This window comes from Palaeococcus ferrophilus DSM 13482 (genome assembly GCF_000966265.1).
Lineage (GTDB): Archaea > Methanobacteriota_B > Thermococci > Thermococcales > Thermococcaceae > Palaeococcus > Palaeococcus ferrophilus.
Map to the genome: position 1 here is coordinate 1 of NZ_LANF01000019.1, position 57,671 is coordinate 57,671.

Consider the following 57,671-nt stretch of genomic DNA (forward strand, 5'->3'; position numbering starts at 1 on the left):
ATGGGCAAGAGGTTTATACGCCAGAGGGAGCAGAGGGAAAAGAGAAAGGTAGCCCTCGAGCGTATAGATGCCCTCTTCACGCTCGCGGGGCAGGTTTTTCCCCATTATCCCGAGCTGGCCAACCGCTACGTGGAGATAGCGCTGGCGGTTCAGCAGAAGGCCAGGGTCAGGATGCCGCGAAAGTGGAAGCGCCGCTACTGTAAGAAGTGCCATTCGTTCCTCGTACCCGGCGTTAACGCACGGGTGAGGCTCAGGGACGGGAAGGTGGTCGTTAAGTGCCTCGAATGCGGCCACGTGATGAGGCACCCTTACATCAGGGAGCAGAAGGAAAAGAGAAGGAGGAAACTCAAAGGAACGGATTCCTGAACTTCTTGCCCGGATAGAGGGCTATGCCCTCGAGCTCCTCCTCTATTCTTATGAGCTGGTTGTACTTGGCGTTCCTGTCGCTCCTCGCCGGGGCACCGGTCTTTATCTGGCCCGCGTTGAGAGCCACTGCCAGATCGGCTATGGTTGCATCCTCGGTCTCTCCGCTCCTGTGGGAGACGACGACTCCGTAGCCGGCCCTGAAGGAGGTGTAGGCTGCATCTATGGCCTCGCTTAGCGTTCCTATTTGGTTCACCTTGAGGAGGAGCGCGTTTGCTGCCCCCATCTCGATGCCCTTCCTTATCCTCTTCGGGTTGGTGACGAAGAGATCATCACCAACGATCTGTACCTTGTTTCCGAGCTCCTTGGTTATCATGACGAAGCCTTCCCAGTCCTCCTCGTGGAAGGGATCCTCGATTGAGACAACCGGGTAGGTATTCACGAGCTCCTTGTAGAGCTCGAGGAGTTCGCCGCTGGTGTACTCCTTGCCGTTGACGACGTACTTACCTATGTCCGGGTAGAAGAACTCGCTTGATGCTGCATCGAGGGCGAAGGCTATCTCGTCGCCCGGCTTGTAGCCGGCCTCTTCAATGGCCTTGATGAGAACATCGAGGGGTTCGGTAACTTCCTTCATCGGCGGGGCAAAGCCGCCCTCATCACCCACGTTCACTGCGTTCTTTCCGTACTTCTCGCCTATGACCTTCTTGAGGACGTGGTAGGTCTCGCTGACCCACCTTATTCCCTCCCTGAATGAGTCCGCTCCAACGGGCATGATCATGAACTCCTGGAAGTCGAGCTCGTTGCCCGCGTGAACGCCGCCGTTGATGACGTTGCTCATCGGAACGGGCATGACGTAGGCGTTGGTGCCTCCGATGTAGCGGTAGAGGGGCATGGCGAGGGCCTCGGCGGCAGCCTTGGCAACGGCCAGCGAAACGCCGAGCATGGCGTTGGCACCGAGGTTGCTCTTGTTCTCGGTACCATCGAGCTCGAGCATGAGGGTGTCGATGTCCCTCTGGAGTGTAACGTCCATTCCCACTATCTCAGGCGCTATTATCTTGTTGACGTTCTCGACAGCCCTCCTAACGCCCTTTCCATGGAACCTCTCGCCGCCGTCCCTGAGCTCGAGGGCCTCGTGGGTTCCGGTGGAGGCTCCACTCGGGACAGCTGCCCTGCCCATGCTTACCGGGGTGTAAACGTCCACCTCGATGGTCGGGTTTCCCCTGCTGTCGAGTATCTCCCTTGCGTACACTCCGGTTATCTCAAACGGGTTCTCCATGTCAATCACCTCGAGTGATATTGGGGGAGCAATCTTAAAGGTTTTGGGGTGTAGTCCTCATAAATGGGTAAAAAGCCTAATAAGATATGGGCGATTAGTATTTGAGGTGATGGCCATGGACATTGCGAGGTATATTGATCACACCAATCTGAAGCCCTACGCTTCTAGGGAGGATATAATCAGGCTCTGCGAGGAGGCCAGGGAGTACAACTTCTACGCCGTCTGCGTCAACCCCTACCGCGTGAAACTCGCGAAGCAGCAGCTCGAGGGCAGCGACGTTAAGGTGGCGAGCGTCATAGGCTTCCCGCTCGGGGCCACCCCAACCGAAGTCAAGGTCTTCGAGGCGAAGAGGGCCCTCGATGACGGCGCCGACGAGCTCGACATGGTGATAAACATAGGAGCGCTTAAGGATAAAGACTACGAGTACGTGAAGAAAGACATAGCCGAGGTCGTCAAGGTCGCCCACGAGAGAGGGGCGCTGGTGAAGGTCATCATAGAGACCTGCTATCTAAGCGAGGATGAGAAGGTCAAGGCCTGCGAGCTTGCGAAGGAAGCGGGTGCCGACTTCGTGAAGACCTCGACCGGCTTCGGAACGGGAGGAGCGACGATCGAGGACGTTAGGCTCATGCGCAAGACCGTCGGTCCCGACATGGGTGTTAAAGCAGCTGGGGGCATAAGGACCTACGAGCAGGCGAAGGCCATGATAGAGGCAGGAGCAACTAGGATTGGAACCTCCAGCGGGGTTAAAATCGTCGGGGGTGAACCATAATGGACGTGAGGGAAATACTCCATCACATAATAGAGGAGCTTGAAAACGAGGGGCTCAAGCCGGACGTTATACTCGCCGGCCCCGACTTCCTCATGGTGGCGGGGGACGCCCTCGTTAACGTGAAGCTCAGGATATACGAGATAGCGGAGCTCGGCTACGATGCTGTGGTTGCGGACTCTTCCGCCCTCGGCCTCACGAAGAGGGCCTCAAGGAGGATTTCGGTGGATCCCTTCCTTGAGGAGATAAGGAAAAAGGAAGAAGAGGTTCTCGGGGAGTTAAGCTTTGAGGAGGAATGAGACCTGCGGGTAGGAGCGCCTCAGGAGGTATCCGAGGCCTCCGCCCACAACCACTCCCGTTACGGCCTGGAGCGTGTTGCCCGGTAGCTCAGCGGTGGCGCCCCCTATGCCGTAGAGCCACACCTCAACGAGGAAGTAGCCCAGCACCATGAGGAAGCCGCCCACTATGGTAGCCACGAGCACGCTGGTGAAGTCGTCCCTTTTTGAGGTTATGTAACCGACCACCCATCCCTCGACGCCCTTTATTATGAGCGTGAAGGGTGCCCAGTGGGGGTAGCCAAAGGCGTCGGCAATCGCCGAACCGAATCCCCCGGCGAAGCCTCCTACGAGCGGACCGAAGAGAACCGCCGAGAGCATCACCATGGTGTCCCCGAAGTTTATGTAGCCGCTAGTCTGGGGCGTGGGTATCCTTATTATCATCGTGGCGATGGCAACGAGGGCGGTCATGAGGGCGGAGATGGCAACGATCCAGGCGCTCTTGAACTCCTCCTTCTTGAGCACGAAGATGTAACCGAGGTACGCCAGCGCCACCACGAGCAGGAGCCACTTAACGTAGGGTGCTATCACCATGAGCTGTTCTTCGTTCACCTTAATCACCCCTTTTATTTTCAAGCTAAAAATTGAATTTTGGGTTAAAAAGTTTACGCACCCTCCGCACCCAGGGGAGCATTGGAGAAAGGGGATAAAAGAAGAGGGGGTCACTTCACGGGAGGCCTGAACTTGTAGCCGTAGAGGATTATGCCGTCCTCGTTGAACTCCATGACCTTCCTCGTTACCATCTCCACTTCCATTCCGAAGTCTATCTCCTCCGGGTCAACGTCCGTGAGCTGCGCCAGAACCACCGGCCCCTCCTCGAGCTGGACGAGGGCTATCGGGTAGGGCCTGTAGTACTCGAAGCCGCTCGGCGGGTTCCTCACGATGGTCCACGTTAGGACCTTGCCCTTACCGCTGAACTCGTAGTCCTCGATCTCCCTTGAGCCGCAGACTGGGCAGACCTCCCTCTTGGGGAACATCAGGTGACCGTTCTCACACTTCCCCCCGATGAGCCGGTACTTCTCCCTAAAGTGCCTCCAATAACGGGCAACCTGCATCGGCTTCCCCATATTCACACCCTCCTGAAGACGTTAACAGTTATGTTTGAACCCGTACCGCCTATGTTCTGCGTCAGGCCAACCTCTGCATCGGGTACCTGGTTGGGTGACTCACCCCTGAGCTGCCACACAGCCTCAACCGTCTGGTAGACTCCCGTGGCTCCGACGGGGTGTCCCCTGCTCTTGAGGCCACCCAGGGTCTGGATGGGGTAGTCTCCGTCTATCGCTATCTGGCCCTCCTTGGCCAGGAGGGCACCCTTACCCTTCTCCGCGGCTCCGAGGGCCTCGAGGCTGAGCGCGGCCATCACGGTGAATGCATCGTGAACCTCGAAGAAGTCAATGTCCTTGGCCGTTACGCCGGCCATCCTGTAGGCCTTCTCTGCTGCCACCTTAGCCGCTTTGAGCGTGAGGAAGTCCTCCCTGTTGGCGAGGTTGATCGTGTCTATCGCCCTTCCCATTCCGCTCACTTCTACCCACTTCTCCTTCGGAACGCCGAGTTCTTTCGCCTTCTCGGGTGTGGTTATTATGACCGCGGCGGCACCGTCACACATAGGGGAAGCATCGAAGAGCTTGAGCGGGTCTGCCACGTAGGGGCTCTTCATGACGGTCTCAACCTTTATCGGCCTCTTGAACATGGCGTAGGGGTTCTTGGCACCGTTTGCGTGGGCGTTGACCGAGAACAGTGCCAGGTCCTCCTCCGTGTAGCCGTAGGTCTTCATGTAGAGGCGCATTATGAGAGCGTTAAGGGCCACGAAGCTGACCCCGTGGAAGAGCTCCCAGTCGGCATCCGCTGCATAGGCCAGATAGCGGGTGGCGTCGCTCGGCCACGCATCGGTCATCTTCTCCACACCAACGACCGCAACGATATCCTCAAGGCCGCTCATGACGGCTTTGGCCCCCTCCTGAACCGCTGCTCCACCGGAGGCGCACGCGGCCTCTACCTTAACGGCAGGAATGTTTCCAAGGCCGGCCCAGTCCGCTATGAGCGCCCCAAGATTCTCCTGCTCGACGAACGAGCCGGAAATCATGTTTCCAACGTAGAGAGAGTCAACCTTCTCCACTCCCGCATCGTCCATGGCATTCAAGAGCGCCTCAACCGCCATGTCCCTAAGGCTCGTCCTCCAGTGCTCGCCGGCGGGAACGGCACCAACACCAATGATAACGGGCTTCTCCATTTCAACCACCTCACATTACGTACTTTCTCCTGTGTTTTGCGTAGAGGGCGTAGTCAATGTACTTCTTCCTGTTCACGTAGTCCATGGTCTTTGGAGCGAGGTCCCTCTTCTCCTCTATCGCATCTTGGACGACGAGGCTGAAGGCGTCGCTTCCGGCACCGCTTCCAAAGCTCACCCAGAGAATCCTATCGCCGGGTTTTGCTACGTCAAGGACGGCGGAAACGCCAACGAGGGTTGCTCCGCTGTAGGTGTTTCCTATGATGCCGCTGAGAAGTCCGGGGAGGACCTTCTCCTTCGGAATGCCGAGTATCTTGGCGGCTGTGAGCGGGAACTTGACGTTGGGCTGGTGGAAAACGGCGTAATCAAAATCGCTCGCCGAGTACCCGAACTCCTCCATAAGCCCCTTGGCGGCGCTTATTATCTGGTGGAAGTAGGCGGGCTCGCCGGTGAAGCGGTTCCCGTGCCTCGGGTAGTGCTCGTGCTGCCTCCTCCAGAAGTCGGGAGTGTCTGTAACGTATGAGTAGCTCCCCTCGAAGTAAGCTAGGGTCTCGGAGCTCTTCTCGCCAACTATGTAGGCCGCTCCGCCAGCCGCTGCCGTGAACTCAAGGTGGTCTCCTGGCCTGCCCTGTGAAGTGTCCGAACCTATGGCCATAGCGTACTTGGCCATTCCGCTTCCAACGAAGCCTATCGCTGCCTGAAGTGCCTCGGTTCCGGCCTTGCACGCGAACTCGAAGTCGGCCGCGTCCAAATCCGGAGTGGCCCCTATGGCCTCGGCGATCACCGTTGCAGAAGGCTTAACGGCGTAGGGCTTGCTCTCCGTTCCAAACCACACCGCTCTAATCTCCTTCGGGTCAATGCGAGCTCTCTTAAGGGCGTTTTTGGCCGCTTCAATGCCGATGGTGAGCGCGTCTTCATCGAGGTTGTTCACGGACTTTTCCTGGATGGGGAAGCTACTTATTCCCCAAACGCGTCCTATCTCCTCATCTTTGATTCTATACATGGGCACGTACGCACCGTAGCCCACAATGCCGACATCTTTAAGAGGCTTCAGCAGTTTTCCCATTGGGCACCACCCGTTTCGTTATAAGAGATACTCTTCAAACGTCCCTCGAAAGTTAAGGGCGGGAATATAAAAAGCTTTCGCTAAAAGTCCAATATATTTTCGGCAATCGGCGATAGAAAGCCCTATATACCACGAGTGCGAGTTAAATCTGGTGATTCTATGAAGTATGAAATTATCCACCGGCCCAGCTTTTCGCTGGTTGAGGTCGAGCTCGGAAGGGGCGAAAGCCTCCAGGCTGAGGCAGGGGCCATGGTTCACATGAGCCCGACGATAAGGCTCGAAACGAAGGCCAAGGGCGGTGTTTTCGGCGCTTTAAAGAGGTCAATGCTCGGCGGTGAGAGCTTCTTTATAAACACCTTTCGGGCGGAGGATGGCCCAGGAACAATAGGGCTTGCGCCCTCCTATCCAGGTGACATAGAGGCCTTTGAACTCGATGGGACGCTCTACGCCCAGAGCGGCGCCTTCCTCGCGAGCTCGGAGGGCATAAACATTGACACGAAGTGGGGCGGCGCAAAGACGTTCTTCGGAAGGGAAGGGCTCTTCCTCCTCAAGATGAGCGGCAGGGGAACGGTCTTTCTCTCAAGCTTCGGGGCAATATACAAGAAGGAACTCCACAACGAGCGCTTCATAATAGACACAGGCCACATGGTGGCATTTACGGAGGGCCTCGACTTCAACGTGAAGCGCGTTGGTGGGCTTAAGAGCACCCTCTTCAGCGGGGAGGGCCTTGTTGCGGAGTTCTACGGAACCGGGACGCTCTACATCCAGACGAGAAGCCTGGACAGCTTCATAGGCTGGATACTCCCGCACCTGCCCCAGAAGGGCTGACAAAACTTTTCTCACTTTATATTTTGAGGAGAAAGGGAAAAAGCCCGTTCAGGGCTTTCTCACGACTATAAGGGCGTGGTCCTTCTCGTAGGGCTCGAGGCTTAAGCGCTCCACCACCTCGAAGTACGTTGAAAGCTCCTCCTCGACCTCTCTGAACACCTGCTCCGGTTCCTTCGTCACGTCTATGCTCCTGCTCTTGATGCTTATCATGGCGTAGCCGCCGTTTTTGAGGTAGGCCTTCGCGTTGTCTATCAAAATCTTCGCCTGAGTAGGCTGGGCAACGTCCTCGAATATGACGTCAACCTTCGGGACGAGGGCGCGGTATTCCTCCGGTTTCGTGGCGTCGCCGAGGATTGGCACAATGTTCCTCCTCTCCTCGACGAGGGGAACCAGCTCCCTGAGAACCCTTGGGGAGAACTCGACGCCGAAAACCTTCCCCTCCCAGCCAACGATGTCGCTCACGTGGGAAGCCGTTGTTCCGCTGGCAACGCCGAGGTAGAGGACGCTCTTTCCGGGCTTTATGGGGAAGTTCTTGAGACCGTTGAGTATCGCCGCCCCAAGCTTTGAGCGCCTCGGGTTCCATATCCTGTACTCCTCGCCCTCCCACCTGATCGTTCTCTCGCCGTAAACCTTCTGTCCCGGGACGAGGTTTTTGGTCGCTATCTTCTCGCTCCCGTCATCGTCAATGACCGTGAAAACGCCGGGGAACCTGTGCTTTTTAACGTGCATCTACCTCACCTCCTCTCCTTTTTCTTCTTTTTCTTTTTGGGCTTGCCTTCTTTGCCCTTCTTGCCTTTGAACTTTTCTTTGCCCTTCTTCTCCTTTCTGCCCTTGAACTTCCGTCCCTTCTCCTTCTTTGGCTTCTCGGGCTTCCTCTTTGGCGGGTTGGGGTACTTCGACTTTATCTCCTCTATTCTGGCCTCAAGCTCCTTCTTGAGCTCCTCGGCTATGTATTCCCCGGAGAAGTAGTCCACCCTCGCTGCTATCGCGAGCTTTCCAGCTAAGGCCCTGGCCACCTTACCCCTCTGCCACCACGGGGACTTGTTTATGGCAGGATACTGGTAGATTATGCCGTGCTTGGGAGGCTTGGCACCGCTCCTGAGGTGCCTGAATAGGGCCTTCTCCGCCCCAAGAACCTGTATGGTTGATGCCGGCATTATGGCGAGCTCCCTGAGCCCACCGGCAAGGCTTATGAGCCTTGCGCCGAGCTTCGCTCCAACGAGGGCCTTGAGGTTCGGCGCGACGTCGTCCATGGCCTTCTCTATGTACTCCTCTATCTCCTCGCGGAGCTTGTAGAGGCGGTATATCTCCTCCGCAAGGTCCTGTATGACCTTGATGTCCCTTGAATCCATCCATGCACCCATTGATTTCTCAGCCGCGCTCTTTATCTTCGCCACCTTCTCCTCGGAGAAGCGGAGTTCTTCGGCATTTTCCTCGAGGTCTTCCCTCCTTCCAACCAGTCTCACGAAGTCAACGAACTGCTGGTGCCTCGGGAGAAGCTCATCGAGCTCCGGGAAGTGGAGGGTGTACCACTCCCTCAGCCTCGCAACGAGCAGGTTCGTGACCTTATCAATGTCGTCAAGGGCCTCTATGGCCTGGATTACCATCTTATCGCGCGCACCGCTCTGTTCCTGTATTCCGCGCCTCGTCAAAGCCACGCCGACCTCAAAGTAAGCCCCGAACCATTCCTCTCCGAGGAACTCCTCCGGCTTTGAGCGGAGCCTCTCCCCGGCGATGTTTGGGAACTCGAAGTCGGTGTTTGCCCCTGTCTCAGCCTTCACCTTTCTGGCAAGCTCCTGGTGTTCAAAAACCACCTCGTAGCCCTTGTCCATGAGCTCCCTCGTGAGCTCAAGCACTTCCTCCGTGGGTTCTCCCTTGAGGATCTTCTCGAGTGCCTCCTCAGCTCTCGCCCTGAAGGGAATCCTCGTTATCAGGTTACCCTGCTCGTCAAAAGCATAAACTCCAAGCACGTTTTCGCTAACGTAAGCTTTCATACTCATCACCTTGTTCTGTTTTGCTCTGGAAGTTTAAAAGACCTACCTTCTTAATAACCTATTGGTGCCGTGAGTGGAAAAGAAGAAGCGGGGGGGTCAGTCCTCCCAAGGCTCGGTGTACTTGAGCGCCCAGCCAAACTCCTCCTTCAGGATGTCTATGGCGGCCCCGGGCGGGATTATGCCGCGCTCGGTTATGATCACGTCAACGTACTCGGGTGGGGTGACGTCGAAGGCCGGATTCCAGACCTCTATGTTCTTCGGCCACTCCTTGAGCTCTTCCTCCGGAATGACCTCGCTTGGATCGCGCATCTCTATCTCGACCAGCTGACCAAGCATCGTCTCCGGGTGGAACTTGTAGGTTTCAGCAGCGATCATCGTCCAGACCCTGTGCTCCTTGGCCGTTAGCGCTATCAAAGCCGTTCCAATCTTGTTTATCACCGCGCCGTTGACCGTTATACTGTCAGCACCCATGACGACCTTGTCCGTCATCTTCATGTAGTGTCTGGCAGCGGAATCAACGACGTAGATAACCGGGATGCCGTAGCTTGCCAGCTCCTTGGCGGTGAGCTTGCCCTGCCACTTGGGCCTCGTCTCGGTTACTATGACCTTTATGTCCTTCCCCTGATCCCAGGCAGTCTTCATGACGCTTATGGCTGCTTTGCTGTGGCAGTGGGTCATTATGACGTCCCCGTCCTCTATTCTCTTCGCCCCAAATTCGCCTATCCGCTCGAGGGCCTTCTCCGAGTTGTGGATGAACTCCTTGGCCGCGTTTATGACAATGAACTTCAGCTGCTCCAGATCGGCCCCGCTCGCGTAGGCGACCTTTCCCCGGTGCATGACGTAACGGAGCGCGTTGGGCAGGGAAACGGCCGTTGGCCTCGTCTCGTAGAGTACCTTTGCCGCATACTTCATCTCATTCCAGAAGTCGTCCACGTTGGTGGCCTTGCTCTTCTCGGCCTGGAGCTGGAGCGCGTAGGCTGCAAAACGACCTATCTTACCGGCGCCCCTTATCTCCATGCTCTTTATCTTCTCGGCTATCTCACGAACTTCCTCCGCAAGCACATCAATCACCCCGTATATCTAAGCTATGGGACAGGGGTTTATATACCTCACCGTCAATTGCTTGCAAAAATTTTGTAATTTTGGGGGACGTGTAGCTATAGAGGGAGGGCAAATAGACCGCCAACATGCATTTGGGCGTATACTGTGAGTAAACCCCATAGAAATGGACGCAGGTTTGGAATCCAGTAAAAACATTTGGGGTTAATTGGAAAGGGACATTCGCTCCAAGATAGGCTGATTAACAACCGTCAAAAACTTTCCACCAGCGCGGAAGCTTTTGGAAAAAGCTTCACCAAAAGCTCGTAGCTCCTCTTAGAAAGGGAGGCCACATGCAAGGATTTTACACCATAGGCACCTGTTTCAGGAGGAAGATAACTTAAATGAGGGCCTTCGAAAAAAGTTTACGCTTTCTTTGACGCCCATTGGGCGTCGATTTTCAGCTATCAAAAGACTGTAACATGAGTTCTCACTTTGTAAAACTGCTCTTTGGGGATAAAATCGCACGGAATTTATGCTTTCCAGAAGGAGCTACAAACTTTGATGAAACTTTGCGCAGGCAAAGTTTCTTATGGGGCCGGGGCCGGGATTTGAACCCGGGCTAGGGGATCCACAGTCCCCTGTGCTGACCAGGCTACACCACCCCGGCCATCAGCGAGACTAACTCGTGGGCATAGATTTATAAAGTTTTCGCATTCACACAATGCCGGTGGGGGATATGCGGCGCAAAAGGGAGGCACTCGTCGGACTTTTCACCGCGATGCGCGAGAAAAAGGTTGATGAGGACATAATAGACCTGCTGATGCTCATAAACTCAATACGCGGTGTCCATACCACCTCCTCCTGTTCCGGAAGGGTGGGGATACTGGAGGAACCGGCGCTGGGTGCAAAGCCCCTCGCTCGTTGGCTACTTAAGAGGCACGGTACTATAACCTTCGAGGAGGCCAAGGAGTCCCTCAGGCTTGCGAGGGAGGGAATGCTCTTCCTCAAGAGCCAGCCCCCGATATTTCACGTCGTCGCCGAGAACCTTAGGATTGCGAAGAGGCTTCACGAGATTGGTTTAGCCAGCGGCTTCAAGTACACCACCTTTAAGGCCGTAAAGGGGGAGCGCGTCCTCGTGGAGATAAACGGAACGGAGTACCTCACCTCCCCGCTCGGGAGGGACGGAAAGGTTTTCGTGAGCGACGAGGCCCTGGCACTCAACGTTGAGGTTGCGAACGAGATGCTGACCCGCTCGAAGGGAAGACTGCCCCGCCTTCACAGCGCCTTCGAACACCTCCAGGACGAGCTCGGGGAGGACGAGCTGTTTTATGAAATCAAGCGCTCCTTTTAGCCCACCGCAATATTTATAAGTGCCTCTCCGGGAGTTACTCCCGTGGGCCCGTGGCCTAGGAGGATAGGGCGCCGGCCTTCTAAGCCGGCGGTCGCGGGTTCGAATCCCGCCGGGCCCGCCAGAGCCTCTTCTCCGCTAACGTTATATGCTCCAAAAAGGAGTTTAAAGTGCGATGATGAGTGAATCCAATGCTGACAGGATGATGAACCCAGAACCTGAGCGCGGAATCCACCTCAAAGGGCGAACCGATATGGAGGAGAGGCTAAACGAGATATACGAGGGTATAGAGGCCCTTCGCCAGGAGGCGGAGAAGAGCAGAACCCCGGATAAACTCGGATGGGACGACATAGCCCAGGAGATAGTGGGTGCGGTAACGTTCGCGCTTCCCTTCCTCTTCACGGGGGAGCTGTGGAACGTCGCCAAGGACATATCCCTGGAGCGCTCCCTGGCAATCTTCCTAATGACCCTTGCTATAGCCTATCTCTTCATAGCCAAATCCAGGATAGGCAACCTCAAGCGGGAGGAACTCTTCCACGTCCCCAAGAGGCTCCTCACTGTTGCTACTATCTCATACCTCATCTCCGCGGGGCTGATATACCTTTACGGCATAAACGGGATAGCGGATTTCACCTCCGCTCAATACCTCAACGCGACCGTGCTTATAAGTACCTTCGCGGTAATTGGAGCTATAGCCGTTGACATGGTGAAGTGAATGAGGGTTGTAACGGGAAACGTATTTGAGGAATTCGCCGACGACCGGTCTATTCTGTTCCCAGAATACAGAAAGAACCGTGACGAGCTGCTAAACTTTGTGAATTCCCTTACCGAAGACGAGACGGTCGTCACTGCGAGTTTGGAGCTCATAGACTTAATAGCTTGGAGGTTCAGGCGCGGCGAGGAGAACGTCCTTATATACTCCGACACCGGGAAGTCTCTCACGCTAAAAGAGGTCTACGAACTCAGGAAGTACCTCGACTTCGACGTTAGGGGCGGCGACTTCAGGGGTGAGGAGAAGGTTTCCATACTCTTCGTGGAGGGCAAAACGGACTCCAAGTTCTTCAAAGCCACATATAAGAAAGTCTTCGGCTTCAAAGAGTCCCGTACCCGGGGGAAGCCCCGCGATGTCCCCGGGGCCCTGAGACCGATCGAGACCCTCTTCGAGAGGGACAACTACGAGCTTATAGTGCGAGATGGGGGATATCTCGCGATAATCCCCAGCGAGGGCAACTCGGGAGTTGTAAGGAACCTCGGCAACTTCCTCAGGGCAATGGAGGTCTTTGATTTCAGAGTGGACAGAATAGGTGTGGCCATTGACATTGACGAGGACGAAGAGAGAGCCATGCAGTCCATAACAGGTAAACTGTCGTCCTTTTCCTTCGAGAGGGAAGGCGAGAACTTCCGGGTTGGGGAAACGGTGGTGGTGCCCCTGTTAATCGGGACGCGAATTGAGCTCGGGTCCTGCATAGAGTGGGAGAAGCCGACGGTGGAGGACTTTGTGCTCGCCATTCTCAAGGGAGGCAGGACTTTTAAAAGCCTTGAGCGCGCCATAAACATCCTGTGCGTTGATCTGGGGCGGAAGCTCAAGCCGAAGGAGGTTATATACCTCGCCATGGCCGCCCAGAAGTTCTGGGGCAACCTCGAGGGTTTCTACGAGATGATGATAATGCGCACCCCCAAGTGGAAGGTCGAGAAAGTCCTTAAAAGGGCCCGGCTGTATGAAAGGATGGGTGAGCTGGTGTGAGGCTCGTCTCCTTCGACGTCTGGAACACGCTCCTCGACATCGGGGTTATGCTCAGAGCCCTTTCCGATGAGCTCGCCAAACTTACGGGGATTGATAACGCGGACGAGGGCGTAAAGGCGGCCAGAGAGAGGATAAAGCGGATGAGGGCGGAAACTGCCGGCGACCCTTCCAGGGCCCTGGAGGAGAGCCAGGAACTCCTGGCTGAGCTCCTTGGGATAGACGTCGAGCTTGTCAAGAGGGCTGCCGCGAGGGCGGTTCTGAAGGTTGGAGACGAGATAGTCCTCTCAGGGGCGAAGGAGGCTCTGGAGGGAGTTAAAAAGAAGGGCCTCAAGGTCACCGTCACAGGGAACGTGATGTTCTGGCCCGGCTCCTACACGCGCCTCCTCCTCGAGCGCTTTGGGCTTATGGACTACATAGACAAGACCTTCTTCGCCGACGAGGTTTTAGCGTATAAGCCCATGAGGGATATGTTCGAGAAGCCGCTCAGGGTTTTTAATGTGGCGCCCGAAGAGGCCGTTCACATCGGCGACACGAAGGCGGAGGACTTCGAGGGAGCTTTGAGGGCTGGAATGTGGGCCGTCTGGATCAACCCGGAAGCGGAAGGGGTGAGAAGAATCCACGAGCGCGGCTTTGAGGTGCCATCAGTTGAGGGAATTCTGGAGGTGCTGGGGGAGATAGAAAAAGAGAAAACTTCTTGATGTTTTCACTTCTTCCCCTTCGGCTTTAACCACGCTCCAAGCCCAACCTGCCTCGTCTTCTGGTAGCGCAGATCCTCCTTTCTATAGCCGAAGGCCTTTAGAATCCTCTCAACGGCCGGCAGAACCTGGTTCTCGATGTAGTATTCAGCGTCGTAGCGGTGCTTGGCCGGGTCGAACTCGTCGAAGGGAATCGCCCTGTCGCCTATCCTTCCAGAGCCCTTGAGGACTATGTAGCTGATGACCGTCCCGGGGCGGATTTTGACGCCCCTCGCGGCTAACCTCTTCGCTATCGCCACGTGCGGGCCCGTTGCCTTGTAGTCCTTCAGCTCGCGCGTTATCTGCTCGTGGATAACGAGCTTCTCCGGCGGAACCTCGTACTTGCTCAGCTTCTCCGTCACTTCTTTGACTATGCTTACGGCCTCCTCAACGTTACCGTCCTTGAGAAGGGCCTCAAGAACCCTCGCCTGAGTCTCCTTGGCTATCTCGCTCCAGTCACGCCTGACTATCTCAAGCCCGCGCGTCGTTATCTTGCCCTCCTCGTCTATCACCGCGTACTTCTTCTTGGTGACGAAGAAACCGCGCCTGTAGAAGCCCTCGTACTCGAGCTCAAGCGCACCTGGGAGTTTGGAGTTGATATATTTGAGGAACTCCATGGCCTTCTTTTTGATGGTCTCGGCATCTTCTCCTGGTATCGTCGCGTGGAAACCGTCCGTGTCCGCGTAGAGGACTTTAAAGCCGTATTTCTCTTCTATCTCCCGTATGCTCATTTCGATGTACTCCCTTCCCCAGGCGGTGACGCTCTCGGCGCACTCCTTGCAGTACCAGCGGGCCCTTGCGTAGCCGTAGTAGCCGTAATAACTGTTGTGAGCATAGACCAACCCAAAACCAACGAGGAAGTTCTCGTTGTCTTCGACGCTCAGGTCGTAGACATAGCCGCTGTATTCCTCAGCCTCAACGGACTCAACACGGTCAAGCACTAGATCGCCATTAATGAGCCAGGAGAGTTTTTGGGCCTTTTCATAATCGAGCTTTCCGCCTTCAACCATCTTCCTGAAGGTCTGAGGACTGACGTTCTTCTGGAAGACCTTCTCAAAGATCTCGCTCAGGACTTCCTTGGGGATCACGTGCGAATAGTAGGCGTTCTTTTTCTTGTCCAGCTTTACGAACGGGAGCGCCTCGTTTATGTAAACCCTGTAAACGCTGCTGTCGTGCCCGAGCTTTACGGCCGAAACTCCCACAGAGTTCAAGAGGAGGACGAGCTGGTTGGCCAAAAGCTCGCTCTTCGTGGAGAGCCTGAGCCTTTTGCTCGGGTGGACGTCGCCATCGCCGATGAAGTACCCCTCAAGGAAAGCCATCCTAACCCCTGTCGGAGACGTGAAGATGAACTCTGGAACCATCTTGTTTTTCGCCAGAACACCGCAGAGGCTCTCAAAGAGCAGGTAGCCCATCTTCCTCGATATTTCAACGTAGTTCCGGCCTTTTCTAACCTTTCCAAAGAACCTCTCAGCGAGCTTCCCCATATCGTTCAGTACTTCAGGGTCTTCGTTGTAGAGCTTCACGCTGTAGCTCCAGCCGTTTTTGGGATTTCTCTGCTTTCTTGCATAGCCCTCGCTCACATAGTAGCCGAGGAGCTTTGCGAAGGACTCGTCAACCTCCACAAAAGGACTCATTCTAAAGCCGTTCAGCGTTCCAATTCTCCACTCCTTAAGCTCTTCCGGGGGAATTAGGCTTACCACGTCCCGGATGGAGTTGAACTCAACGAGGTACTCTCTCTTGTTGCCGTTGTATCTGATTTTTTCGACAAGTGCCTCGTAGAGCCTTCTGTATTTCCTAAGTGCCTCCCAGTCAAGTACTTCATAGCCTATCTTCTTAAGCCTGACATAACCCAGATCCTCAAGGTGCTTGAGATAACGCCTTGCTGTCCTTGGCCTTTTCTCCTCCCCAAAAATCCAGCGCAGGGTTCTAAGCATTCCTTTAAAGAAGTTCTTCCGCTCTTTGACGGGAATTGTCATAACAATGTCTGACGTTTCGTCCTCAGGGAATCCGAGGAGAAGCTCCACGAGGTTCAACACGTGGTTTCTCTCCGGAAGCTTCACCCTCCGCGGGACTGCAACCAGGTCGCCGGGCTTGAGTTCATCCCCCGTGACCTCAACGAGCTCCCCGTTTCTCACAGAGAAGAGGCTGTGGCCAGAGGTTATCTTTATTCTCCTCCCAGACTTCAGTTTTATGTTGTAAGCTTTGCCCGAATAGCGGTGCCTGATTAGGGCCTTTACCCTCTTAAGCTCGGCCTTCTTCGTTTCCCTGTTGAAGGATTGGACTTCAAGACCACTGACTTCAAGGATTTCCGTTTCCCCTTCCCTATGCACTCTTTCAGCGTTTTCATCCATTTTCCAGTCTATGAACTCCCCAATCCTGACGAAGCGAACCGTCCCGTTTTCAATAATGGGAAGCCACTCGTCGGGAAGAATACTGTTCGCCAGGATCTTGATTGCCCGCTGCCTGTAATCGAGGAGCCTCCTCTCGATCGGGTCAATAGTGGCCTTCATCTTCCTCTTTATCTTCTGCCTCTCCTCCAGAAGATCTCCGAGGAGGCTAGGAATGAAGCCCGGGAAGTCCTTGCAGAAGCGGTGGCCGACCTGAGGAGCCACATCGTACTCCTTGCATCCCTCTCTGTTGAGCGTATCCGGCGAGACGTTGTGGGTGATTATTATCGAGGGATATAACGATTTGTAATCTAGATACACTATGTTCTCCCAAAGGCCCTTCTCCGGCTCCTTCACGTAGCCGCCAGCGTATCCGCCGCGCCTCTCGTCGTACTCCCTTCCGGAGGGCTTGTTTGGGGCCAGTTCGTTCCTCTCGTAGGCCTTCCGAAGGAGGAACCACTCGACCAGATTGCCCGTGCTGGAGCGCGAGACGTCCCAGAGGGGCTGGCCGATCAAACGGGAAAGCTGGGCCTCCATCGGGAAGAACTCCTTTCCCAGCTCGTAGGTGACTTTGGCATCCTCCATTGAGTAGCGAGCGACCCTCTCAAGTCCCTCGTTGGTTTCCCAGGCTTGAGCTATCTCCTCCGCGTAGACCTTCTCCTTCGGCCTTCCAAATATCGCCTCATAGACGGCCTCAAGCGTGTAGGTCGGCAGGTTTATCGTCCTTCTTATCACGGGATAGAGATCGAAGTGTATCCTTCCCTTCACATCGACCGCAAATCTGTCGCCCATCCTCTGGATCTTCGGCTCGCTCCCATCCCTTCCAAGGATGAACTTCACCCCGAGCTTTTCGCAGCGCTTTTTTAGATAGGCGAAGTCGAAGTTGTCGCCGTTGTAAGTTATGAGAACGTCCGGGTCCTTCTCCTTCACGACCCTCAAAAAGGCCTTTATCATGTCTTTTTCGGTTGAGACGGCATCCACGTAGGGGAGGTCAACCTTCTTCCAGGTGATGACGCGAGCCTCACTTTCGTCAGCGTAGCTTATCATCAGAATGGGTCCCTCGGCGAACTCCTCGCCCTCGTGATAGAGCGTCTCGATGTCGAAGGCGAGCATTTTCAGCTCCTCGTCCCCCTCCATCGGAACCAGGCCCTTGTCGATGAGGTATCTCTTCGCGAAGGGTATGTCGTACTCGTAGATGTCCACAACTGCCGGATGGCTCCTTATCTTATCCCTTATGGCCGGGACGTCCTGTGGATGGGTGAAGTAGAGCTTCCACACTTCAACCGGCCTGCCGAGAAACTTCCTCTCCACCTTCTCGGCCTTTGTAATTCTCACCACCGTTCCGTGCCTCTCGGCGGTTATCTTCTTGATTTCTTCAATCGCGGAGTCGTCCTTCAGGAGGGCGTAGATGTAGGGCTCAAAGTTTCTATCGTACTCAACCTTGAACTCGCCGTTCTCCTTCTTGAATATCCTCACGACGGGCTTTCCATTCTCGGTTATGTAGTCAGCATCGAGGATCATCGTGGACACCGGGTATGATTACGATGGACGGCCTAATAAACTTCTCTCTATGAGAACATTCCATCCAAAACGGCCAAAGGTAAATAGAAAAGGGCTCAGAGGTGCGCGATTGGCGTTTCGGCACCGCAGGCCTCACACTTGAGGTAGTGGAAGCGCCCCTTCTTGATGATCTTCGTATCCGGAGCTCCACAGACGGGACAGATGACGAACTCCTTGAGGTACTTCTTGAGCTTGTTGCTTATCAGGTATGGCGTAAAGCGTCCCTGGAGGATTACCCTCCTTCCCTCTATGCTTCCCGCCGTTGCGACCTCCCTGAGGACGAACTTGAGCAGGTGGTTTGGGTCCCTGTTCATCGCCTCGGCTATGTCCATGAAGTTCTCGATGATCGTCCTGCTGCCGGCTATGGTGACCTGCGCGGGCGGAACCTCAAACCTCGAGCCGTGGTGCTTAACGTTCTCCGGGAGCTCTTCGTAGGCCTTCTCGAGGAGCCCCTCGTAATCGTAATAGTCAATTTCCTTCTCAACCATTCCTTTCACCTCCCTATGCTACACGGTAATAGCCATCCCTTGGGCTATAAATTTGACCCTCGTTAAAGAGTCTCTCGACGATCTTCCTGACCTCGTCTTTATTCATACCCTTTTCAGTGGCTTCCTTTATAATATCATCTATTGCCGCCCCGTGCTGGCTGCCCTTCTCGAGCTGCTTTATTATTCCGATCACGCGCTCTATCTTGTTTATCTGCTTCGAACTCCTCCCCACCTCGAGGACTGATATGTCGAGTTCCCCGCTCTCGTCCCTCGCTATCTGGCTCAGGGTGTACTCTACGAGCTCTATCGCTTCCTTCGCATCTTCCCTCGTCACCACGTCGCTGAGGCGCATTCTGGCGTGGGCCTCACTGAGTCTGATCAACGCCTCCAGCTGCCTCGCGGTTATTGGCATCGGCTTTACTTCCTCCTCGCCCTCTGTCCTGGGGCGCCTCTTCCTCATCTTGACGTAGTAGCGCTTTATCTCCTCCATTGCCTCTTTGCTGAGCACGGGGTGGACGTTCTTCCTCGCGTAGGCGATGTACTTTTTGAGGAGGTCATAGGGCACCTTTGGCGTAACGACTTCCTTCTCGCCGCGCCTCACCTTGAGGATGTGCTCCGCTATGGCCGCATCGGTCTCCTCGTCCGGCTCGTCAAGGAGCACGAAGATAAGGTCAAACCTCGATATGAGCGTTGGTGGAAGCTCGAGCTGCTCGGGCAATGGCTTTGCCCTGTTGAAGCGGCCGTACTTGGGGTTTGCCGCTGCCAGAACTGTCGTTCTAGCGTTTAATGTTGCCGTAATACCTGCCTTGGATATGCTGATCGTGTTGTGGAGAACCAGCCCATGGGAGACGAAGAGGTGGTAGGGCTCGACGGTTACGTCGTAAACCCACTCCCAGCCGGTGTTTGGGATTTTCTCGACCCTCTTCACCTTCAGGAAGTTCACGTTGCCCTTCCACCATTCGAGGAACCTGTTGAGTTCCTTTCTGGCCATTGAGGCTCTCTCCTCGGCTGCACTCCGTACCACGCCCAGCGCTATGGGGTCGCCGGCTTTCACGAGCTTCCTGAGTTTTCCATAGGTTATACCGTACCTCTGGTATACCCACGTCTTGGGCAGGAGGTCAAGGGCCCTCGCGGGGTTCTCGTGGGGCAGCTTCTCGAGCTCTTCAAGCCTCTCCAATACCCTGCGCAGGTACTTCTCAATGGTGCCTCCCTTCACGACCCTCTGGTTGAAATCGGCGCGCTCCTTTGGGGTCTGGGTTACCCCGAGTATCCTGCCGGCCCGCGTTAGGGGCTTCACAAGTTCCTTCGGTAACAGGCGCTCCCCATCCACGACCTCGTAACCGTTGGCATAGCGCTTTAGCTTTGAGAGTTTCCCCGTGGAGTAGGTGTAGTCGTGGTAGTCCTCCGCTTCCCTCAGATCCTTAAAACGCGCTTTGAACTCTCCCTTGAGCTCGATGGGGTATTTGAGGACGCCGAGGGCTATGTCCCCGGGCATGACCTTCTCCGCTGGCTCCTCCCTGATCTCACCGTCTTCCCACACCATAACCGGGTGCTCGGGCGTTACGACTATCTCCCTACCATTTGAGAAGCGGAGCCTCACGAACTCCCCGGGAGCTTTATGCCTGCTCACGCGGTCGGCCTTTACCTTAACTATCTCCTTTTTCTCCAAGTCGTAAGCTAAGAGCTCAATGTCGTCAACGGGCAGTATCTCCGTATCCTTACCGATTATAACCCTGTCGCGGTTCCTCTCTATGAGTTCATCAACGAGCTCCCCTATCTTCACCTTCCTTCCATCGGCTAGGAGGAGCTCAAAGTCGTGGTGGTAGCTCTGCTGCTCGAGGGCTTCGTGTATGGCGCTCCTGTCGCGGTCGCTCATCTTGTCGAACTCGTCAACGCAGTTATGAACGATTATCCCCTCGGCGATGAAGTTGTGCTCTCCCGGGACGTAGAGGTCATAGACATACCCCTCGTAGGGCACGCGCTCAATGGAGATGATTTCATCAAGGAAATAATCTCTGGTAGCGAGGACTTGGAGTTTTACCAGCGTTTCTGGAGGTATCAGTTCTCCGATTTTTTCAATTGTCCTCTTCAACTGTATTCTGCTTGGGAAGTACTTTCCTTTTGCGTAGGCATAAACCGTGCTCCATAGTCCCGCATTCTGGAGCACTGTTGATGGTACTGACTCGATGATCTCCTTCGCTATCGTCCTCACAGGATTCGCTGGGACTTTATCACTTGAAGAGGACACCATATGCTTCTTTTCCGGAAGAGTTTTTGTCTTGACGCTGTAATCCTTAACGGCCATTAAAAGGTTTTCAACGTCTTCCCTTCCGGTTATCCGTATTTTGTTCACTCCTTTTCCATGGACAACCTTTGCGTACACGTCAAACCTGCGGAGTAGCATTGCAAACGCACTGTCTCTTTTCTCGTCATTGGAGAGCAGGAACTCGATGTGGACAACTTTTCCTCTCTTACTGCTCTTTATCGAGACACAGCCGTCGGAATCAAGAGCACCAGCTATGAAAGCTTTTAGGGCTTCGTCGTCCAGGGAGAACGCGTTCCTCAAGTAGTTTCCTGTGATGTACTCGTGCAGGAAAGCTAGGAGGGGCGAACTAATGTGGAACGTTATGGACTCACCGGCCACTTTAACACCACTAACTTCCCCTTCCGTTCTCCTCTCGTACTCACGGAGCGGCTTTCCGTAGAAAGAATAGAACGCTTCTCTTATTCTCTCTATCTGCTCTTTGTGAACTTTTGACTGGACTATCCTCACGTGGACTTTCGAACCCTGCTTTGATATCCACCCATCGCCGTAGAGGAACCCAATGAAGTACGCCAGCTCCGGTGTTATGTATGAAACTTTAAAACGTTCCCTGCGGTAATTTGGACCATATGTGAGCGGACGCTCTCTCCATGTCTCATAAACGCCAAGGTCTTTTAGAATCCGTCTGAACCTCTCCACAGTTATTGAGCCCTTACCCGAGAGGAAATCCTTTGAAAGGTTGTATTTTCTGTTGAACTCTGCAAGACTGCTGTAGTGTTTGAGTACTTCTCTCTTCAGCTCCTCTTTTTCTCCCTTCGTGAGCTTTACTTTCCAGTTCTCGGGCAGTATGTCGAGTATGTAAACTTTGGACTGGTTGCTCGGTAGCTTTAGGGGTGCGACTATCGTATCCCCTTCCCTGAACTTCTCGGCCTCTTTCCACTCTAGCGTGTTTCCGTCTATAAGAAGGTGGTCGGGTGTTAGGGTTATCTCGTTGCCTGAGCGTAGCTTTAAGCGGATTAAGTCACCATTCCACGGCTTCCTGCGGATTATTGTGGCTGTACTCTCCCTCGTCCGCATGGTGGGTAAATCAAGAGCTACTACTTCCATGCTCTTCTCCTGAATGTCCACAATCTTGTTGCCGGAGCGCGCTTTGTATGACTTTTGGAGCTCAAATAGATCCTCTATGCGCTGATATTTTCCATCCACAAGGACACGGGAGTCGGGATGGAGACAGGCAAAGCCGCCATCGGCCAAAACAAGAACACCCGCTTCCAGCACCCACGAGCCCGTGAGCTCGTCTCTCACCGCTGCGGCGGTGTTGTGGACAACGAAACCGTTGGCCACGAAGCTGTGAGAACCTTCGACGGTGAGGTCGTAGACATGCTCGTAAGGGCTTTTAATTTTCTCAACCGCTTTGACCTTCTCAAATATGAGATCTGAATCGGCGATTTTCCTTAGGAACCAAACTTTCTCCTGCATCTCATTTTCCCTGGCTGCAACGTCGCTGAGAATCCAGGCAAGCTCCCTATGAGCTTTTTCGTCCCTATCCGCGAGAAGTCTTGCTACCTTAACGAGGAGTCCGTACCCTATCGCCCTGCTCCTCTTTCTCTTGAATAACTCGTAGAACTCCCCCTTCCCAAGTCCAAGCTCCTCCGGCTCAAGGATATTGCCGATCCTGAGCCTGAGTTCGTCGGGCAGGTTGACTGGAGCATCCTCTATCCTCGCTTTTTCGAGGTTTGAAACGATTTTTTCAAGGAGCTTTCTTGAAATGCTCTTACCTTTCTCGACTGCCGAGCCTACGTTGGAGCCGTAGACCTCCTCGATGCTCAGTCCGTAGAATTTCCTTATCTCCCGAACCACTTCTCCAACTCCGGGGATTACGTCAACGTTGGTGTCCCTCCTCGAGCCGCTCAGGGCATCAACGAGCCTCTCGAGCTTTTCCTTCTTCTCCGGATGTTCAAAGTCTATCTCTTCGGCAAAGCGAAGGGCGTTCTCTCCGTATATCTTGAGCTCCCACCTGTCGTGCTTGGAGACAACTTTTTTGCCGTTTATCTCGCTAACTTGTCCCTTTCTGTCCCTCCTCCTTAAATGTGAGACGATGCCAAAGCGGAGGAGGGCAAGCTGCAGCTTCTTAGCCAGCTTCTCGCTCGTGGTGTCGAACTCGATGTAAGAGGACCCGTTTTCTCTCAACACCACAGTGCCGTCGCAGTCGAAGAGTCCCCTGATGTAAGCGGCTAAAACGTTCTTGGGTGCCGTGAAGAGCAGGGGGGGCATGTCCAACCTGTTCGACTTCGGGGAGGGTGGAACACCGAGCTTTTCAAGAATGTGTGCGACGATCTTTGAGTGGAAGCGCACCGCAGGAATTCTTCCCTTTTCCTGGCTTTCTTTGGCCTCGATTCCGAAGAGGTTTCTCGCAAGTTCCTTGAACCTCTCCCTCATCTCTTCACTGCTGTTGGAGAACCTCACTGACACTCCCCACCCAGCCTTGGAGACATCGCCGTCTCCAGCAATGAGCCCAATGAAGTATGCGAGCCTCTCGTCAAGGGTTTTTGGTACCTTGATTCTCTTTCCGTCCTGAAGTGCAACCTCGCTGGGATAAAGTGAGATGAGCGGTTCATCGGCCAGCTTGGCAAGCTCTCTCAGATGCTTCATTGTGATGTTGCCCCAGGCCTTCTCGTTCACCCAGTTGTAGTAGAGCATGTTCTCACTAATTCCGAGGGTTCTGGAGAGTTCCCTCTTTGTAATGCCCTTTTTCCGAGTTGCTTCCTCTATCAGTTGCCTCACGTCTTTCTTAATCCCGTAAAGTACAAGGTCATCCAGGTCACTGAGGAGTTCCATAACGTAAACTAGTTTTTCCTTCACTTGGAGCTCCCTCAGCGTTACAACGTAGTCCCCTTGTTTGAGCTCTTCGGCTTTCTTCCACTGGAACGCACCGCTGAAGGTGAGGAGCTTGGTCTCTGGTGTTGCCGTTATATCTTTCCCTGTGATTGTCTTCACTTTAACAAGTTTCTCAGGGGCTTTCAGTTTCCAGACCCTGCTCATTACGGAGCTTTTAACTTCACCTTTCTCGGGCTCGAGAGAGATGCCCTCCCCAAGATATGGGGCATGTAAGATTCCTTCGGAGTACTCGATGTGTCCGACTTCTTTCACCCAGTCCTCGACAAGGGGTCCAATTTCGCGGATACCGCCGTCGGCAACCACGAGTGAATCCGGCGCAACACATAGACCAGCCGCCGATGAGCTCTTTCCCGATGTGTAAATCGCCCTCGGCGCTAAATTGGCAACATAACGGAGAATCTGGCTGTTGTGAACAAAGATATCGTTTGCTATGAAGTTGTGGTGATCTGGAACCTGAAGGTCATAGATCCACGGGTGCTCTGGCGTGTACTCTTCTATCTCTTCTACTCTGTCCCAGAATATGTCGGAGCTGGCGAGGAGTTCAAGGATTCTAACATCGTTCGAGTTTGGTAAATGTGTTTTGAGAGTTTTGGCTATAACTACGAGCTTTTCTCTGCTGGGCAACCTGTCTCCCCGTTCGTAATGCAGATAAGTGGAACGATTTATACCCATGTCCTTTTGGGTAAGCCCCGCTCTCATCCTGACCTCCCTAAGGGGCTTGCTCACGCCCGGGACTACGTCAACATTCGTGTTGGATTTGATATTCCGGGTCACTTCCCTAAGAATCTCCATCTTTCTCCGAAGTTCGAATCCAATGACATCTCTGAACTTTGCTGCATCCTCTCCGGTAATGAAAAGCCGGTAATATGTCTTTTCCTCTTGCATCTTTCCGTTCGTTGCTTTACTTTTAGTCTCGTGTAATTGGGACTTTATGCCAAACCGCAGTAGCAGGTGTTGTATACCCTTGACAAGTTCTTTTGACGCTGAAACAACCGTTATCTTTGGTCTTCCTTTGTCCACAGTTCCTTCGGCATCGAAGTATCCTCGGAGGAAGGCCTTTATGTCCACGTCCCTGGCACTAAACAGTTGAGGTGGAACCTTTTTCTCAGCAGAGTTGCCGGTTATTTCAAGCCATTCAAGGAGATCATAAAGTTCAATGCTGGATGCATAAACCTCACTTGCGGTCTTTCCTTTGTGGGGGCTTCTCACAGTTGGATCAAGCCCAATCTTGATCAGATATCTGCGAACCGTCTCTATAAGCTCTTCCTCGTTGTTAGTGAAGTAAAGGGTTGCACTACTACCTCTTTTTTGGGTGTACCCCTCTCCCGTAATCAATCCAACAATGTACCAGAACTCTTCGTCTGCGAACTCTGGAAGTACTAGCCTGCTCTTTACAGTCTTTGGTTTTTGAATGGGTGCCCCACTGAGGTTTACTGGTTTTCCAGTTGCAGGAATAACCCTCGGAACTGCAATGAAATCCCCTACTTCCAGCTCTTCCGCTTTTCTTGTCCTGAAGACTCCCTCCTCAAAGACGAAGAAGGGGTGCGTGGGCGTTACCTTTATTTCCCTCCCACTTGCGGTCTTTATCCTGAACATTCTCTCCGGGGCTGTTCTCTTCCATGCGATGTTAGCTTTAACCTTTCTAACCTTCAGCGTTGATGCATCGAGTGCGTAGATTTCGATGTCTATGGGTGCATAATAGCCGTCGTCAACGACTTCGAGGGTCCCCTCTTTCTTAGCCTTCTCTATGGCCTCCTCAACGAGCTCTCCAATGGGCCTAATGCCGCCATCTGCCAGCACAACTTTTGTGTTGTAATCAACGCACTTTGCTACTCCCGGATCTCCAACCAAAAGAACGTGGCTCTCCCCCCTCAGCTTCGTCCCGTCGGGAAGGGCCCTTTGAACCCCTCCAAAGAGGGCCAAAGCTATGCCCTTCTTGACCTTCTCGTGGCCCCATATGGCTGGAGCAATGGACTGGACGATAGCATCCACCACGTCCTTCCTCTTGGCGAGCTCCCTGATCTTCTGCTCGTCCTCCGGGGAGATTTCCAAGTCTTCCACGTCCTTGCTGATGTGGTCTATGTGGTTGACCTCGAGTATCTTGCGGAAGATGGGCCTCTTCTCCTTGCTGTCCATTATGACCCTCAAAACCCCCGTGACTACCACGCGGTCTCCGGGGAGGGAAACGTCAACGAGGTCGTCGAGGAGTATCGCATCAACAAAACGCGGCATCTGGCCACCCTTGAGGCTCTCGGGCCTGTCCTGGAGGCGGAAGGTCTGGAGGTTCATAAAGCGACTCTTTTCAACGTCTATGTCGAGGTTCTTGCTTCCGCAGTTCTCACACCTCGGGGGCTTCACCATGGGGGCGTAGGGCTTCTGGAGCCGCGTCATCTCGTGACCGCAGTCCCTGCACACGAAAACGGCCTTCTCGACGAAGGGCTTCACCTCGCTTATGCGCGTGATGATTCCATCAACCTGAATGAGCCTGTTTATGTGCTCCGCGCTTATGGTCTTGACGAGGAGCGTCTCGGGGAGGTTGTAGAAACGGGGGTGAAGGGACATCTCTTCCCCGAAGTCCTGCTCGAGAACAACCCTGATTGCATCTTCCGCCGCGAGGAGGGCCTCATCGGGGTTCTCAATGAGCTCCTGGGCGAGGGCAGAGTTTATGCTGTTCAGGTGGGCCCAGTCTATATCGAGGGACCTCTTGGGGATTATCGTGAGAAGGTCGTTTATCTTATTCATATATACTTTCTTACCCTCGCTGTCGGCGTAGGAGCGTATGAACTCAATGAACCCGGCTATCATCTCATCCCTTTCCATTACCATCACTCCTCACCCAGCCACGCGTTTCTTATCTTGGACATCTGGAGGTAAAGTTCCTTCTCCTCCGGTGCGAGCTTGTTGAGGACCTCCAGACTCGCAGGGCGGAGCATCACCGCCTTGAGTATCTTGTTGAAGCGGAGCCTCTTGAGCTCGTGGTACTTCTCCCTAAGGTTGGCGAGCTTCGTTATGTACGCCCTGAGGGTCTCGGCGGGATAATCCGAGGGGTTCTCGAGAACCTTGCTGAGGAAGTAGATGTAGAACTCCGTCCGGTCATACAGAACCTTGTCAATGCTCGATAGGGGTTTGTTCTCCCTCTCCTCCTTGATGTAGTGGTCGAGCTCGATTATAACCTTCTCGACCTCGTCAATAACCTCAACTATGCCGCTCTCCCAGAGCTCCTTCGCCTTCCAGTCCTCTATCAGTATGATATCGCCGGCCCGCCAGTCTCCAAAGGGCTGGAGCACCTTTACGGGAATTGAAGCCCTACCCACAAACATTATTCTCACCGTTTTACCTCGTCAGAGACCCCATGGAATAGTCATCATGCTTGGGCTATCAGGTCCTGTGCCTCATCATCCGAGTTCTTAGAGAATTCAGCTCGGTAACTCATATAAGCTTATCGGGGTTGAAACATTCGGGGGTTCCGCCCCCCCACAAAATCAATGAAAAAGGAAATGTCCCCCGAACGGGGATTTCAGGGGCGCTGTTTTTGTGAAACTGCCCCCGGTGTCGCACGAAGTGCTGCACGCAGTGTCTCACGGAGTGAGGTTGCTCACGGAGTGAGGTCCATCGGGCGGAGCTCCTCGAGGAGGTGCTTCGCGAGCTTGATGGTGTTGTCAACATCCCTCGCGTCGGTCAGCTCCACCTGGGAGTGCATGTACTTTATGGGGATGCTCAGGACGGCCGTTGCGACGCCCTCGCGGTTGATCTGCATTATGTTGGCGTCCGTTCCCGTCGGTCTCGGTGAAGCCTCCACCTGGAGAGGTATCTCGTACTTCTTCGCCACCTCATCGGCGAAGGCGCGAACCTTGGGGTTGATGTTGGGTCCAACGTCCATTACGGGGCCCTTTCCAAGCTCCGGAACGATCTTGCCCTTGTCGCCGACCTGCTTGGCGAAGGTGACGTCCATCGCTATTCCAATCTCGGGGTCTATGGCGTAGCTCGCGACGCGCGCTCCCCTCAGTCCGACCTCCTCCTGGACGCTCGCGACGAAGTATATGTCGGCCTCGTGGTTCTCAAGCGCTCTCGCGGCTTCAATCATTGCGTAGAGGCATATCCTGTCGTCGAGGTACGGGGTTGCAAAGCGGTTCTCGTTGAGCCTCACGAACGCAGGGGCGAACTCGCCTATGGTTCCCACCTTAAAGCCGAGCTCTTCGGCCTCCTCCTTACTGTCGGCACCGACGTCCACAACTATCGTATCCCAGTCCGCGGCCTTCTTCCTGTCCTCTGGCTTCTGGATGTGGGGCGGTATGTGCCCAACGACACCGTAGCGCTCGCCCTTCTCCGTGAAGAAGCGAATCCTCTGGGCGACGAGGGTCCTAGGGTCAACACCCCCAACGGGAACCACGTGGAGGTAACCGTTGTTATCAATGTGGTTAACCATAACTCCTATCTTGTCCATGTGGGCCGCTATCATGATTTTCGGTCCAGAACCCTTCTTGTGGGCTATAACGTTGCCGAGCTTATCCACCTTTATCTCATCAACGTGCCCCTCGAGGGCCCCGATAACGACATCTCTGATCCCCATGAACTCGTGCCCAGAAACGCCCGGCGCTTCTATAACCTTCTTCATGAGTTCCCAGTCAACCATTTCAACCACCCCTCTCGTTTAGATGCCAATCTTAATGAGACGACGGGCTATTTAAATTTTTGCCCGCGAAGAGAAACCATTTAAACAACCCATCAGAGGTATAACCATGGGACTCTTCAACTCGGAACTCTGTGCCATCTGCAAGGGTCGAAAGCTCCTCTGCGGCAGGCCCACCTGCCCCATACTTGAGCGCTTCAGGGTGGCCCAGAGCGTGGAGAAAAGGCTCAACAAGCGCGTGATATTCGGCTCCTCTCCGCCGAGCATCTTCGTCGGCGAGTACGGCTACCCCAAGGTGAGGATCGGCCCGCTCGTACCTCCCGTGGAGGGCAACACCTCTCACCTCGACAGCCCTTTGAAGTGGGAGGACAAGAGCATCCGCGATATCCTCTACTACCGCTCCCTCCTGGTGATGGGCGAGACCAGGGCGGACGTCAGCGTGAGGAGGAGCGGGAGGATTTTGAGCGAGGTTCAGGAGCTGGCGATGAGCGTTAAGCCCGTTGACAGTGAGGTTCTCCTCAAGAGCCGGCCCGTTCTTAAGATCATGCCGAGTGAGTTCGCACCTCCAATCGGGCCGAGGGCGGAGCTCCTCGACTTCGAGCTCACGGAAAACCCCAGAATACCGCGGAAGACAGACTACGTCGTAAGCGACGAGCTGAAGGCGGAGCAGGCGATAATGCGCCTCTACAACTGGGGCTTCGACGAGTACTACATAATAAGGCTCCTTTCGGCGGGACTGCTCGGGCTCAACAGGAAGCTCGTCCCCACGAGGTGGAGCATCACCGCCGTTCAGGACACGATAGGGAAGCACCTGCGCCGCGAGATTCTAACCTATCCTGAGATAAACGATTACGAGGTGTACTTCCACGAGTTCCTCGGCAACCGCTACGCCGTTCTGCTGATGCCCGAGAGCTACGCCTTCGAGCTCCTTGAGGTTTGGCTTAAGGGCTCTCTCTTCGGGGCGAGTGAGCCTAGCGTAATCCACGACTACGAGGACTTCCGTGGAATAAAGGGGTACGCGGAGCAGACGACGGGGGCATACTACGCCGCTCGTTTGAGCGTTTTGGAACACCTGAGGGCGAGGAGAAGGAGTGCGAGGGTTGTGGTCTTCCGCGAGGTAACGCCGGCCTACTACGCTCCCGTTGGGGTGTGGCAGATAAGAGTGGGGGTTAAGAAGGCCATGGAGAACCCCGTTGGGAAGTTCAACACCCTCAGGGAGGCCCTTAAGGCCGTGAAGGTCCGCCTTGAGCACCCCTTTGGGAAGTACCTTGCCAGGAGCTGGGTTCTTGGCAACCTTGCCAGGCAGAAAACTCTGGACGAATGGATTGGAGGGGGAGGGTATGGGAGAAAACCCGAAGGAGAACATTAAAGAGCTCAAAGAGATGGCAGAGGAGGTTTCTAGGCTCAGGGAGGAACTCGAGAGGATGAAGAGGTTGCTCGAGAAGCTCGAGGAAGCCCGAAAGGGGTGATGGTTCATGGAGCGGAAAAAACTGGCCCTGGTGAGCCTCGACGGCAACGGGATTTACAACCTCGAGCACATGCCTTTCCTGAGCGAGCTGGCTGAAAAGGGCGATTTCGCGGTGGTGGACTCTATATTCCCCACGCTTACCGACCTGGTTCATACGAGCGTCATGACGGGCGTTTTTCCCACCGTCCACGGCGTGGTTGAGAACGGCTACTACGACCGCCTCTCCGACACCAAGGTTAATTTCTACGATTACGAGGTGGCATTCAACCCCCACAGCGTTATAAAGGCCCAGACGGTCGTTGACATCCTGCGGGAGAGGGGCGTGAGGAGCGCCTCCGTCTCCGGCTACACGATGCCTCCCTTCAGCGGCACAAACGTTCGCATCTTTCCGCCTTTTTTCAGCGACGACAAGCTCTACAGGAAGCACGGGCGTGACTGGAGGAAGGACGTTTGGGTTCTCAACTCGGCCCTCTACCTCTACGAGGAGTGCAGACCTGATCTGCTACTCGTTCACTTCGCCTCGATTGACGGAATGAGCCACGATTACGGTCCCCTGAGCGAGGGGGCTTTAAAGGCCGTTGAGACGGTTGATACATCGCTTAGAACCCTTTGGGAGCGCCTCAGGGATGAGTACGCCTTCATAATCTTCGCAGACCACGGACAGGAGAGGGTGGAGAAGTGGGTGAACCTGAGGATCTACCTTAGAAAGCACGGAATAGAGACGCTCAGAGTTTCATCCGGCGGCGGGGCCCACATATATCTAAGGAACCCCCATGAGGCGGAGGACGCTTACCTCCTATTAAAGCGCGCCCCGGGGGTTAAACACGTCTTCTTCAGGGAGGATTTGCCACACGTTAATTCCCCCCACAGCGGCGAGCTCCTGGTTTCGGCTAAGGAGGGGTACTGGTTCTGCTCTCACAGGCTGTGCAGGGGAGTTAAAGGGGAGAGCCACTGGGTTAAGGGCATGCACGGTTCTATGAACACACCCGTTATCAAAGTCCCTCTAATCCTCTGGGGCTTTGAAGGGAGCAACCTCGAGAACGCCTCGCTTATGGACATAGCGCCGACAGTTCTGAGGTTCTTCGGGGTGGAAAAGCCCGGAGACATGGTGGGGAAGACCCTGATTTGATATCACAGACGAGGGGGCGCGGGTGAGAAGGCAAATAAAGGATAACGTGCGATACCCTTCGGTGGTATCATGAAGGTTGACCTCAACGCCGACCTCGGCGAGAGCTTCGGGAGGTACAAGCTCGGCCTCGACGAGGAGGTTATGAACTACATCACCAGCGCTAATGTAGCGACTGGCTGGCACGCGGGAGACCCGCTCGTGATGAGAAAGACCGTGAGGCTGGCGAAGGAGAAGGGTGTAGCTGTTGGCGCCCATCCCGGTTACCCTGACCTTCTCGGCTTCGGCAGGAGGTACATGAAGCTTTCCCGGGAAGAGGCGAGGAACTACATCCTCTATCAGGTGGGGGCGCTCTACGCCTTTGTTAGAGCAGAAGGCCTTGAGTTCCAGCACGTCAAGCCACATGGGGCACTCTACAACGCCCTGGTGAAGGAAGAGGAGCTCGCGAGGGGAGTCATTGAGGGGATGGCCGACTTCGACAAAAACCTCATCTTCGTAACGCTCTCGGGCTCAAGGCCGGCGGAGATAGCGGAGGAGATGGGCGTTAAGGTAGCGCACGAGGTCTTCGCCGACAGGGCCTACAATCCGGACGGAACCCTCGTCCCGCGTTCGGAGCCCGGTGCCGTTATCCACGACAAGGAGGAGGTAGCCGAGCGCGTGATTTCAATGGTCAAGGACGGCGGCGTGAGGGCGATCAATGGCGAGTGGGTCGAACTGAAGGCCGATACCATCTGCCTCCACGGGGACAACCCGAAAGCTGTAGAGATAGCGGCGCACATAAGGAAAGTGCTGGGGGAGGAAGGGGTTAAGGTAGTTCCAATGAGGGAAGTGGTCAGGTGAGAGCATGGAAATAAAGCCCCTCGGCGATTCCGCCCTTCTCATTTCCTTCGGTGAGGTCATAGACGATAGGATAAACGCGAGGATTCACGCCCTTGCGAGGGCTATCGAGGGGAAGGGCTTCGAGTGGCTGGTAGAGGTCGTCCTGGCCTACTCTTCCCTGGCAGTAATCTTTGACCCGCTGAAGGTAACTTTCGAGGAAGTTAAGAAGGCCGTTGCGCCCCTGCTTGATGTGAGCGCTGAAACCTTCAAGGGAAGAAAAATAGAGATACCCGTCCTATACGGTGGCGAATACGGGCCTGATATAGAGTTCGTCGCAGAGTACAACGGGCTTAGCGTTGAGGACGTTATCGAAATTCACTCCAAACCGGTCTACCACGTTTACTTCCTCGGCTTCCTGCCGGGGTTTGCCTACCTCGGGGGGATGGACGAGCGCATAGCGGCCCCGAGGCTCGAGAGGCCCCGCCTCAATGTCCCAGCTGGCTCGGTGGGCATAGCGGGAAGGCAGACCGGCATTTATCCGCTCGAAAGCCCCGGAGGCTGGCGGCTGATTGGGAGAACCCCGCTGAGACTCTTCAACCCGGCGAGAGAGCCACCAACGCTCCTCCAGCCGGGCGATGAGGTTAGGTTCGTGCCGATTGATGAGGAAGAGTTCTGGGAAATCTACAAAGCAGAGTGGGGGTTAGGCAGTGATTGAGCTCCTCAAAGTACCATCGCTTTTAACCGTTCAGGATGCGGGGAGGAGGGGATACAGAAAACTCGGCGTCCCGGTTTCGGGCTTCATGGACGACTTCTCCGCGAGAATAGCGAACTACCTCGTAGGGAACCCCGGGGATGCTCCGCTTCTCGAGTTCCTCCTGGCCGGCCCTAAGTTACGGTTCAACGCCTCGGCGGTCTTCGCAATAGCGGGCGACACTGAAGTTAGGCTCAACGGGGTTCCCGTAGAACCATGGATGAGCCACTGGGCGAAGAGGGGGGACCTCCTCGAGGTCGAAACCCTGAGGAGCGGCCTCTACGGCTACATTGCCTTCGCGGGGGGGATAACGTGCGAGAGGCTTTTGGGGAGCTGTTCGGCCTATCCCAAAGCGGGCCTCGGGAAGCCGCTGAAGGCAGGGGATGGGCTAAACGTTGGATATGCGATTCTAACGGGCAAAGAAGGGAGGTACCTCCCTCCCCAGCTGCGGCCGGACCACTCGCGCGATAGGGTGGAAGTCCGCGTACTCCTCGGCCCGGATTTAGAGCACTTCACCGAGAGGGGAATCGAGACATTCCTAAACTCGAAATACACGGTAACACCGGAGAGCGACAGGATGGGCTACCGTCTGGACGGGCCGGCGGTGGAGCACTCGGGGAGGGACGCGGGCATAGTTACGGAGCCTTTGGTCCCGGGAACTGTCCAGGTACCGGCCAACGGGAAGCCGATAGTGATGATGAAGGATGCTCAAACAACGGGCGGCTACGCGAAGATAGCGACCGTTATAAGCGCCGACATCCACCTACTCGCCCAGAGTCGGCCGGGCACAATGGTGAGGTTCAGGGAAGTGCCCCTAGATGAGGCGCGGGAGACGTTGAGGAGGCGGGAGAAAACCCTCGAGGCGATAAGGGACCTCCTCGATGGAAAAATACGGGCCTATTCGATCAGGGCCCTGGGTGAGGAGTTCACTCTCTTCGCCGGAAAGGTTTAATAGCTAATCCCCCTCTCGTTCTTCGGTGGGAGAAGTGATAAAGGCGATTTCGCTTGACATTGACGGGACGATAACACACCCCGACAGGAGGCTTAGCGAGGAAGCGCTCAGGGCCATAAGGCTCGCCGAGAGTCTTGGCGTCCCTGTAATGCTCGTCACTGGAAACTCGGTTCCCTTCGCCGAGGCCGCTGCGATCTTCATCGGCACGAGCGGGCCGGTCATAGCCGAGGACGGCGGAGCACTTTCACTCAAGGGCGAGAGCACGATGAGGAAGCGCGTTTTCCTCACGGACATGGACGAGGAGTGGATTCTCTGGAGCGAGCTTAGGAAGCGCCACCCCGAGGCAGTCTTGAGCTTTTCAATGCCCGAGAGAAAGGCCGGGCTCGTCGTTTTTCGCACGGTTCCGGTGGAGGCCGTGAGGGAGATCATAGAGGAGCTGGGGCTGAACCTGGTTGCCGTTGATTCGGGCTTCGCCATCCACATAAAGAAGCCGTGGATAAACAAGGGGGAGGGGATAGCCAGGGCCTGCGAGTACCTCAGCATCTCCCCGAAAGAGGTCGCCCACGTTGGCGATGGGGAGAACGACCTAGATGCCTTCCGCGTCGTCGGCTACCGCGTTGCCATAGCCCAGGCCCCAGAGAGCGTGAAGGAGAAGGCCGACTACGTCACCCAGAAGCCCTACGGGGACGGCGGGGCCGAGGCGGTTATGCACATCCTCAGGAAGTTCGGCTATCTAAAGGAGTGATGCCTATGAGTATAGTGGTCAGAAAGGCCACCCTCGACGACGTTAGGGGAATAATCTCTGTCCACACGGCAGGGGAGGAGCTCTCGGGCCTTTCCGTGAGGGAACGCTATCTCCGCGGCGGCCCCTGGATGAGCGTTGAGACCTGCTCCGTCCACATCAACACCTTCCTCCTCGACGGTCAGCTCCCCCTCGTTGCGGAACTCGATGGAAGAATCGTTGGCGAGGCGGAGGTTTTTCTCTCGGAGGAGCCGATAAACGGGGAGCCAAGGAGGATAGCCCACCTGGACGTCATAGAGGTTCATCCAGACTTCAGGGGAAAGGGAATTGGCAGGGCGCTCGTTGAGCACATCGAGCGGGCTCTGGGTGAGAAGGTGGAACTCCTAACGGTCCAGCCGAGCGAGGGAGCAATTGGCTTTTACAAAAAGCTTGGTTTTAATAAGGTGCTCTACGAGAACCGGCTCGTTGAAGTGCCCACTACCGAATTCACCGGAGGTAATGTCCAGCCCCTTAATTTCATCCCGTGGGATGATGTGAAGGGCCTTGAGCTGGTCGCCGGCCGCTTCCAGAACTCCTACGACATGTGGTTCTCAAGCTTCAGAGACCTCTTTGCAGGCGTCCACGAGCTTGCGGAGGCTGGGAAGCTCGGGAATTCCTATTACGCCCTCAAACCTCTACCCGGAAGGCCCGGAAAGGCGAGCCTCTTCCTCTGGGGAGAGGGGAAGGACATCCCCGGAGTTATAGGACGCGCGGGAGAGCTCGGATTTAAGAGTGTTCTAACTGTGTTGGACGAGGAGACCGCGGAGAGAATTGGGGGAAAAATGAAGAAAAAGCTCCCGATAATGGGAAAAGAGCTCAGCGGGTTATCTTCACCCGGTTCATGAGCTCGAGCGGCTCCTGGTGCCTCTCGAAGTAATCCCTGACGGGTTTGAGGAGTTCTATGAGATATTCCGCAACTCCGTTCTTGAGGTCGAGCGGGTGGAGCTTTCCTTCCGCGAAGTCCCTCTTAAGCTCCTCGAAGGTAGTGTAGGTCACATCGCCACCGAACTTTGCCGGCCTGTGGATGGTGAACTCCGTGGGTTCTTCCCTGAAGATTATGTGCTCGGCCCAGTCAAGGACGGGGTTGTAGTTTACCTCTCCAGCAGGGCAGAAGGCCTTCCTGAGCTTTTGTCTTATCTCCTCCGGGCTGTCGTGGATGAATACCGCTGAATAGGGCTTGCTCTTGCTCATCTTCATCTGGGTCTTGAGCTCCTTAAACTGCTCCTCGCTCTCTATCGGCCAGACCGGCGGTTCCTGCAGGCCGAGGAGGAGGTGGTGGTGGAGCGCGACCGGCTTGAGCTTCTCGCCCTTCCACTCGAGGGCGTGGTATTTGAGCTTCTGGGCGACCTCTATGGCTATGACGTGGGCCTTCCTCTGGTCCATTCCCGCGTGGGCTATCGTAACGCCCTGGTAGAATATATCAGCCACCTGCATGGCAGGGTAGATGAGCTTGGCGAAGTCTATGGCCTCTCCCATTTGCCTGCCCATGATGGTTATGGAGCGCATCATTCTAGCTAATGTTACGTTCTTGGAGATGTCAATGACGGTCTGCCAGTAGTCGCCCTTCTCAAGTATCTCGCTGGCCAGAACGAACTCCACCTTCTCCGGGTCACCGCCTATGACCTTTATGCTCTGCTTCATTCCCTCCTTGAAGTAGGTGAGGGCTACCTTCTGGATGACGTCCAGATCACCGCCGAGTTTGTCGTTGATCCAGCTGTGCCAGTCCGCCAAAAAGATCCTCGTCTTCACGCCAGCCTTCTGGAGGTCAGCTATCTTCGCCCCGGCCATCAGTCCGGTTCCGAGGTGAATGTAACCGCTGATCTCAAAACCTATGTAGTGCTGCATCGGGATTCCAACTTCCAGGAGGTGCCTGAGGTTCTCCTCCGTCAGGAGCTCTTCCGTGGGCTTTCTCTTAATGAGTTCTATCCTGCTCTCTATGTCCATACTCACCACCTAAGCCAAAGAAGTCCTAATCCTTTAAGGACTTTACGCAGAAGATATTCGAGGTTGCTGTGGTACCGTCGAAAAGATTTATAACTCTCGGTGTCTATAGATTCCCTCGGTGATTGCCATGCGGAAACTTGGAGCAGTGTTAGCTGCCCTAATGCTTTTGGGAGTTTTTGGCTTCGTCTTTGCAAGCGCTACCACCGTGGCAGTGGACCTCGCCCACGGTGAGAACGATAAGTACCTGGCGCAGGATGTGCTGGACTTTGATACCAACGAGACCCTAGCCCATGGAATAATTCCAACGATAGACTTCGTGGACTGGGCCTACTTCGGAGACCCGACCCAGGCGGACGTGCTTGGAATCACGAACCTTGGGGAGAAGATAACCGCCGATGCCCTTAACGGCGTTGACGTCCTCATCATCGGCCAGCCCACCAGCCCCTTTGACCCCGAGGAGATAATGGCCATCGTTGACTGGTTCAACCAGGGCGGAAAGGTTCTCTGGATTGCAGGTGACAGCGATTACGGAAGCGGCCCGCAGGTTATTGACTACGTTGACACGCTCCTCGAGCAGCTCGGGGTCAAGCTCAGGCTCGACCAGGCCTCCGTTGAGAGCCCGACCCTCAACGCCGGTGCCGGTTACCGTGTCATTGGCATTGTGAACCCAGATCCCAACACCCCGAACGCGGACGTTATAACCCAGGGCTTCAAGCACGAGGGCCACGTGCTCTACCACGGCCCGGGAGTTGTCGCGTGGGTGGACGATGATGGAAACTGGCAGCCCCTTATTGATGGCAACGTTCCCGAGAACGTTTACAGGATAGTAAAGACCGCCGAGGACGGAACCATCGTCGAGAACACTGATCCAGCGGCCAACGCCTACCTCGCCGGTGACACGGGTGTCTTCACGCTTCTCGCCGCCGAGAAGATGGGCGACAGCTGGCTCATCGTGAGCGGTGAGAGCCCCTACGGTGACTACGAGCCCACCTGGTCAGCCAAGTACCACGGCGTCGAGCTCGACGGTCCGACCTTCGTTACCAACATGATAAAGTGGATAACCGGCCTTACCGCGGCTCCCGCCCCTGCGGGTGAGGAAGTCGTTGACATAAAGGACCCCGAGGGAGACGACCACGGTCCGGGAACCTACACCTATCCGACCAACGCCGTCTTCAACGGTGAGGGCCTCTTCGACCTCGTTGACTTCAAGATCAAGGACGCGGGCGACAACTACATCCTCGAGTTCTACTTCAAGAACCTCGGCGGAAACCCATGGAACGGCCAGAACGGCTTCAGCCTCCAGATCATAGAGGCTTACTTCGACTTCAAGGACGGTGGAAGCACCGACGCCATTAAGATGGACGAGAACGCCCCCACTCCGGGTTCAAACGTTGCCATTGACCCCGACCACCCGTGGGACGTTGCCCTCAGGATACACGGATGGGGCAACACCCTCGTTCTCCCGGACGGAACCACAAAGGACGTTAAGGTCTCGGCCGACCTTGACAAGAATGTCATAATGGTCGAGGTTCCGAAGGACTACCTCGAGGTCAAGCCCGGCCTCTACGGCGCAATCCTCGTTGGAAGCCAGGATGGATTCGGCGTTGACACCTGGAGGGCAGTTGCCGTTGACGCGGAGGAGTGGAAGCTCGGCGGTGCAGAGGCCGATGCTGTCATAAACGGCGTCGCCCCGAGGGTGCTCGACCTCCTCGTCCCGGCCGGCTTCAAGCCCACCCAGGAGGAGCAGCTCAAGAGCTACGACGCCGCCAACGCCAAGCCCGCCGTGGTCAAGATGATACCCATAATCAAGCCCAAGGTTACCACGGTCACCCAGACCGTCACCCAGACGGAGACCGTGACCACGAAGGTCCAGAAGACCGTCACCGCCACGGAGACCACGACCACCACCACGAGCGGCACATGCGGTCCGGCTGCCATAGGCCTCTTCGCCCTCCTGCCGCTCCTGGCACTCAGGAAGAAGAGGGAGTGAAAACTCCCTTTTCCTTTGTTTGCTTCTTTTTTCAGTATGATTCTTCTTCGATGTTGCTTCCCCATCGTAAAGCATAAAAGTTAGTTCGTCCTACCTGCCAATGGTGATTCAAATGAAGAAGGCACTAGCACTGCTTCTGGTGGTGGCTCTCTTCCTGAGCCCGCTCTTTGTCCAGCCCGTGAAAGCGGATGGCGTGACTCTTGTGATACTGACCAGACACGACACGACGATACAGCAGCTCGCCAAGCAGGCGTTCCTCAACAGCGACATCGCAAAGCAGTACAACATACAGGACATAATCTTTAGAAAGGCACCTGAGTCCCAGTGGAAGGTCTTCATAGAACGCGGCCAGGCGGACATTGGATGGGGTGGAGGGCCAACGCTCTTTGACAACCTCTACACCCAGGGCTACCTTACCCCAATAGACGACCCGAAGATACTCGGACTCCTTGACAATCAAATCCGCGAGAGCATAGGTGGAATGCCCCTCGTCAGGAAGGGGGACGATGGAAAAGTTTACTGGATAGCCGCGGCTCTCTCGTCCTTCGGCTACACCATAAACAAGGACGTCCTCAAGCGCTACAACCTCCCCGAACCCGAGAAGTGGGAGGACATAGCGAGCGAGGCCTTCGCCCTTGACCCACCGCAGTTCGGAATGGCCGACCCGACGAGGAGCACCTCAAACACAAGGATTTACCAGATCATCGTGCAGGCCTTTGGATGGGACGAGGGCTGGAAGGTTCTAACCATAATGGCGGCGAACGCGAAGATATACGACGCCAGTGACGCCGTTAGGGAGGCTGTCATCGGTGGCGACATCGCCGTTGGAACAACCATTGACTTCTACGGCTACACCGCCATGAAGCTCAACCCCGCGTGTGTTTACATAGTCCCCAAGGGGGAGAGCGTCCTCAACGGCGACCCGATAGCCCTCCTCACGAGCGTTAAGAACAAGGAGGCGGCCCAGGCCTTCATATACTGGGTTCTCACAGATGGCCAGAAGATATGGCTCGATGAGAAGGTCAACAGGATGCCCGTTAACCCGGCCGTCTTCGACACGCCCGAGGGCCAGAAGAGGCCTGACCTCAAGGCCGCCTACGAGCTCACCCTCAAGACGGAGGGTATTGAGTTCAACGATGCAAGGGCCCTCGCCACGGAGAAGTCCCTCCAAAACTACTTCAAGGCTACCCTCGTTGATGCCAACGAAGAGCTCCACAAGGCGTGGGTTTCTCTCGTTTCAGCTAAGAGGGAGGGTAAGATAGACGAGGCTACGTTCGAAAAGCTCAAGGCTGAGCTCCTCGAGCCCATACAGTTCAAAGACCCCGATACCGGCGACATGGTCACCTTCACCGAGGACTACGCGAAGAAGATAAACAACCGCTTCCTCACGGATGCAGCATTCAAGGACCAGATAACCAACGAGTGGCGTGACGCCGCGAGGGCCAAGTACCAGAAGGTTCTCGACGACCTGAACGCTGCCATAGCAAGCGCTGGAAGCACCGGGGGTGAAACATCCTCTCCTGCCCCGACCAAGAGTTCAACCAAACCCCAGGTGTGCGGTCCGGCCGCCATAGGCATCTTTGCACTATTGCCGCTTTTGGCTCTAAGAAGGAAGCGTGAGTGAGCGCTTTTTACCTTTTTCTAGTTTACATTTTCATGGCAAAATATTTAAACCGCCCTTCTCAATTCAGCCCACCGTAAGGGTAATTAACGTTCAGCGTGAGTTCAAAAGATGGGAGGTGCTTAAGGTGGCAAAGGTGAGCAAATGGAGTGAGAGACTTTTCGGAACGCCATTGTTTGAACCGCTTGTGGCATTCTCATACCTGTTCCCGCTGTCCTACCTGGCGGTCTTCCTTCTCGTGCCCGTGCTGGCGATGCTTCTAATAGCATTCAGCTACAACGGGAGCTTCTCAACGCACTGGTTCAGCAATATCCTCCACTCGAGCTTCTACGTCCAGTTCCCGCCGAGGGGAGACTTCATGACAAGCCAGATAATACCCGGAACCGGGGAGAAGGTTATCCTAATCAGGGGGATGGACTTTGGGGTGGTTCCCAACTCGCTCCTCGTTTCGGCGATTGTTACACTCCTTGCTTCCCTCATGGGAACCATATTCGCCTTCGTGATGGCGCGCTACGATTTCAGGGGCAAGAACTTTTTCAGGATCGCCCTCTTCGTGCCCCTCCTCGTTACTCCCTTCGTTAACGCCTACGTCATAAAGAAGATGTTCGTGGAGTACGGCCTTATAAACTACATATTCCATGACACGCTCCGCCTCCTCCCTTTCAGACTCAAAATAGATGGTTTAGCGGGTGTGGCCCTCGCCCAGGCCATGGCTTACTACCCCATAGTCTACCTCAACGCCTACGCGAGCTTCATCAACATTGACCCCACCCTCGAGGAGCAGGCAGAGAACCTCGGGAGCGGCGGCCTTCACCTCTTCAGAACCGTTACCTTCCCACTCGCCCTCCCGGGAATAGCGGCGGGAGCCACCCTCGTCTTCATCTTCAGCCTCGAAGACCTCGCGGCCCCTATAGTCTTCCAGGGTGACCCGCTCGCCAGGAAGATTATGTCCTTCCAGATTTACAGCAAGTTCATAGGCGAGTTTGGTGAAAGAAGCCCTGAGATTGCCGCCCTGTCAATCATAATGCTCACCCTCGCCGTTCTGGCTTTCCTTGGAATAAGGAAGTATGTGAGCCTGAGGCAGTACGCCATGATAAGCAAGGGCGGAAGGTGGAAGCCGAGGGTCAGCAAACCCAAGACCTGGCAGGCGGCCATAATCTACGTACTGCTCCTTCCGCTTCTCCTCCTTACCATATTCCCGCAGCTTGGAGTTGTTATGCTCGCCTTCGCCAAGCAGTGGAGCGTTACGGTTCTCCCGAGCGGCTTCACCACGGAGTGGATAAAGGAGATGTTCACCCAGCCCGAAGCAAGGAGCGCCATCGCCAACAGTCTCATGTATGCTGGAAGCGCGGTTCTCCTCATAATCCTCCTCGCGGTGACGTCCTCCTACGCGGCCGGAAGGTTCAAGGGTTCGCTCAGCCCGATCCTCGAGAGCATAGTCATCCTCCCCATAGCCGTTCCGGGAATAGTCATCGCCATGGGGTACTTCTACCTGTTCTCGGAGCTCTTCCCCAACACGGTTCTCGACCCGATAAGCATAAACTTCAATCCGGCTCCCGTCCTCATTATCGCCTATTCGATAAGGCGTCTGCCCTTCGCGGCACGTTCCGTCTTCGCTGGGCTTCAACAGGTTCACGTGTCCCTTGAGGAGGCTTCAATGAACCTCGGTGCCGGCAGGTGGAAGACCATAAGCAGCATCCTCCTTCCGATGATTTCACTCAACGTCCTCGGTGGCGGAATGCTCAGCTTCGTTTACGCCATGAGCGAGACGAGCACGAGCATCACCCTCGGTGCCCTCGTCACGAGCAGACAGCCCATAACGGCTTACATAGCGGACCTCATAGGTTCAGCCGCCGGAAGCGTTAATCTCGCAGCGGCCCTTGGTGTGCTCCTCATAACCGTCCAGATAACGGCAATAGTTATTGTGAACCTGATAACCAAGCAGAGGTACTCCTTCATTGGCCTTACGTGAGGTGAGAAAGATGGTGGAAGTCAGGCTTGAAAACGTTGTTAAAACATTTGGCGAAACCGTTGCGCTGAAGGGAATAAACCTCAACATAAAGCACGGGGAGCTCTTCACGCTCCTCGGACCGAGCGGCTGTGGAAAGTCAACTACCCTGAGGATCATCGCGGGACTGGACTTTCCGGATGAGGGGAGCAAGGTTTACTTCGACAAAGATGATGTCACGTACATGAGCTCAAGCGAGCGTGGAGCGGTACTCGTCTTCCAGAACTACGCCCTCTGGCCCCACATGACCGTCTTCGACAACGTCGCCTACGGCCTCAAACTCAAGAAGCTCCCCAAGGAGGAGATAAGGAAGAAGGTCGAGTGGGCGCTTGAGCTGGTCAAGCTCAAGGGCTTCGAGGACCGCTATCCCACCCAGCTTTCCGGCGGTCAGCAGCAGCGTGTGGCCATTGCGAGGGCCCTCGTCGTTGAGCCGAGAATACTCCTCCTTGACGAGCCGCTCAGCAACCTCGACGCCAAGCTCAGACTTGAGATGCGCTCGGAGATAAGGAGAATACAGCGCGAGCTTGGAATCACAGTCCTCTACGTCACCCACGATCAGGAGGAGGCCATGGCCATAAGCGACAGGATAGCGGTCATGAACGTTGGAACCGTGGAGCAGGTCGGCACGCCGAGGGAGATTTACGAGAGCCCGAAAACGGAGTTCGTCGCTTCCTTCATGGGCAAAACGAACGTTATTCCCGCGGAGGTCGTTGAGAGGAACGGCGATAGGGTTACCGTCGAGTTCGAGGGCATAAGGCTCGATGGCCTCCACTACACGGGCGAGAGCGACAAGGTTGTCGTCGTTATAAGGCCGGAGAGGATAAACCTCGCCCCCGTGGAGAACGGCGTCAGCATGGAGGGAACGGTTGACCTCGTGGAGTACTACGGCTTCTTCGTGGAAATCGTCGGCCTCTTCGGGGAGACGAGGATAATAGCCAGAACGATAAGCGACAGGGACATAGGTTCACTCCGCCCGACCCAGCCCGTGAAGTTCTACATCAACAGGGACGACATAATAGTCCTCCCGAAGCAGAACCTTTAAACCCCTCTCCCCTATTTCTTTTGGTGGTTTCATGATAGATCTCTTCACCGAAGGCCAGGTTTACGAGGTTCTTCTTGTCACCCGGTCAAACGTAACCCCCGTGGGTGTCGTGAGGGAGGGGGAAATGTTCCGTTTCAAGCTCTTCGGGGGAAAGAGCGCCGCGGAGCTGAGGGAGCTTTCCTACGCTGTTCTGCATGTCACTAATGACGTGGAGCTTCTCGTTAAAACTGCCCTCAACATGGAGGTCGGCTTTGAGTTCGAGGACGCTGAGACCGTCCCCATAAAGCGCATCAGGGGGCTCCCTTCCATCGAGGGGCGCGTCGAGTGGGTGGAGAGGGAATGGGAGGACGAACTCGGGAAGACGGCGGTACTCGAGTGTGCCTTCACACCTCTCCACGTTGAGGCCAAAACCCTCCCCCCGAGACCGCTCAGCAGGGCCGATTACGCCCTCCTCGAGATGGCGGTGGAACTCACGCGACTTCTCGCGGCCCTGAAGACAGACAACGCGGAGCTCATAGAGAGGTATCGGCAGAGGGTGGAGGATAACTACCGCCGTTACAGGCGCTTCGGGGGGAGAAGTCCCCTCGTCGAGGAGATGCGTTCGATGCTCCACACGGTTTTGGGCTGAGCCCAGTTGCTGGGCAAACTTTTAATACCCTCCGGGTAACACGGAATATGGTGATACCATGAAGAGGTTCGCGGCATTTCTTCTGGCCCTGATGGTTCTAAGCCTCGTGCCCGTTAGTCACGTGAGCGCGGGCAGTCTTCCCTATGAGATAATAAAGTACCCCACCACAGGAAGCCCAGCGATAACAAAGCCCGGTGCTTCAATAACCATCCAGTTCTACGACGGCGTCGAAATCCAGAAGGCTAGCATAATCTCGATACTCCACGGCCCCTACGATCTCGAAATCATTGGCAAAGGTCCCAACTGGGTTCTCGCCAAGGTTCCGGAAGACGTTGTTCCCGAGAGCTACTTCCTCCAGCTCGAGACGAACAAGGGGGAGGTTATAATACCCAACGGCGTCGTTGTCTACGATGCATATCCCAAAGTCCTACGCATCTTCCAGGTCAGTGATACCCACATAACGAGCGGCTCGAAGGTGGGCTTCGTTGACGGCGAGCTCTGGAACAGGAACCCTCTGAAGCTTGAGAACCCGATTCCGCTCACGAGCTACTTCGCAACGGACAGTGCCCTCACCTACGCGGGCATGGTTGATGCGGTCAACCTTGTCGTGGCCACGGGAGACGTTGTTGACACCGCGGGCGACATAAAGGGGTACAATCTCCTGCTAAACATAATTAGTGATCTCGTCGCCACCGGAAAGCCGATGGTCATAATCAAGGGCAACCACGACGACCCCCCAACATACTACTCCAAGCTCATAGGCCAGACCTATTTCAACCTCACCATAGGCAAGTTCCTCCTCATAGGGCTCGACTCCCACGGTGAGGAGGCCCACCCCGACATGGCCCAGCTTGACTGGCTCGAGAGCGTCCTCAAGGCCCACCCCGACGAGATACCCATAGTCCTCGTCCACCATCCCTTCTGGTACAAGGGTTCGGAGGGATGGATAGGCGGCTACATCAACGGGACGGCCTTCGACGATGCAAGCTGGCAGGAGATGGTGCCCTACGTGGGCTACTACTGGATAGGCGGTCCCCAGAAGACCAGTGAGGACATAGCGAGGCGCTTCCTCCAGATGGTTGAGAAGTACAACATAAAGCTCGTCCTCAGCGGACACATTCACCATGACAAGCTCCATATCTTCGTTGACCCGAGCGGTGAGGAGCACTGGTTCGTCACCCTCACTACCACGGGAGCCCCGGACAAAGAGACCAACCCGCCGAGCAGGGCAGGAAGGAGCCCAACTTGGTACGGCAGTAACATCATTGAGATTGACGAAAACGGCAACGTTAAACTCCCGGAGGTGGAGGAGCTCTTTGGAACACTCTTCAATGACTTCATATCAATGCCCGTCCCGCAGGAGTTCATGGTCTTCAGGAAGAGCGGTGAGGATGGAGCCGGTGCATACTTCATAAACGAGTTCCGCGAGGTCAGCGGCAGGTTTGTCCTCGTGGCTCCGGAGGGCTCGAAGGTTGATGAGGAATCCACCGACATACCCTACAAGCTCCTCGGCGAGAGAACCATAGGGGACAAGCATTACATGCTGTTCGAGGTGACGGTTCCTCTCGGAAAGCACCAGCTCGTTGTATCAAAGGCCCCCGACACAACCAAGCCGGAGGTGAAGATAGCCTACACCTCACCGGCGAAGCCGAAGGTGGGCAAGCCCTTCAAGGTCTACTTCAAGGCTACGGACAACCTCGGCGTTAAGGAAGCTTACGTGGAGATAGTCACGGCCAACGGCACGAAGAGCTACGTGGGAATTCCCACCAAGGGAGACCCCAACGGGGACTACCTCTACGCCCAGGTTGACAAGGTTGACTCGGAGGACTACATAATAAGGGCTGTCGCGGTAGACTTCCACGGCAACAAGGCGGTGGACGAGAAGGTCGTGGGCAACCCGACCTTCACCGAAACGACGACCACAACCCCCACCACAACAACCACGACCACGAGCTCGACCACCACAAGCATCACAACCACCTCATCCCCAACGACCACAAGCACCACGCCTTCAAGCACCCAGAGCACTCCTGAGAGTACCTCAACCACAGGCGGAACCTGCGGACCGGCCTTCATAGGCGCCCTTGCCCTGGTTCCGCTCCTCCTCAGGAGAAGGAAGTGATTTCCCCCTCTCTTCTCCCCTTTCCTTTGGGCCGTTAGGGCTATAAAGCGGGGCTCCGTAACATTTCCGGGAGACAAAATGAGCGACTACTTTCCATACACACCAAGGCCCCATCAGGAAGAGTTCATAGGGCTTATTGATGACGCCGTTCGAAAGGGGGAGAACGTAATAATCGAGGCCCCGACGGGATTCGGAAAGACGATAAGCGTTCTTGCTGGAGTGCTCCCCTACGCCAAAAGCCTCGGCTACAAGGTTTTATACCTGGCGAGAACCCACAAGCAGATGGACAGGGTTATAGAGGAGCTCAAGGCCATCAACGCCATAAAACCCGTTTCAGGCGTCGAGATGAGAAGCCGAAAGGAGCTGTGTCTCCACAGCTACATCCTGAACTTCGCCCCCGATGCCTACAACGCGATGGTCGTGTGCAGGAACCTCAAGGAGCTCAAGAGGTGCCCCTACTACGAGAACGTGAAGAAAAAGAAGGAGGAGTTTGAAGAGGTCGCCAGGGGCTTTTTGACATCCCCTCCGCTCCCCGTAGAGCTCCTCCGCTACGCTGAAAACCTTGAGTTCTGTCCCTACGAGCTCGTGAGGAAGGTGGCGCAGAGGGCGGACGTTATAGTGGCGAGCTACCTCTACATGATTTCCCCGGGAATAAGGGACAACTTCATGAGCTATTTCGATTTAGATTTCTCCGACCTCATAGTGATCTTTGACGAGGCCCACAACCTTCCAGACCAGGCGATAGGTGCTCTCAGCGACAGGTTGAGCATCAGGAGCGTTGAACTCGCCATAAGGGAGGCGGAGGAGTACAATGAACCCGAGATAGCCAACTTCCTCAGCGTCTTCCACAGGGGTGTGAGTGAGCTCCTCGCCATAAAGTTCGAGAACTACAAGCTGGAGGAGGTTCCCATCCTCCCGGAGAGCATATTCGAGCACGTTATGGACACCCTCTCAATAAACCCCCGCTACCTCGTGCGCTTCCTCGAGGACATGGTGGAGGTGGGGGATGCCATCAGGGAGGATAGGATAAAGAGAAACAAGCCCCCGCGGAGCTACGTTGGAAGGGTTGGGGAGTTCCTTCTCCTCTGGCTCGCGCTCTCCGGCAGGGAGGACTACCTTTTCATGGCGAGCAGGAACAACGGTTTTTACCTCGAACTGGTTGCCCTCGACCCCGCCAAGGCCCTTGAGCCACTCAAAAACGTCCGCTCTGCGATATTCATGTCGGGAACGCTCACTCCAATGGAGGCATTTGCGGATGTTATGGGGATAGAGGGAAGGATGAAGAAGTTCCCGCGCATGGTGAAGAGCGAGAACGCGCTCGTGCTGGTGGCCAAAGATGTCTCCACGCGCGGAAACGAGAGGAGCGTTGAGACCTACAGGAAGATGGCCGAGTACATAGTCGAGGCAGCCAAGCTCATCCCAAAGAACGTTGGCGTGTTCACGGCATCTTACGAAGTCCTTGAGGGTCTTCTATCGGTGAATCTTCCACTCCGCATCGAGGACGAAACCGGAAAGAGGGTCTTCGTCGAGAAGCGGGGCTCCTCCTCTAGGGACAACGACCTCCTTGTGGGCGCCTTTAAAGCGGCCGCGAGGGAGGAAGGCGGCGTCCTCCTCGGGGTCATGGGAGGGCGCAACAGCGAGGGGCAGGACTACAGCGGCGACGAGATGAATGGGGCGGTGCTCGTCGGCATCCCATACTCGAGGCCCACGCCGAGGGTCGAGGCGCAGGTGCGCTACTTCGAGAAGAAGTTCCTCAACAAGGGCCGCTACTACGGATACTACCTCCCCGCCCACAGGAAGCTTGCCCAAGCCGCTGGGAGAGTCCACAGAGGAAAGGACGAGAAGGGAGCCGTTGTAATACTCGACTACAGGGCGTCCTGGGGCAACATAAAGCGCGACCTTCCCGATTGGATGGTAGACTCGATGAGGGTGGTTGACCTGAGGAGGATGAGCCTCTACCTCAGGCGCTTCTGGAGGGGTTAGGTGCCGGAGGGCAAAGCTTAAATCCTCTCCGGTGCTTACTCGCTTTTTAGGTGATGATCGTGAAGGATAATAAAGCAAGAATTCTGCTGGGAACCGCTGCGGGAATCCTGCTGGCTTCATCAATGAGAGTTTTCGTGGGAGGGGCGTATTCCAGCGTCGAGAAGACGTTCTTCTACGGGGTCATGTTCCCCTCCCTGCTCGGCGTGCTCCTCTTCATCCTGGGGGCTTTCCTCGTCGGCAGGCTCAACAGGAAGACAGGGGCGCTAATAATGACGATTTACGCTCTCGCCACGTTGGTAACGGACGCCACCGAGTACACCCACCTTATAGCCGCTTTTGTCCTTCCCGTGGCCCTGGCCCTCGTTAAGGAGGTGGAGGCGAGGTACCTCTCGATTGGGCTCGTGGCCGACCTAACTCTCCGCGTTCTGGCGGTCGGAGGCGAACCGATTGACTTCCCGCACACGAGGGTTGTAATGGTCTTTCTTCTGCTTCTCGGGGCCTACACCCTGTGGAACGAAGAGGGGACCCTTAAAAAGCCCGGCTTCGGCCTCTACGCCTTCGCGGCACTTCTCGAGCTCGGTCTCATTTACCCGAACGCGATTCTCAGATACTCGGGCGTGAACACATACTACCTTCCCATCTTCGTGGGCTACTCGTTCGTCATAGCTCTGGCAATTCTGGGAGGGGTTTATCTCGCCAGAAAACCCAAAGTTGCCTCACTCCTCCTTGTCCTAGGCACGGCGACGCTCTTCGTCAAGCCCCTATCATTGTTCGGCCTTCCCCTTGCCCTCGCCTCAACCGTGGCCCTCCTTGAAAGCTCTAAAGGTAGCAGAGGAGGCGTCATCGGGGGGGTTTACCTCTTCTTCGTCGCCCTCCTTGGAATCGGCGCTTACGTTGGAAGGGATATCGGCCTGGCATTCATGGAGGGCAGACTCGAGGCCCTAATCATTGCCGCTTCCCTTGTTTACGCGGCCACAACATATGGAAAGAATGTGGATATTAAGGCACCGAGTGTTAAGGAGCTCGCCGGCTCCATTGGGGGCCTTCTCCTGGCTTCCGTGATCGTCCTGGCCCTCTTCAACGCCTCCCCAGTCTACGAACAGGCCAAGAAGGATGTGCTAATCTGGACTTACAACCTCCATCAGGGCTTTGGCCCCTACGACGGCACCTTCAACGGCTACGAGCTCGTTAACCTGCTGAGGGAGCGGAAACCGGATATCCTCGCATCCCAAGAGGTCGTGGGTGGGATGCTCGCCAACGGCTACCAGGACGTCCCGCTCATGCTCTCGGCCTACCTCGGCTACGCCTACGAGTACAAGCCGGCCGTCGAGGGCACCTACGGAATAGCCGTCTTCTCCCACTGGCACATGAAGAGTGAGGGCGAACTCAACCTCAAGAGCGTCGGCCAGGCGAGGCCAGCCCAGAAGGTTAGCTTTGAGGAGCTAAACTTAACCCTCGTTAACGTCCACATGGGGCTGAGCGAGGAGGAGAGGGCAATGCAGGCGGAGGAGCTCCTCAAGTTCGCGGAGAGCGAACCGGTCGCACAAATAATAGCCGGCGACACGAACGCCGAGCCGGATGAGAGGGCGATAGAGATACTCACGCGCGACTACAGGGATTCCTTCAAGGAGAGACCGGACTACACCTTCCTCTGGGAGAGGAACAGCGTCAGGGACGAGGAAAACATAGACTACATCCTCCTGAAGAAGGACTGGCCCGTGAGGGTGAGGGACTACGGCTGCCTCTGCAATGTGGAGGTTTCCGACCACAGGCCTGTATGGGCGCTGGTGGAGCTTCCGTGAGGTTTTTAGCTGTTCTCCCCAACTTTTTACCATGAGGTCAAAGAGGACGAGGGTAAGCAAGCTAATGGCCTACATACTAAGACATGCCCCGGAGGAGTTCGGCCTTAGGCCAGATATGGAGGGCTTCGTTCCTTTGGGGGAACTCGTTAAGGCCCTGAAGACCGCTTATCCGGACGTCACAGAGGAGTTCGTGCGCGGGATAGTGGAGAACGACCCGAAGGGGCGCTACGAAATCAGAGGGGGCAAAATAAGGGCCCGCTACGGCCACAGCTATCCAGTCTCTTTGAACCACGAGGAAGACACCGAGAGTCGCTTTCTGTATCACGGGACGCCGAGGAGAAACCTGCCTTTGATTCTTAAGGAAGGGCTGAAGCCGATGGGAAGGCAGTTCGTCCACCTCAGCGCTTCCAGAACGGAGGCCATTGAAACGGGGAGGCGGCACGGCAGGGACGTCGTGCTCCTGGTCATTGACGCCGACTGCCTGAGAAGGAAGGGTTTGAAGATTTACAGGGCCGGAAAGAACGTCCGCATAGTGGAGCGTGTTCCGCCGGAGTGCATCACCCTGGAAGCGTAGTGCAGAAAGCTCATATACCTCCCTTCTCTATTCTGAAAGGGTGGAACCATGTGCGACATTCTCATTGCGACCCGTGAGGCCACCAAGGAGGGGGTCACCCTCTTCGCCAAGAACAGCGACAGGGAACCCAACGAGGCCCAGATTTTGGAGCTCATTCCCAGAATGAAGCACGATGAGGAGAAGGTAAGGCTAACCTACGTTGAATTTCCGCAGGTGAAGGAGACATACGCGGTTATCCTCTCCCGCCCCTGGTGGATGTGGGGGGCAGAGATGGGCGTCAACGAGTTCGAGGTGGCTATAGGGAACACCGCCGTCTTCACGAGGGTCAGGGTGCCGGAGAGGGGGATAACCGGCATGGACATGATCCGCCTCGCCCTTGAAAGGACGAAGAGCGCGAGGGAGGCGCTGGACTTCATGGTCTCCCTCGTGGAGCAGGGTTTGCAGGGAGGGAACGGGAGCAAGAGCCACAAACTCTACTACTTCAGCTCCTTCATCATAGCCGACCCCAAAGAGGCGTGGGTTCTTGAGACCGTCGGAAAAGAGTGGGCGGCAAAGAGGATCGAGGGGGTTTATTCCATATCAAACGCGCTGACCATAGAGAAGGACTGGGACATAGCATCTGAGGGCGTTGAGAGGCTTGCCAGGAAGGGAAGCTTCAACTTCGCGAGGCACTTCTCGGAGGGGTTTTACACCCACTTCGCCCACGGGAGGGATAGGCGGGCCCTCACCTTGGGGAAGCTGAAGGAGAGAGAGGCCGAGATAACTCTCGAATACATGATGGAAATTCTCCGCTCCCATTCGTTCGAGCCCTACAGTCCGGAGAAGGGCTCGATGAGGGACATCTGCATGCACTATGGGGGCTTAACCCGGCCGTCCCAGACGGCATCATCACAGGTGTCGGAGCTCGGAAAGGGAATTCACTGGTTCACGGGCACGTCAAACCCCTGCCTCAGCATCTTCAAGCCGGTGAGCTTTGAAGGAGGCCTCCCTGATCTTGGAAAGGGGCCGACGGATAAGTACGACCCCAATACCTACTGGTGGCGCTTCGAGGCCTCCCACAGGAAGTTCCTGACGAACTACCGCTCCCACATAGACGACTTTTCCCGCGAGAGGGAAGAATTGCAGGCGGAGTTAATCCGGAGGGCGAGGGAAGTGAAAGGGACGTCAGAGGACTTAAAGGCATTAACGGAGTGGGCCTTCCGTGAGGAGGAGAAGCTCCGCGAGAGGTGGGAGCGCATTGTTAAGCCCGGAAAGCTTCCCTTCCTCTTCGGAAGGAGCTGGAGAAAGGTGAACGGGGAGGCGGGACTTAGAATAGAGGATTTACGCTAGCAACAACCGTTTTTACCCAAATAGAGGAGTATGAGGACGATGAATGTGCGACCAGTAACATTAAACAAAGAAAAAGGAGGGGTCATCTCTCAGCCCTTAGATCGAAAGAGCTGGGGCAGAAGTTTCCAACGCATGGTGGTGAGGAATCCTGGCCATCGTCTATTGTGGTGAAGTACATCGCCACTTCCACGTTGTTGCTGTTGGCCAGCTCAAGACTCCTCTCAAGTATCGAGGCATAGTACAGCTGGTTAGGCGCCCCTTGCTCGATGTCAACTCTATATGTGGTAGCTGACTGAGATACTGATGAATAGCTGAATGTGAGTGATAGCTTACCAACTACGGGAAGTTTGCTCCAGAGCCAACTGGCTCCAGAACCCCCTATGGGTGTTGAATAGAAAGTGTATCCTGAACTTCCCTGGAACTCAAACACAAGATTTGGGTAGGACCCTCTGTAGTTTGTTCTAATGACCTTTGTTTTTGTCTCGAGGGACTCCGTGGGGAACTGTGAGTTCACGAGATGGTCCGTGAGTGTGTATCCCCTGTTCAAATCGGTCTCTCCGATGGAATAGTAGCCACTCATCATTATCTCCAAGGGGTATGTCCCTGCAATAGGAATGCTGGCATACTCTTTTTTCCACTTATCGTAAACGGGGATGTTGTAAAAAACGATCACGTACTTCAGAGGAAGATTTAAGTATCTATCAATGTAACCGTTCGCTGTTTCTATTTCCTGTTCGGGAGCGTAGCTAACCTTCAGTGTGGAGCCTGAATAGGAGTCTCCAAAGTCCACCACGGGTATTCCATCCACGCTCAGTGTCCACATTGATTTAGTGCTCGTTGTCAGCTGAAGTCCCCACGAAACACTGATAGTTCTTATCTCTTTGAAACCCTCTGTTCTTACTTTTAGCCCCATGAAGGGAACCCACTCCGTGAAGGTCTTTGAGTCCGCGTAGTAGGAATCCTTGAGATACTCCCAGTTCTCTAGTACGCAGTATCTGGAATTAAGCTCCTCGTAACCCCAGGGACACGAAGATGTGCTTAAGAGCGAGCGCACCTTGTACCTTAACCTTGCCGTTAACGGGAGCTTCAATTCAGGCTTTACCGACGGCTCCACGACTTTCTCCAGGGGGAACATTCCCTCGAGTTTAAGGGGCTTCCCGGGTTGGAAGCTCTTCACTCCAATTTTTCCGTCCTTCGTAAAGTATATCACGAGGGGCGTGGGCGTGGCGTGTAAGTTTTTTGTGGTTTGTTTTACCTCCCACTTTTTGCTTTCGGTCCTCAAGCTCACGAGGCCGCGGAGGCGTCCCTGCTTGAGGAGCTTCACCCCTCCTTCGGGGGACGGCTGGAATATGAAGACTTTAGCGTTTCCTCGAAGGTAGGCTTGTTCAACACTCAAAACGTCCGTCGCTGCCATGCCAATGGTGGAGGTTAACAATATTGTTAACAGCATGACGCCCACTACCCTGAGTTTCATACTGTCACCTCCGAACTTTCGACTATTTTCCTGTCATTATGCTTTATAAATTTTACTAAGAAAAGTTGTCCAGCTACCCACACCATTTAAACGCACTCCCCGATGAATAGCAGGGGTAAGAAAGAAGAAAAAGAGGACTAACCCATCTGGAGGGCGTGACCCCTCAGCTCGCCCCTCTCGAAGCGGTAGGGGTCGTAGAAGTCGAGCGGCTTATCTGTCTTCCCGTTCACGATGAGCTCCGCTAAGGCCTCCCCAACCACCGGGGCAAGCATGAAGCCGTGGCCGGAAAAGCCAGCCGCTATGTAGAACTCGTCTACCTCGTTTATCCTCCCGATGGCCGCGTTGTGGTCTGGGGTTTCCGCGTAGTAGCCACCCCACACCCTTATGACGTTCACGTACTTGAGAGCGGGGATTATTTGGGCGAAGCGGTAGCTCACTCCCCTGAGGAACTCGTAGGTGGGCGTTATGTCGTAGGTCGGCCCGTACTTGAGTGCGTAGCCGCCTATAATACCGCCCTGGTTGGCCTCCTGCGTCATGTAAACTCCCCCGTGCTTGAAGGATATGACCATAGGTTCTATCTGGCCCGGCTTTATGGGCTCGGTCTTTATCCCCTGGTGCTTGTAGGGCTCTATCGGGATTTTTATCGGCACTCCTGCCATCTTGTTTATGAGCGGTGCCCAGGCGTTGGCCGCGTTGATCACCCTGTCCGTCTTTACCTCTCCCCTGTTCGTCACGACGGCCTTTATCTTCCCGTCCTCGACCCTGATGTCCTTCGCCTCCGTGTACTCGTATATCTCTACCCCGAGCCTCTTGGCGGCCTCGGCATAGGCGAAAACGGCTTTAAACGGGTTCGCCTTTCCATCTGTGTGGTTCCATGCTGCTCCTATAACCCCGTCTGTGTTGAGGGGCGGGACTATCTCCTTAGCCTCCTCGGGCGTTATTATCCTCGAAGGAACTCCAAAGCGGTTCTGGAGCCTGACGTTGTTCTTGAAGGTCTCAAGCTCCTCCTCGTCGTAGATGAGGAAGAGGTAGCCGCTCTGGGTGAACTCGACGTCTTGTCCAAGCTCCTCTTTCAGCCCCTTCCACAGCTCGACGGAGCGCTTCATCATCCTTATGTTCGCCTCGTCGTTGAACTGCTGTCTTATCCCTGTTCCGCAGCGGAAGGTAGAGCCGTTTCCGAGGTAGTTCTTCTCGAGGACGACTACATCGCTCTCGCCGAGCTTGGCGAGGTTGTAGGCTATGCTGAGGCCTATTATGCCACCGCCGATGATAACGGTACTGGCTTCACTCCTCATCGTCGATCTCCCCCGCGAGCACTCCCATTGGAACGGGCCTTGTTGGAACGCGCGTTGCCGGAAGGGCTATCTCATCCATCTTCTTTCCCGTCTTTCTTGCCAGTATCCCCATCACGAGCGGAAGGCACGTTCTCCCCTGACAGGGCCCCATGCCTATCCTCAGGAGCCTTTTAAGCTCCTCGATGTCGGTTATCCCCTGGTCAATGAGGGCCTCTATTTCCTCCTTCGTGACGTCGTTGCAGCGGCAGATTATCACGTCACTCATTCTCTCACCACCACAGCCCTTTCTGACGAAAGCGCTGGCGGAATGTTTTTGACTTCAATATGGTCCTCACTAATTGCCCGCAGAGTACAATCTCTTACGATTCTCATTCTCTCACCACCCTGACAGCCCTAACCTCCCACGCCAGCTCAATCGGAACCTCCACAGTGACGACGGGTGTGTCTCCCATGCTTTTCTCCCTGGGTATGACGAGCGTGACCTTCCCCCTCCCAACGGGCTCGCCTACGCGGTTGAGGAGAACAACCTCCTCGCCGCGCTCTGGAACCGGGAGGAGCTCGTGAGGCATCGTTACCCTCGCCTTGTCCCCAACGTAGTGCATCATGAAGAAGGCCAAACCAGGACATATCTGAACGCAGAGGGAGCAGCCGACGCACTTCTCGTAATCAACTATGGGAAGGTCGTTTGGAGTTGGCATGCTTATCGCTCCCGTTGGGCACACCTCCCTGCAGGGGGCGCACGGTATCTCCTGCGGGCACTCCGGAACGGCGACGGGCTTCGCCTTAAGCCGCTCCTCGCTCGGCCTCTCAATTACCTGGAAGAGCTCGTCGGGGGTTATGTATCCCATTCCGAGGTAAGGGGGAACTTCATGCATCTTCACCGACCTCCGCGAGAATCTTCTTTATTCCCTCAAGCACGTGCCGTCCAAAGGGCCCGGAGCGGAACTCAAGGAGGTCGCGCTGGGCCTTCTCTATCTCCCTCAGCCACTCCGGAGAAGCGACTCCAGCCTTGAGCGCCGCGGCAATTCCGGCTATCTTCCCCTCAAGCATCGCGGTCGTTGCCTCCTCTATCCCCGCGGAGTCTCCCGCCACGAATATTCCCTGGACTGTGGTCTCCATCCGCTCGTCCCTCACCGCTACGTGGCCGCTCAGCTCGCGCACGAACTTCACCTGACAGCCCGCCTGGTGGAGGAGCTCTATGCTCGGCCTAAGGCCAACGGCAAGCGCTATTGTATCCACCTCGAAGACTTTCTCCGTTCCAGGAACCGGCCTCCAGTTATCGTCGAGCTGAGCAACCACCGCCCTCTCGACCCTCTCCTTGCCTTCCGCGCGCAGTATCGTGTGTCTCGTGAGTATTGGGACTCCCAATCTTCTCACCTTGGCCGCATGGACGAAGTAGCCACCGACCTTGGGCATGGCCTCGACTATCGCCTTCACCTCGACGCCTGCCTGGAGGAGCTGATAGGCAAGAATAAGTCCCACGTTGCCAGCTCCAACGATAAGCACTCTGTCCCCGGGCTTCACTCCGTAGGTGTTCATAAGCGTCTGAATGGCCCCGGCACCGTAGATTCCGGGTAAATCGTTGTTCTCGAAGGGTATCATCTTCTCCATCGCCCCTGTGGCGACGACGAGGGTCTTACCGAGGAGCTCGAGCAGTTCCCGGTTCTTCCTCACGGCCGCAACGAGCTTGTTATCCCCTTCTTGGAAGACTCCAACGGCCGAAGTTTCGAGGAAAACCTCTATGTTCTCCCTTTTCCTTACCTCCTCCTCAAGGATTTCAGCTATCTTGACTCCCCTCACCCCTGCGAACTGCTCCCTCTTTCCAAAGAACTTGTGGGTCTGCTTGACGAGCTGGCCGCCGAGCATGGGATTCTCGTCGAGGAGAACGACCCGGGCACCTGCATCTGCGGCGTTTATGGCCGCCATAAGTCCAGCAGGTCCGCCCCCGATAACGACAACGTCGGCTTCATACCTTGGTGCGTCCTTCCATGCAGGGGGTTTAGCCCCTTTTGGAAGGGGTTCCTTGCCTTTTTGCATCTCAACCCTCATGCCGTCTTCTACGAGGGTTATACACGAGCGAACGTTCGGAACCCCGTTCACCCTAACGAGACACGAGGAGCACTTTCCTATGGCGCAGAACAGTCCCCTAGGCCGGTCTTTCTCGCTGCTGTGGCTGAGGACTCTAATTCCCGCGGCGTGGAGCGCCATTGCGATGGTTTCTCCCTCGTAGGCTTCCACCGGCTGGCCTTCAAAGTATATCGTGACCTTTTTACCCCGTTCAAATCGTAGAACAGGATGTTCAGTAAGGCGCATTTTGTTTCACCAGTGTAAAATACACAAAAACGTTTATGAAGATTTTTTCCTAAAAACGTTTTTCACCTTTGGTTTATGTAAGGTTTGGAAACTCAGACCTGTTGTCAGTTCAATAGATAACAGGGAAAAAAGAAGAAATTCAACCCATTTGGAGGGCCTGGCCCCTGAGCTCGCCCCCCTCGAAGCGGTAGGGGTCGTACCACCAGGCAGGGAGGTCGGTTTTGTCCTTTGTCACGAGGTCGGCTATAATCTCCGCCACTGCAGGCGCCATCATAAAGCCGTGGCCGGAGAAGCCCGCAGCAATGTAGTAGTCGCTCAGCTCCTCGATTTTGCCTATTGCCGGGTTACTGTCCGGTGTCTTGGCATAGTACCCTGCCCACGTCCTAAGTATGAGGAGCTCCCTCAGGGCGGGGATTATCTTGGTGAAGTAGTGACTCACCTCGCGCATGAACTCGTAGGTCGGGTTGAGGTCGTAGGTCGGGCCGAGCTCGTAGCCAACTCCACCAACGATACCTCCATGGCTCGTCTGGGTGAGGTATGCGTGGCCGTACTTGAAGGATATGACCATCGGATTGACCGAGCCCTTCTTTATGGGCTGGGTGATGACGGCCTGGTGCTTGTAGGGCTCTATCGGTATCTTCGTCCTGATCCCAGCCATCGCATTGATGAGCTTGGCCCAGGCGTTGGTGGCGTTGATGACGATGCCAGTCTTTATGATGCCCCTCTCCGTCTTGAGGCCTTTTATCTCGCCGTTCTCGATTATGAAGTCCTTGACCTCAGTGTATTCCACGAGCTTTGCGCCGAACTCTTCAGCGTGGAGGGCGAACTTCGCCGTCGAGTGGAACGGGCTGGCCTTTCCGTCGGTCGGGTTCCAGGAAGCGGCAACGACCTCGCTTATGTCGAGGAGCGGTACAATCTCCTTGGCCTCTTCGGGCGTTATGAGCCTCGTCGGGACGCCAAACTTGTTCTGGATTGCGATGTTCCTCTTGAAGGTCTCGACTTCGTCATCGTCGTAGAGCAGGAAGAGGTAGCCCGTCTGCTCGAAGGGGAAACCGTACTCCTCACTATAGCGCTTCCAGAGCTCGACGGAGCGCTTCATGACCTGGACGTTCGCTTCATCGTTGAACTGCTGTCTTATACCCGTCCCGCAGCGGAATGTGGAGCCTGAGCCAATGAAGCGCTTCTCTATGACGGTAACTTCCTCGCCCCTCTTGGCAAGCTCGTGGGCGATGGTAACTCCAACGATTCCGCCGCCGATTATCGTTATCTCACTCCTTTCGGGAAGCTCCCTCGTCGGCATTTCAATCCCTCCCGGCGACAACCTTCATCTTGACGTTCTTTATGGGCGGCCTCGCGACAGGTATGTCAAGCCCCTCCATGCCCATCCCGCTCCGCTGGGAGACGAGAAGGGCGCCGTTGAATAGGCAGAACCTGCCCTGGCAGAAGCCCATAGCTAAGTGGGTGAGCCTCTTGATTATCTGCAGGTCTGTTATGCCGCTCTTGACAACGTCGTCAACCTTTCCAAGGGTGACGCCGCAGCCGCATATCTGGACGTCCTCGCCGTTGAAGTTATCGAGCGGGAGCCTTGGTATTGGCCTCGCGACCGGCTCGTACTCATTGAGCCTCTCCTCATAGCGGCACGGCTCGCCCTCGTAGCCGAACTCCCTCAGGATGTACGCCCCAACGAGCTTTCCTTCGAGG

Annotated in this window: 47 protein-coding genes and 2 tRNA genes (1 of these 49 running past the window's edge); 27 read left to right on the forward strand and 22 right to left on the reverse strand. The window is 55.4% G+C overall.

What is annotated here, in order from left to right; genetic code table 11:
• The coding region (locus PFER_RS09890) for a ribonuclease P protein component 4 (RefSeq protein WP_048151715.1) at nt 1–366 on the forward strand (366 nt) is incomplete at its 5' end.
• Here PFER_RS09890 and eno read toward each other — a convergent pair.
• On the reverse strand, nt 347–1,639 hold the full coding sequence (gene eno / locus PFER_RS09895; protein WP_048151719.1) for a phosphopyruvate hydratase: 1,293 nt from the start codon (nt 1,637–1,639) through the stop codon (nt 347–349). The two genes, PFER_RS09890 and eno, sit on opposite strands and share 20 nt — an antisense overlap.
• A 115-nt stretch (nt 1,640–1,754) precedes the next feature.
• On the opposite strand from eno, the gene deoC reads away from it, so the two are divergent.
• Together deoC and PFER_RS09905 are read left to right on the forward strand one after the other, a co-directional pair.
• Nucleotides 1,755–2,408: a deoxyribose-phosphate aldolase gene (deoC, locus tag PFER_RS09900; RefSeq protein WP_048151721.1), complete on the forward strand. Its 654-nt coding sequence runs from the start codon at nt 1,755–1,757 to the stop codon at nt 2,406–2,408.
• Nucleotides 2,408–2,704 carry a family 4B encapsulin nanocompartment shell protein gene (locus tag PFER_RS09905; RefSeq protein ID WP_048151724.1) on the forward strand — a complete coding sequence of 99 codons (297 nt, stop codon included), beginning with the start codon at nt 2,408–2,410 and terminating at the stop codon, nt 2,702–2,704. The genes deoC and PFER_RS09905 overlap by 1 nt, the downstream gene beginning before the upstream one ends.
• Here PFER_RS09905 and PFER_RS09910 read toward each other — a convergent pair.
• From PFER_RS09910 to PFER_RS09925, 4 genes are all read right to left on the reverse strand, one after another.
• Complete coding sequence (locus PFER_RS09910) at nt 2,684–3,292, reverse strand: ECF transporter S component (protein ID WP_048151727.1); 609 nt, start codon at nt 3,290–3,292, stop codon at nt 2,684–2,686. The two genes, PFER_RS09905 and PFER_RS09910, sit on opposite strands and share 21 nt — an antisense overlap.
• Before the next feature lie 110 nt (nt 3,293–3,402).
• Nucleotides 3,403–3,807, reverse strand: coding sequence for a Zn-ribbon domain-containing OB-fold protein (locus PFER_RS09915; RefSeq protein ID WP_048151729.1), 405 nt, complete (start codon nt 3,805–3,807; stop codon nt 3,403–3,405).
• Between the two features lie 2 nt (nt 3,808–3,809).
• Nucleotides 3,810–4,970, reverse strand: coding sequence for a thiolase domain-containing protein (locus PFER_RS09920; RefSeq protein WP_048151732.1), 1,161 nt, complete (start codon nt 4,968–4,970; stop codon nt 3,810–3,812).
• Nucleotides 4,971–4,980: 10 nt separating this feature from the next.
• Nucleotides 4,981–6,033: a hydroxymethylglutaryl-CoA synthase gene (locus tag PFER_RS09925; RefSeq protein WP_048151736.1), complete on the reverse strand. Its 1,053-nt coding sequence runs from the start codon at nt 6,031–6,033 to the stop codon at nt 4,981–4,983.
• A 159-nt stretch (nt 6,034–6,192) separates the two neighbouring features.
• On the opposite strand from PFER_RS09925, the gene PFER_RS09930 reads away from it, so the two are divergent.
• Nucleotides 6,193–6,861, forward strand: coding sequence for a TIGR00266 family protein (locus PFER_RS09930; protein WP_048151740.1), 669 nt, complete (start codon nt 6,193–6,195; stop codon nt 6,859–6,861).
• Nucleotides 6,862–6,909: 48 nt separating this feature from the next.
• Here PFER_RS09930 and PFER_RS09935 read toward each other — a convergent pair whose 3' ends face one another.
• The 4 genes from PFER_RS09935 to PFER_RS09950 all read right to left on the reverse strand — a co-directional run bounded on the left by PFER_RS09935 (nt 6,910) and on the right by PFER_RS09950 (nt 10,563).
• A complete protein-coding gene (locus PFER_RS09935; protein ID WP_048151743.1) occupies nt 6,910–7,590 on the reverse strand; it encodes a fibrillarin-like rRNA/tRNA 2'-O-methyltransferase in 681 nt (226 codons plus the stop codon).
• Between the two features lie 5 nt (nt 7,591–7,595).
• The gene (locus tag PFER_RS09940) at nt 7,596–8,855 is read right to left on the reverse strand and encodes a C/D box methylation guide ribonucleoprotein complex aNOP56 subunit (protein WP_048151745.1); all 1,260 of its coding nucleotides are present in this window, start codon (nt 8,853–8,855) and stop codon (nt 7,596–7,598) included.
• A 96-nt stretch (nt 8,856–8,951) separates the two neighbouring features.
• Complete coding sequence (locus tag PFER_RS09945) at nt 8,952–9,917, reverse strand: ribose 1,5-bisphosphate isomerase (protein ID WP_084593957.1); 966 nt, start codon at nt 9,915–9,917, stop codon at nt 8,952–8,954.
• Between the two features lie 569 nt (nt 9,918–10,486).
• Nucleotides 10,487–10,563 (reverse strand) — tRNA-His (locus tag PFER_RS09950).
• A gap of 69 nt (nt 10,564–10,632) precedes the next feature.
• Here PFER_RS09950 and taw3 point away from each other — a divergent pair.
• The 5 genes from taw3 (at nt 10,633) to PFER_RS09975 (ending at nt 13,686) form a co-directional block, all read left to right on the forward strand.
• Nucleotides 10,633–11,247: a tRNA(Phe) 7-((3-amino-3-carboxypropyl)-4-demethylwyosine(37)-N(4))-methyltransferase Taw3 gene (gene taw3 / locus PFER_RS09955; RefSeq protein WP_048151747.1), complete on the forward strand. Its 615-nt coding sequence runs from the start codon at nt 10,633–10,635 to the stop codon at nt 11,245–11,247.
• A 44-nt stretch (nt 11,248–11,291) separates the two neighbouring features.
• Nucleotides 11,292–11,368, forward strand: a tRNA-Arg gene (locus PFER_RS09960).
• A 129-nt stretch (nt 11,369–11,497) separates the two neighbouring features.
• Nucleotides 11,498–11,959, forward strand: a complete 462-nt coding sequence (locus tag PFER_RS09965) for a DUF2391 family protein (RefSeq protein WP_394297005.1) — start codon at nt 11,498–11,500, stop codon at nt 11,957–11,959.
• Nucleotides 11,960–12,988, forward strand: a complete 1,029-nt coding sequence (locus tag PFER_RS09970) for a DUF3226 domain-containing protein (RefSeq protein ID WP_048151750.1) — start codon at nt 11,960–11,962, stop codon at nt 12,986–12,988. It abuts the gene before it with no gap.
• A complete protein-coding gene (locus PFER_RS09975) occupies nt 12,985–13,686 on the forward strand; it encodes an HAD family hydrolase (protein WP_048151754.1) in 702 nt (233 codons plus the stop codon). Before PFER_RS09970 ends, PFER_RS09975 begins: the two co-directional genes overlap by 4 nt.
• 5 nt (nt 13,687–13,691) lie before the next feature.
• Here the strand turns inward: PFER_RS09975 and PFER_RS09980 are convergent, their stop codons facing one another.
• From PFER_RS09980 to PFER_RS10000, 5 genes are all read right to left on the reverse strand, one after another.
• Entirely contained in the window at nt 13,692–17,630 is a 3,939-nt protein-coding gene (locus PFER_RS09980; protein WP_048151758.1) for a DNA polymerase domain-containing protein, read from the reverse strand.
• Between the two features lie 95 nt (nt 17,631–17,725).
• Entirely contained in the window at nt 17,726–18,157 is a 432-nt protein-coding gene (locus PFER_RS09985) for a translation initiation factor IF-2 subunit beta (RefSeq protein ID WP_048151761.1), read from the reverse strand.
• A gap of 13 nt (nt 18,158–18,170) precedes the next feature.
• The gene (locus PFER_RS09990; RefSeq protein WP_048152640.1) at nt 18,171–26,138 is read right to left on the reverse strand and encodes an LAGLIDADG family homing endonuclease; all 7,968 of its coding nucleotides are present in this window, start codon (nt 26,136–26,138) and stop codon (nt 18,171–18,173) included.
• A gap of 5 nt (nt 26,139–26,143) precedes the next feature.
• Entirely contained in the window at nt 26,144–26,638 is a 495-nt protein-coding gene (locus tag PFER_RS09995; RefSeq protein WP_048151764.1) for a Gins 23 protein, read from the reverse strand.
• Nucleotides 26,639–26,913: 275 nt separating this feature from the next.
• Nucleotides 26,914–27,951: a lysyl aminopeptidase gene (locus PFER_RS10000; RefSeq protein ID WP_048151766.1), complete on the reverse strand. Its 1,038-nt coding sequence runs from the start codon at nt 27,949–27,951 to the stop codon at nt 26,914–26,916.
• Nucleotides 27,952–28,057: 106 nt separating this feature from the next.
• Between PFER_RS10000 and PFER_RS10005 the strand changes: the two genes are divergently transcribed.
• The 8 genes from PFER_RS10005 to PFER_RS10035 all read left to right on the forward strand — a co-directional run bounded on the left by PFER_RS10005 (nt 28,058) and on the right by PFER_RS10035 (nt 34,690).
• Entirely contained in the window at nt 28,058–29,317 is a 1,260-nt protein-coding gene (locus PFER_RS10005) for an Nre family DNA repair protein (RefSeq protein ID WP_048151768.1), read from the forward strand.
• A complete protein-coding gene (locus PFER_RS12550; protein WP_281175723.1) occupies nt 29,289–29,417 on the forward strand; it encodes a hypothetical protein in 129 nt (42 codons plus the stop codon). Before PFER_RS10005 ends, PFER_RS12550 begins: the two co-directional genes overlap by 29 nt.
• Before the next feature lie 6 nt (nt 29,418–29,423).
• Nucleotides 29,424–30,545: an alkaline phosphatase family protein gene (locus tag PFER_RS10010; RefSeq protein ID WP_048151770.1), complete on the forward strand. Its 1,122-nt coding sequence runs from the start codon at nt 29,424–29,426 to the stop codon at nt 30,543–30,545.
• A gap of 69 nt (nt 30,546–30,614) precedes the next feature.
• On the forward strand, nt 30,615–31,382 hold the full coding sequence (locus tag PFER_RS10015; RefSeq protein ID WP_048151773.1) for a LamB/YcsF family protein: 768 nt from the start codon (nt 30,615–30,617) through the stop codon (nt 31,380–31,382).
• Between the two features lie 4 nt (nt 31,383–31,386).
• Complete coding sequence (gene pxpB / locus PFER_RS10020) at nt 31,387–32,076, forward strand: 5-oxoprolinase subunit PxpB (protein WP_048151776.1); 690 nt, start codon at nt 31,387–31,389, stop codon at nt 32,074–32,076.
• Complete coding sequence (locus PFER_RS10025; RefSeq protein ID WP_048151779.1) at nt 32,069–33,064, forward strand: 5-oxoprolinase subunit C family protein; 996 nt, start codon at nt 32,069–32,071, stop codon at nt 33,062–33,064. The genes pxpB and PFER_RS10025 overlap by 8 nt, the downstream gene beginning before the upstream one ends.
• A 34-nt stretch (nt 33,065–33,098) precedes the next feature.
• On the forward strand, nt 33,099–33,809 hold the full coding sequence (locus tag PFER_RS10030) for a phosphoglycolate phosphatase (protein WP_048151782.1): 711 nt from the start codon (nt 33,099–33,101) through the stop codon (nt 33,807–33,809).
• 5 nt (nt 33,810–33,814) lie between these two features.
• The gene (locus PFER_RS10035; protein WP_048151784.1) at nt 33,815–34,690 is read left to right on the forward strand and encodes a GNAT family N-acetyltransferase; all 876 of its coding nucleotides are present in this window, start codon (nt 33,815–33,817) and stop codon (nt 34,688–34,690) included.
• Here the strand turns inward: PFER_RS10035 and PFER_RS10040 are convergent.
• Nucleotides 34,662–35,789 carry a tyrosine--tRNA ligase gene (locus tag PFER_RS10040; protein ID WP_048151787.1) on the reverse strand — a complete coding sequence of 376 codons (1,128 nt, stop codon included), beginning with the start codon at nt 35,787–35,789 and terminating at the stop codon, nt 34,662–34,664. The genes PFER_RS10035 and PFER_RS10040 overlap by 29 nt on opposite strands.
• 127 nt (nt 35,790–35,916) lie before the next feature.
• On the opposite strand from PFER_RS10040, the gene PFER_RS12610 reads away from it, so the two are divergent.
• The 10 genes from PFER_RS12610 to PFER_RS10090 all read left to right on the forward strand — a co-directional run bounded on the left by PFER_RS12610 (nt 35,917) and on the right by PFER_RS10090 (nt 50,888).
• Entirely contained in the window at nt 35,917–37,779 is a 1,863-nt protein-coding gene (locus tag PFER_RS12610; RefSeq protein WP_048151789.1) for a glucodextranase DOMON-like domain-containing protein, read from the forward strand.
• Nucleotides 37,780–37,891: 112 nt separating this feature from the next.
• Nucleotides 37,892–39,403: an ABC transporter substrate-binding protein gene (locus tag PFER_RS10050; RefSeq protein WP_084593958.1), complete on the forward strand. Its 1,512-nt coding sequence runs from the start codon at nt 37,892–37,894 to the stop codon at nt 39,401–39,403.
• Nucleotides 39,404–39,527: 124 nt separating this feature from the next.
• Complete coding sequence (locus tag PFER_RS10055) at nt 39,528–41,372, forward strand: ABC transporter permease (protein WP_048151791.1); 1,845 nt, start codon at nt 39,528–39,530, stop codon at nt 41,370–41,372.
• Between the two features lie 10 nt (nt 41,373–41,382).
• Nucleotides 41,383–42,450: an ABC transporter ATP-binding protein gene (locus PFER_RS10060; RefSeq protein ID WP_048151793.1), complete on the forward strand. Its 1,068-nt coding sequence runs from the start codon at nt 41,383–41,385 to the stop codon at nt 42,448–42,450.
• Between the two features lie 31 nt (nt 42,451–42,481).
• A complete protein-coding gene (locus PFER_RS10065; RefSeq protein WP_048151796.1) occupies nt 42,482–43,078 on the forward strand; it encodes a DUF447 domain-containing protein in 597 nt (198 codons plus the stop codon).
• Nucleotides 43,079–43,136: 58 nt separating this feature from the next.
• A complete protein-coding gene (locus PFER_RS10070; protein WP_048151797.1) occupies nt 43,137–45,200 on the forward strand; it encodes a metallophosphoesterase in 2,064 nt (687 codons plus the stop codon).
• A 78-nt stretch (nt 45,201–45,278) separates the two neighbouring features.
• The gene (locus PFER_RS10075; RefSeq protein WP_048151799.1) at nt 45,279–47,183 is read left to right on the forward strand and encodes a helicase C-terminal domain-containing protein; all 1,905 of its coding nucleotides are present in this window, start codon (nt 45,279–45,281) and stop codon (nt 47,181–47,183) included.
• A 53-nt stretch (nt 47,184–47,236) separates the two neighbouring features.
• Nucleotides 47,237–48,985, forward strand: a complete 1,749-nt coding sequence (locus PFER_RS10080) for an endonuclease/exonuclease/phosphatase family protein (RefSeq protein ID WP_048151801.1) — start codon at nt 47,237–47,239, stop codon at nt 48,983–48,985.
• A gap of 31 nt (nt 48,986–49,016) precedes the next feature.
• Nucleotides 49,017–49,559 carry an RNA 2'-phosphotransferase gene (locus PFER_RS10085; protein WP_048151803.1) on the forward strand — a complete coding sequence of 181 codons (543 nt, stop codon included), beginning with the start codon at nt 49,017–49,019 and terminating at the stop codon, nt 49,557–49,559.
• Nucleotides 49,560–49,607: 48 nt separating this feature from the next.
• Nucleotides 49,608–50,888 carry a C69 family dipeptidase gene (locus PFER_RS10090; protein WP_048151804.1) on the forward strand — a complete coding sequence of 427 codons (1,281 nt, stop codon included), beginning with the start codon at nt 49,608–49,610 and terminating at the stop codon, nt 50,886–50,888.
• An 82-nt stretch (nt 50,889–50,970) separates the two neighbouring features.
• Here the strand turns inward: PFER_RS10090 and PFER_RS10095 are convergent, their stop codons facing one another.
• The 7 genes from PFER_RS10095 to PFER_RS10125 form a co-directional block, all read right to left on the reverse strand.
• Nucleotides 50,971–52,362: a hypothetical protein gene (locus PFER_RS10095; RefSeq protein ID WP_048151806.1), complete on the reverse strand. Its 1,392-nt coding sequence runs from the start codon at nt 52,360–52,362 to the stop codon at nt 50,971–50,973.
• A gap of 137 nt (nt 52,363–52,499) precedes the next feature.
• Entirely contained in the window at nt 52,500–53,657 is a 1,158-nt protein-coding gene (locus PFER_RS10100; RefSeq protein ID WP_048151809.1) for an NAD(P)/FAD-dependent oxidoreductase, read from the reverse strand.
• Complete coding sequence (locus tag PFER_RS10105; RefSeq protein WP_048151811.1) at nt 53,647–53,922, reverse strand: (2Fe-2S)-binding protein; 276 nt, start codon at nt 53,920–53,922, stop codon at nt 53,647–53,649. The genes PFER_RS10100 and PFER_RS10105 overlap by 11 nt, the downstream gene beginning before the upstream one ends.
• 103 nt (nt 53,923–54,025) lie before the next feature.
• On the reverse strand, nt 54,026–54,532 hold the full coding sequence (locus tag PFER_RS10110; RefSeq protein WP_048151814.1) for a 4Fe-4S binding protein: 507 nt from the start codon (nt 54,530–54,532) through the stop codon (nt 54,026–54,028).
• Nucleotides 54,525–55,970, reverse strand: coding sequence for an FAD-dependent oxidoreductase (locus PFER_RS10115; RefSeq protein ID WP_048151817.1), 1,446 nt, complete (start codon nt 55,968–55,970; stop codon nt 54,525–54,527). Before PFER_RS10115 ends, PFER_RS10110 begins: the two co-directional genes overlap by 8 nt.
• A gap of 139 nt (nt 55,971–56,109) precedes the next feature.
• Nucleotides 56,110–57,270, reverse strand: a complete 1,161-nt coding sequence (locus PFER_RS10120; protein WP_048151820.1) for an NAD(P)/FAD-dependent oxidoreductase — start codon at nt 57,268–57,270, stop codon at nt 56,110–56,112.
• Between the two features lies 1 nt (nt 57,271).
• A protein-coding gene (locus PFER_RS10125) for an FAD-dependent oxidoreductase (RefSeq protein ID WP_048151822.1) crosses the window boundary here: on the reverse strand, nt 57,272–57,671 show its 3' end. It continues 1,079 nt past the right edge of the window; only the last 400 of its 1,479 coding nucleotides appear in the window; the start codon falls outside the window, past its right edge; it ends in the stop codon at nt 57,272–57,274.

Bases quoted from the DNA above. Each gene is read 5' to 3' on its own strand.
- eno (WP_048151719.1), bottom strand. From the start codon at position 1,639: ATGGAGAACCCGTTTGAGATAACCGGAGTGTACGCAAGGGAGATACTC.
- deoC (WP_048151721.1), top strand. From the start codon at position 1,755: ATGGACATTGCGAGGTATATTGATCACACCAATCTGAAGCCCTACGCT.
- PFER_RS09905 (WP_048151724.1), top strand. From the start codon at position 2,408: ATGGACGTGAGGGAAATACTCCATCACATAATAGAGGAGCTTGAAAAC.
- PFER_RS09915 (WP_048151729.1), bottom strand. From the start codon at position 3,807: ATGGGGAAGCCGATGCAGGTTGCCCGTTATTGGAGGCACTTTAGGGAG.
- PFER_RS09920 (WP_048151732.1), bottom strand. From the start codon at position 4,970: ATGGAGAAGCCCGTTATCATTGGTGTTGGTGCCGTTCCCGCCGGCGAG.
- PFER_RS09925 (WP_048151736.1), bottom strand. From the start codon at position 6,033: ATGGGAAAACTGCTGAAGCCTCTTAAAGATGTCGGCATTGTGGGCTAC.
- PFER_RS09930 (WP_048151740.1), top strand. From the start codon at position 6,193: ATGAAGTATGAAATTATCCACCGGCCCAGCTTTTCGCTGGTTGAGGTC.
- PFER_RS09935 (WP_048151743.1), bottom strand. From the start codon at position 7,590: ATGCACGTTAAAAAGCACAGGTTCCCCGGCGTTTTCACGGTCATTGAC.
- PFER_RS09940 (WP_048151745.1), bottom strand. From the start codon at position 8,855: ATGAAAGCTTACGTTAGCGAAAACGTGCTTGGAGTTTATGCTTTTGAC.
- taw3 (WP_048151747.1), top strand. From the start codon at position 10,633: ATGCGGCGCAAAAGGGAGGCACTCGTCGGACTTTTCACCGCGATGCGC.
- PFER_RS09965 (WP_394297005.1), top strand. From the start codon at position 11,498: ATGGAGGAGAGGCTAAACGAGATATACGAGGGTATAGAGGCCCTTCGC.
- PFER_RS09970 (WP_048151750.1), top strand. From the start codon at position 11,960: ATGAGGGTTGTAACGGGAAACGTATTTGAGGAATTCGCCGACGACCGG.
- PFER_RS09980 (WP_048151758.1), bottom strand. From the start codon at position 17,630: ATGATCCTCGATGCTGACTACATAACCGAGAATGGAAAGCCCGTCGTG.
- PFER_RS09985 (WP_048151761.1), bottom strand. From the start codon at position 18,157: ATGGTTGAGAAGGAAATTGACTATTACGATTACGAGGGGCTCCTCGAG.
- PFER_RS09990 (WP_048152640.1), bottom strand. From the start codon at position 26,138: ATGGAAAGGGATGAGATGATAGCCGGGTTCATTGAGTTCATACGCTCC.
- PFER_RS09995 (WP_048151764.1), bottom strand. From the start codon at position 26,638: ATGTTTGTGGGTAGGGCTTCAATTCCCGTAAAGGTGCTCCAGCCCTTT.
- PFER_RS10000 (WP_048151766.1), bottom strand. From the start codon at position 27,951: ATGGTTGACTGGGAACTCATGAAGAAGGTTATAGAAGCGCCGGGCGTT.
- PFER_RS10005 (WP_048151768.1), top strand. From the start codon at position 28,058: ATGGGACTCTTCAACTCGGAACTCTGTGCCATCTGCAAGGGTCGAAAG.
- PFER_RS12550 (WP_281175723.1), top strand. From the start codon at position 29,289: ATGGGAGAAAACCCGAAGGAGAACATTAAAGAGCTCAAAGAGATGGCA.
- PFER_RS10010 (WP_048151770.1), top strand. From the start codon at position 29,424: ATGGAGCGGAAAAAACTGGCCCTGGTGAGCCTCGACGGCAACGGGATT.
- PFER_RS10015 (WP_048151773.1), top strand. From the start codon at position 30,615: ATGAAGGTTGACCTCAACGCCGACCTCGGCGAGAGCTTCGGGAGGTAC.
- pxpB (WP_048151776.1), top strand. From the start codon at position 31,387: ATGGAAATAAAGCCCCTCGGCGATTCCGCCCTTCTCATTTCCTTCGGT.
- PFER_RS10035 (WP_048151784.1), top strand. From the start codon at position 33,815: ATGAGTATAGTGGTCAGAAAGGCCACCCTCGACGACGTTAGGGGAATA.
- PFER_RS10040 (WP_048151787.1), bottom strand. From the start codon at position 35,789: ATGGACATAGAGAGCAGGATAGAACTCATTAAGAGAAAGCCCACGGAA.
- PFER_RS12610 (WP_048151789.1), top strand. From the start codon at position 35,917: ATGCGGAAACTTGGAGCAGTGTTAGCTGCCCTAATGCTTTTGGGAGTT.
- PFER_RS10050 (WP_084593958.1), top strand. From the start codon at position 37,892: ATGAAGAAGGCACTAGCACTGCTTCTGGTGGTGGCTCTCTTCCTGAGC.
- PFER_RS10060 (WP_048151793.1), top strand. From the start codon at position 41,383: ATGGTGGAAGTCAGGCTTGAAAACGTTGTTAAAACATTTGGCGAAACC.
- PFER_RS10065 (WP_048151796.1), top strand. From the start codon at position 42,482: ATGATAGATCTCTTCACCGAAGGCCAGGTTTACGAGGTTCTTCTTGTC.
- PFER_RS10070 (WP_048151797.1), top strand. From the start codon at position 43,137: ATGAAGAGGTTCGCGGCATTTCTTCTGGCCCTGATGGTTCTAAGCCTC.
- PFER_RS10075 (WP_048151799.1), top strand. From the start codon at position 45,279: ATGAGCGACTACTTTCCATACACACCAAGGCCCCATCAGGAAGAGTTC.
- PFER_RS10080 (WP_048151801.1), top strand. From the start codon at position 47,237: ATGATCGTGAAGGATAATAAAGCAAGAATTCTGCTGGGAACCGCTGCG.
- PFER_RS10085 (WP_048151803.1), top strand. From the start codon at position 49,017: ATGAGGTCAAAGAGGACGAGGGTAAGCAAGCTAATGGCCTACATACTA.
- PFER_RS10090 (WP_048151804.1), top strand. From the start codon at position 49,608: ATGTGCGACATTCTCATTGCGACCCGTGAGGCCACCAAGGAGGGGGTC.
- PFER_RS10095 (WP_048151806.1), bottom strand. From the start codon at position 52,362: ATGAAACTCAGGGTAGTGGGCGTCATGCTGTTAACAATATTGTTAACC.
- PFER_RS10100 (WP_048151809.1), bottom strand. From the start codon at position 53,657: ATGAGGAGTGAAGCCAGTACCGTTATCATCGGCGGTGGCATAATAGGC.
- PFER_RS10105 (WP_048151811.1), bottom strand. From the start codon at position 53,922: ATGAGTGACGTGATAATCTGCCGCTGCAACGACGTCACGAAGGAGGAA.
- PFER_RS10110 (WP_048151814.1), bottom strand. From the start codon at position 54,532: ATGCATGAAGTTCCCCCTTACCTCGGAATGGGATACATAACCCCCGAC.
- PFER_RS10115 (WP_048151817.1), bottom strand. From the start codon at position 55,970: ATGCGCCTTACTGAACATCCTGTTCTACGATTTGAACGGGGTAAAAAG.
- PFER_RS10120 (WP_048151820.1), bottom strand. From the start codon at position 57,270: ATGCCGACGAGGGAGCTTCCCGAAAGGAGTGAGATAACGATAATCGGC.